We start from the raw sequence: 55504 nt of genomic DNA on the forward strand, positions 1-55504 counted from the left end.
CTCGGGCGGCGGTCGCGGTCGCCGCGCGGTGCCGCCGGGCCGGGCACCCGCCGGCGGGGGTCCTGGGGTCGCGTCACCGTGTCACCTGCCAGGGGCCGGGGTGGTGGGGCCGCCGGTGCCGGCCGCCGGGGTCGGGGGGCCCGCCGACGGCACCGCGGCCGGGGCCGGTGCGGGCGCCGGGGTGGAGGCCGCCGGGGTGGGGTCCAGCACGAGCGGGGGCAGCGGGCCGGGGGCGTGCGCCACCGAGGGCTGCCCGGTGGCGGGGGCGGGCACCCCCGCCACGGTGCCGTCCGGGTTGAGGAAGGCGGGGCTGCCGCCGGGCACCATGCCCAGCTCCCGGGCGCGCTGCTCCAGCGCACCGGGGGCGGAGAGCTGGTCGACCTCCTGCTGGAGCGACTGGCGCTCGTCGCTCAGCTCGTCGGTCTGCTTCTCCAGGTTGCTCAGCTCGAACGAGCCCTGGTTGAGGGAGGAGTTCAGCAGCAGCAGCACGATCAGGCCGGAGCCGAGCAGGACGACGACGAGCAGCACGAAGGGCGCGCGCCGGGCCGTGACCGCGCCCGGCTCCGCCCCTTTCGCCAGCCGCTTGGGCCCCGGCCCTTTGACCCCGGCCCCGCTCACAGGGCGTCCTCGCGGATGCGCTCCGCTCCGCGGAAACGGGCCGGGGCGGCGCGGCGGTTCTCGGCGATCTCCTCCTCGGTGGGCAGCTCGGCGCCGCGGGTGAGCAGCTTGAGCCGGGGCTGATAGCGCTCCGGGACGACCGGCAGACCGGGCGGCGCGGTGTTGGCGGCGCCGGCCGCCAGCACCCGCTTGACCAGCCGGTCCTCCAGCGAGTGGTACGACAGCACGGCGATCCGCCCGCCCACCGCGAGCGCTGCCACGGCCGCCGGAACGGCCCGCTCCAGGACCGCCAGCTCGCCGTTGACCTCGATGCGCAGTGCCTGGAAGGTGCGCTTGGCGGGGTTGCCGCCGGTGCGCTTGGCGGCCTGCGGCAGGGCCTCGCGGATCAGCTCGACAAGCCGGGCGCTGTTGCTGAACGGCTCCTTGTCGCGCTCCCGGACCACCGCGTCCACGATCTTCTTGGCGAACTTCTCCTCGCCGTACGTCCGCAGGATGCGCACCAGGTCGCCCGGCGGATAGGTGTTCAGCACCTCGGCGGCGCCGATGCCCGTCGTCTGGTCCATCCGCATGTCCAGCGGGGCGTCCTGCGCGTAGGCGAAGCCGCGCTCGGCCTCGTCCAATTGCATGGAGGAGACGCCGAGGTCGAACAGGACACCCTGGACGCGCGGCACGCCGAGCCCGTCCAGGACCTCGGGCAGTTCGTCGTAGACGGCGTGCACCAGGGTCGCCCGGTCGCCGTAGGGGGCCAGGCGCTCACCGGCCAGCCGGAGCGCGTCGGGGTCGCGGTCGAGGGCGATGAGCCGGGCCGCGGGGAAGCTGCGCAGCAGCGCCTCGCTGTGCCCCCCGAGGCCGAGCGTGCAGTCGACCACCACCGCGCCGGGTTCGGCGAGGGCGGGGGCCAGCATGTCCAGGCAGCGCTGAAGCATGACGGGAACGTGGAGAGCGTTGCTGCTCATTGCGCTGCTCGTGCGCCCTTCTGAGGGTCGGGCGTGGCGGGTACGCACCGCCGGGTCCCCACCCGCTCGAAGGGGAAGCGGCCGACTGGCGCCGGGGAAGTGACGTCAGGCGGCCGGAGCGGGAGGAGGCCGAGGGGTACGTACGCACCGCGCTCACGCGAAAAATTCCGGGATCCAAGGGGAGCGTCACGCCTCCCACTTCGCGCCACTTTAGTCCACTCGTCCCCTCGGTCAACCAACCGGCCAGCGCGCCCCGCCGACGGAGTGGACCGGAGCGGAACGGTTCCGTCCGAGGACGTCGTGAAGGGGCGCGCGGAGGTGTGGAGTGGCTCACAATCACTCCTTCGGAGCACCTGATGCCCTCGTTTGCGCAACCTAAAGAAAAGACAAAATCTCCTGGTGGGATTAGGGTCATAGCCATGTCGATATCTGCGTCGCAGCCGTTGCCCCAGTCCTCCGACAACGCCGCCGGCACCGCCGGCTCGGTCACCGACCAGCTCGTCGAGGCCAACCGTCAGTACGCCGCCAGCTTCACCGACCCCGGTATGGACGCGCGCCCCGTGCGGCACGTCGCCATCGTCGCCTGCATGGACGCACGTCTCGATCTGCACGAGGCGCTCGGCCTGGAGCTGGGCGACTGCCACACCATCCGCAACGCGGGCGGTGTGGTCACCGACGACATCATCCGTTCCCTGACCATCAGCCAGCGCGCGCTGGGCACCCGCAGCGTCGTGCTGATCCACCACACCGGCTGCGGTCTGCTGAACCTCACCGAGGACTTCCGGCACGAGCTGGAGGAGGAAGTGGGCCAGCGGCCGTCGTGGGCGGTCGAGTGCTTCAAGGACCTGGACGCCGACGTACGCCAGTCGATCGAGCGGGTGCGCACCTCGCCGTTCCTGCTCCACCGCGACGACGTGCGGGGCTTCGTCTTCGATGTGACGACCGGTCTGCTGCGCGAGGTCGAGCCGCGCGGCTGAGTGGATTTTCACCCCTAACTCGTACAAGCGTGACAAATAACCCCGGGTTATCCACAGCCGAGTGACGCGAGACGGCGAAGACCGCAAGAATGCGTAGATGACATCGTCCCCCGCAACCCGCGGGGGCCGGTGCCAGCGTTTGCGGTGGGCCGGTCCGTCCTTGGTGGACACTCGGCCCTGAGAACGGGCCGAGGAGGGCCGGGTGACGACCTATGACGAACGAGCGAGCCTCAGCGATCTGACCACCACAGCGGAGCGGGTCCGCCGGTCGGTGGAGGGTGTGATCGAGGGCAAGCCCGAGGTCGTACGGCTTTCGCTGACCGTACTGCTCGCCGAGGGACATCTGCTGATCGAGGATGTCCCCGGCGTGGGCAAGACCATGCTCGCCAAGGCGCTCGCGCGGTCCATCGACTGCTCGGTGCGCCGTATCCAGTTCACCCCCGACCTGCTGCCGTCGGACATCACCGGGGTGAGCATCTACGACCAGCAGCGCAAGGAGTTCGAGTTCAAGCCGGGCGCGATCTTCGCCCAGATCGTCATCGGCGATGAGATCAACCGCGCCTCGCCCAAGACCCAGTCCGCGCTCCTTGAATCGATGGAAGAGCGCCAGGTCACCATCGACGGCAAGAGCTACGAACTGCCCGGGCCCTTCATGGTGGTGGCCACCCAGAACCCCATCGAGATGGAGGGCACCTATCCGCTGCCCGAGGCGCAGCGCGACCGCTTCATGGCGCGTGTCTCCATCGGCTATCCCAGCCCGCAGGCGGAGCTGGAGATGCTGGACGTGCACGGCGGGGTCTCCCCGCTGGACGACATGCAGCCGGTCGCGCACGCCCACGAGATCGTCAAGCTGGTCGAGGCGGTGCGCTCGGTGCACGTCGCCGAGGCCATCCGGCGGTATGCGGTGGACCTGGTGTCCGCCACCCGCAACCACCCCGATCTGCGGCTCGGCGCCTCGCCCCGGGCCACCCTGCATCTGCTGCGGGCGGCCAAGGCGGCGGCCGCGCTGGCCGGGCGGGACTTCGCCCTCCCCGACGATGTGCAGTCGCTCGCCGTCCCGGTGCTGGCCCACCGGCTGCTGCCCACCGCCCAGGCGCAGCTGAACCGGCGCACCTCGGAGCAGGTCGTCGGGGACATCCTGCAGCGCACCCCGGTGCCCACCTCCTCGCAGCGGACCGGCGGACACGTGCCTCCGGTGCCCCCCATGCCCCCGGTCGACTACGGGCAGCAGCCGGGCGCACGGAGGCTGTGATGACCACAGGGGGGACGGGCGCGGTCCCCGGGAGCGCCGCGGGCGAGGAGGACCGGGGCACGATCCGGGCGGCGCTCGCCGGGCTGACCACCCGCGGCCGCTCCTTCCTGGCCGCCGGGATCGCCGCCGCGGTGTGCAGCTATGTGCTGGGCCAGGCCGATCTGCTGCGGGTGGGGCTGCTGCTGGCGGCGCTGCCCCTGGTGTGCGTGGCCGTCGTCCACCGCACCCGGTACCGGGTGGCGGGCAGCCGCCGGCTCGCGCCCGCGCGGGTCCCGGCGGGCTCCGAGGCCCGGGTGCACCTGCGCATGGACAACGTCTCGCGGCTGCCCACCGGGCTGCTCATGCTCCAGGACCGGGTGCCGTATGTGCTGGGGCCGCGCCCCCGCTTCGTCCTGGACCGGGTGGAGCCGGGCGGCCGCCGCGAGGTGTCCTACCGGGTCCGCTCCGATCTGCGCGGCCGCTATCCCCTGGGCCCGCTGCAGCTGCGGCTGAACGACCCGTTCGGGATGTGCGAGCTGACCCGCGCCTTCAGCGCCTACGACACGCTCACCGTGGTACCCCGGGTCGAGCCGCTGCCCGCGATACCGCTGACCGGCGAGGCCGCGGGGTACGGGGACGGGCGGCACCGCTCGCTGGCCCTGGCCGGTGAGGACGATGTGATCCCGCGCGGCTATCGCCACGGCGACGACCTGCGCCGGGTGCACTGGCGGTCCACCGCGCGCTACGGGGAGCTGATGGTGCGCCGGGAGGAGCAGCCGCGGCGCGCCCACTGCACGGTGCTGCTGGACACCCGGGGCTGCGCCTACGAGGGCGGGGGACCCGACTCGCCCTTCGAGTGGGCGGTGTGCGGCGCGGCCTCGGCCGCGGTGCACCTGCTGGAGCGGGGCTACGCGGTCCGGCTGCTGACCGACACCGGAAGTTCGGTGCCCGGCCCGGACGGCGGAGGCGGATTCACCGGTTCCACGCATGACTCGGCGGAGACGGCCGGGCTGATGCTGGACACCCTCGCGGTGGTGGACCACTCCGACGAGGACGGGCTCTCCCTCGCGTACGACGTGCTGGGCGGCGGGGGCGAGGGCCTGCTGGTGGCCTTCCTGGGCGACCTGGACGAGGCGCAGGCGGCGCTCGTCGGGCGGATGCGGCACCGCTCCACGGCGGCGGTGGCGTTCGTCATGGACGGCCCGGCCTGGTCGCGGGGGATGGAGCCCGCCGACCCGCGGCAGCGGGAGGACGGGCTGCGGAGGCTGCGCGAAGCGGGGTGGACGGCGCTGCCGGTCGCCCCGGGCGCCTCGATGGCGGAGCTGTGGCGGCAGGCCGACGGGCAGGGCGCCATCCGGGCCGACGCCGGGCGTGCGGGCGGCGGCATGACAGGGAGCTGGGGATGAGTGGGAGCGTTCGGCTGGCCGTCTGCGCGGCGCTGGCCACGGCCGCGGCCGCGTGCGCGCTGCTGCCGCTGGTGAATCCGGCCGGCTGGCTGCTGCAGGCCGTCCTGCTGCTGGCGGTCCAGAGCACGGCGGGCGTGGCCGCCCGCCGCGTGCCGCTGGCCCGTCCGCTGACGGTGGCGGCGCAGGGCGTGGTGATGACGCTGCTGCTCACGGTCGTCTTCACGTCCGGGCAGGCGTTCGCCGGGGTGCTGCCCAGCCCGCAGGCCCTCCATGAGTTCGCGCTGCTGCTGCGCGAGGGCACCAGCGACGTCGGGCAGTACGCGACCCCGGCGCCGGTCACCGACGGCATCCGGCTGCTGCTGATCGGCGGGGTGCTGCTGATAGGGCTGGTGGTCGACGCGCTCGCGGTGACGTACCGCAGCGCGGCCCCGGCCGGGCTGCCGCTGCTGGCGCTGTACTCGGTCGCGGCGGGCCTGTCGGACGACGGAAGCGACTGGCTGTGGTTCCTGGTGGCCGCGGCCGGCTATCTGCTGCTGCTCCTGGCCGAGGGCCGGGACCGGCTCTCCCAGTGGGGCCGCGTCTTCAGCGGCGGCGCCCCGCGTGCGCCCGGTATGCCGCCCTCGGGCCTGGCCGGGGCCGGGGGCGGGCCCGCGTCCGCCCCGGTCCGGGCGGGCCACCGCATCGGCGTGCTGGCCCTGGGCATCGCGGTCGCGGTGCCCGCGGTGCTGCCGTCGCTGGACGGCGGGCTGCTGGACCGGCAGGGCAGCGGCGGCGGGCCGGGCGGCGGGGGCGGCACCATCTCGGCGGTGAATCCGCTGGTGTCGCTGCAGGACAGCCTGAACCAGCCGGAGAACCGGGAGGTGCTGCGGTATCGCACCTCCTCGCAGACCACCCAGGACATGTATCTGCGGATCGTGGCGCTCGACAAGTTCGACGGCGCCTCGTGGAAGTCCTCGGAGCGGCATGTCACCGATGTGCCGAGCCGGCTGCCATCGCCGACGGGCCTCGGTCCCGCGGTCCGGACCACCTCCGTGGACACGTCCATCTCGGCCGCCGAGTGGTATGCGCAGAACTGGCTGCCGCTCCCCTACCCGGCCGACAGGGTGCAGATCGACGGGCGCTGGCGGTACGAACCGGAGGGCCGCACGCTCGTCGGCGACCGCGGCCAGACCACCCGGGGCGCCCGCTACCGGGTCACCAGCCTGCTGGTCGAGCCGACCGCCGACCAGCTGGCCGGCGCCCCGCCACCGCCGCCGCGGCTGCAGCGCGAGTACACGAAGGTGCCGGATTCGCTGCCGCCCGTGGTCGCCCGGACCGCGCGCGAGGTGACCGCGGGCGCGTCCAACGCGTACCAGAAGGCGGTCAAGCTCCAGGACTGGTTCGCGGTGAACGGGGGCTTCCGGTACGACACCGAGGTGCAGTCCGGCAGCGGTTCGACCGCCATCGCGAAGTTCCTGAAGCAGAAGGCGGGCTTCTGCGTCCACTTCTCCTTCTCCATGGCGGCGATGGCCCGGACGCTGGGCATCCCGGCGCGGGTGGCCGTCGGGTTCACCCCCGGCACCTCGCAGGCGGACGGCTCGGTGTCGGTCGGGCTCAAGGACGCCCACGCCTGGCCCGAGCTGTACTTCGAGGGGGTCGGCTGGACCCGCTTCGAGCCCACCCCGAGCCGTGGCACCCAGCCCGACTACACGATGGAGCAGACCCCGTCGGGCGAGGTCCCGGACGAGCCGACGGCCGAGCCGAGCACCAGCTCCGAGCCGACGGCCGCGCCGTCCGCCTCGGACAGCTGCGCACCGGAGCTGCGGAAGCAGGGCGGCTGCGAGGCCGCCGCGGCCCAGCAGCCCGGCGACGGCGCCTCGGGCGGCGGCTTGTCGGTGACCACGGTCACCAGCTGGACGTCGCTGGCGGTGCTGCTGCTCGGGGTGCCGCTGCTGCCCATGCTGTGGCGGCGGCGGATCCGGGCCCGCAGACTGGACGGCTCCGGCGGGCGCACCGAGCAGGACGCCACCGACCGGATCCTGGCCGCCTGGCACGAACTGGTCGATTCGGCCTGGGACTTCGGCGTCATGCCGGACGACTCGCAGACCTCCCGCAAGGCCGTGGCCCGGATCGCGCGGCTCACCGAGCTGGACGACGAGGCGAGCCAGGCGGCGCAGCGGGTGGCCGCTGCCGTGGAGCAGGTGCTGTACGCGCCACGGCCACGGCCGGTCCCCGGGGTCGCAGACGATGTGCGGCGGGTCCTGGCCGGTCTCCAGGCCGGGGCCGGGCGCCGGGAGCGGCTGCGGGCGCTGCTGGCCCCGCGCTCGGCGGTCCAGCTGGTGTGGGCGGCCTCGCGGCGCTGGTCCGCGCTGACCGAGCGGTGGGGAGCGCCGCGGTGGGCCCGATGGGCGGCCCAGCTCCGAGGGCCCCGCGGCGAGCGGGGCTGAGCCGGCCGGTTTCACGAGCGGCCTCCCAAGCGGCCTCCCGGGGGCCGGGAGGCCGCCCGAGCGACCGGCCGCGCGCCGCGGGGTCCGGGCCGCGGGACGGACCGGTGACCCGGTGCGAGGACGGTTGGTGCGGGATACGGCTCCGGTGCGAGGTGGTGCGTGATACGGCCCGGGACATGGGTGAGGGGCGGTCGCCGGTGGCGACCGCCCCTCACCCGTGAGTTCTCAGCCGGTGGGCCCGCTGCGGCCAGGGCCCCCGGGGGTCAGGTCAGTGACCCTGCTCGTCGCGGCGGCGCTGCCACCGCTCCTCGATGCGGTCCATCATGGAGCGGCGCTGGCGGCCCTGACGACGGGGTGGTCCGGCCCCGCCTCCTGCCCGCTGTGCCTCGCCCGGCTTGGGCGCCTTGCGCCAGCCCGTCACGGCGAGCACCGCACATCCCAGCATGATGAGGAAGCCCACCACGCTGATCCAGATCTGCGGAACGATCACTCCGACCATCAGGAGCGCGATGCCGACCAGAAATCCCGCGACCGCCTGGTAGACCCGTCGCCGGGTGTACGTGCGCAGGCCGCTTCCCTCAAGCGTTGTCGCGAACTTGGGATCTTCGGCGTACAACGCTCGCTCCATTTGCTCGAGCATGCGCTGCTCGTGCTCCGAGAGCGGCACGGAGTCCTCCTACTCGTCGGTCGCGGGGGGCGACCGGGGTGCGACCCTTTCAGGATAGGCAGGGAATCGCCCCCGTGAAACCCGCCCCTCAGCGCCAATTCGCCCACCGTTAGGTGTGTGACGAAACTTGGCGCTGAGACGTCCATTCCCCTCCCGCCGATTCGCCATGCCGGACGGTGTACCCCGATCATACGGGGCCGGACGGCCGCGCGGGGGCCCTGTGGCCTACTCCACCTGCGCCGTCCGTCACGCGACGGGCGCGGAACGGGGAAGGAACGGGGGGCGGAACGGGGCGCGGATCGAGGCGGCGTCGAGCGGGGCCGTCAGTCGCGCTCGGCGAGGACGTGGAGCTGGGTGGCGACCGAGTGGAAGGCGGGCAGCTCGGCGGCGGCCTCCTCCAGCCGCAGCAGCGCGTCGAGGGCGCCGGGCTCGGTGTCGACCAGCACTCCGGGCACCAGGTCGGCGAAGACCCGTACGCCGTGCACCGCGGCGATCTCCAGCCCGGCCGCGGCGACCAGCTCGGACAGCTGGTCGGAGGTGAAGCGGCGCGGCACCGGGTCGCCGTCGCCCCAGCGCCCCTCCGGGCTGGTCAGCGCTTGCCGGGCCTCGGTGAAGTGTCCGGCCAGGGCGCGGGCCAGCACGGCGCCGCCCAGCCCCGCGGCGAGCACGCTGAGGGTCCCGGCCGGGCGCAGCGCGTCCGCCGCGTTCCGCAGGCCCTCGGCGGGGTCGTCCATGTACTCCAGCACGCCGTGGCACAGGACCACGTCGTGACCTCCGCGCTCGACCACGTCGAACAGGCCGTGGGCGTCGCCCTGGACGCCGCGCACCCGGTCGGCGACCCCGGCCTCTGCGGCCCGCCGCTCCAGCGCGAACAGCGCGTTGGGGCTGGGGTCGACGACCGTGACGCGGTGGCCCAGCCGGGCGACCGGCACGGCGAAGTTCCCGCTGCCGCCCCCGGTGTCGAGCACGTCGAGCGCCCCGTGCGCCCCGTGCTCGGCTCCCTCGGCCGCCCCCGGCTCCCGGCCCGCGGCCTTGGCCCGCCGTTCCAGGGCGTCTTTCAGGACCTCCCACACCACGGCGGTACGGAGGGACGCACGGGGGCGCTGCGGGTCTGACACGGCGGGTGGCTCCTCGGCGCGGTGCCGCCGCCGCACGGGGCGGCGACGACGGGTTACTGACGTCGATCCCAGCCTATTGCCTCCGGAGCCCGGGCCGGTCCGGTGGTGCTTTCAGTGGCCCGGCCCGCCGCCCGCCGGCGGGGTCTGCCGGGGCAGCGCGGGCTGGAGCACCAGCATCCGCTCGACCAGCCGCAGGAACATGGCGGCGGCGCGCAGCAGATCGTCCGCGTCCCGGCAGGTGGCCGCGCCCGCTATACCCGCCTCGGCGCGGGCCCGGCGCTCGGCGCCGGAGGCGAACAGCGCGCTCCACTCGGTCAGTTCGGGGGCGACCTCCGGGAGCACGTCCCAGGTGCTGCGGATGCGGGCGCGGCGGCGGGCCGTGGTCTCGGGGCGCCCCCGCGCGGCGAGCACGGCGGCCGCCGTGCGCAGGGCCGCCAGATGCGCGGTGGCGAACCGCTCGTTCGCGGTTTCCAGCACGGCGGCCTCCTCCAGCCCCTGGTGGGCCTGGGTCAGCAGGTCGAGTGCGGCGGGCGGGGCCGCGGAGCGGCGCAGAACGGGGTGGACATCGCTCGCGGGGCCAGTCGGCGAAGGGGCAGGGGTAGGGGCAGGGGCGGCGGCACGGTGCCGGCGCTCTGCGGCGGTACTGGCCATGACGAACCTCCTGTCGTCGCGTGGCGGCCGGGCCGAAAGACACAGCGGCCGCCGTATGGGCCCATCGTGGGGCAGACCACTGACAATCGGCCCTGACCTGCGTCTTTCGGCTCTCACACCACCCGGTGCGGATACCCGTTCACTGATCCCGCATACTGAATTGGACTGACTGGTCAGTTCAAAAACTTGATGATTCACACAGGGAGTGGTTCACGTGACGGGCACCCCGGACGGGGGCGCCGGAGCGGCGGTGACGGCCGGCGGACTCGGCGTCAAGGGCTCACACGGCTGGGCGTATCGCGATGTCGCCCTCACCGCGGACCCCGGAGCACTGATCGCGGTCGAGGGCCCCTCGGGCTCCGGCCGCACCTGTCTGCTGCTCACCCTCACCGGCCGGATGCGCCCCACCACCGGGGAAGCCGCCGTCGGCGGCTTCCGGGTTCCCCGGCAGATGCGCCATATACGTCGCATCAGCGCGCTCGCCCATGTGCCGGGCGTCACCGAACTCGACCCGGCGCTGACGGTCGCCGAGCACCTGCGCGAGCGGGCCCTGCTCCAGCGCCGGTTCGGGGACCCGACGCGCGGGCTGCTGCGGCCGCGACGGGAGCGCGCGACCGCCTCCCGGGCCGCGATCGAGGCGGCCCTCGCGGCGGCGGGGCTCGACCCGGAGGCGCTGCCCAAGGGGGCGCGTACGGCCGTACGGGACCTGGAGCGGCTGGAGGCGCTGCGGCTGTCGGTGGCACTGGCGCTGATCTCCCGGCCGCGCCTGCTGGCCGTGGACGACACCGACCTGAAGCTCACGGACGCCGAACGCGAGCGCGCCTGGACGCTGCTGCGGGAGATCGCGGGGAGCGGCATCACGGTCCTCGCGGTGTGCAGCCGGGCCCCGGAGGGCGCCGTGGTGGTCTCGACCGCCGCGGACGCCCGGATCGACGCCCAGGACAACGAGCACGACGACGACCACGGGGACGACGAGGAGGGGGCGGCGGATGCGCTCGCCGAAACTGGCCGCGCTTGAGCTGAAGCGGTTCGGCAGGGGGAAGCTGCCCCGGGCGGCGCTCGCCGCCCTGCTCCTGCTGCCCCTGCTGTACGGCGCGCTCTACCTGTGGTCCTTCTGGGACCCGTACGGCAAGCTCGACAAGATCCCGGTCGCGCTCGTCAACTCCGACAGCGGCGCCACCGTGAAGGGCAAGCACCTCACCGCGGGCGACGACCTCACCGACCGGCTGCTCGACAGCGGCAAGAGCTTCGACTGGCACCGCACCAGCGCAGCCGAGGCGCGCGAGGGCGTCGAGAACGGCACGTACTACCTGTCGCTCACCGTGCCCGAGGACTTCAGCAAGCGCATCGCCTCCAGCTCCGGCGCGAGCCCGGAGACGGGCGCCCTGAAAGTGCGCACCAACGACGCCAACAACTACATCGTCGGCCAGATCTCCCGCAGCGTCTTCTCCGAGGTGCGCGCCGCGGCCTCCGCCAAGGCGTCCCGGGGCTTCTACGACAACATCTTCGTCTCCTTCGCGGACATCCACGGCCAGACCGAGAAGGCCGCCAAGGGCGCCGACCAGCTCGGCCAGGGCATCGGCAAGGCCAGGACGGCCGCCGGTGACCTCGCCAAGGGCCTGGGCACGGCGAAGAAGGGCAGCCACGGCCTGGCGTCCGGGCTGAGCAAGCTCAACAAGGGCGCCGGAACGCTGGACACGGGCGCGGGCGGGGTCGCCGACGGCACCCAGACCCTGGCCGACACGGTGAACGGCGTATCGGAGAAGGCCGGTCCGTTCCTCAAGAAGCACGGCAAGGAGATCGGCGACGTCGCCCGGCTGGTCGCGGACGCCTCCCGGCGGGCGTCCGGCCACCTGGACGACCTCCCCGACGAGGCCTCCACGGCCGCCGCCGACGCCCGTCGGGCGTCCGACGACCTCGCCGCCGACTACCGGACCCGCTGCGAGGGGCCGGTGACCACCACCCCCGGCTGCCCGGCGCTGAAGAAGGCGGTGGGCGCGGCCGACCGCGCCGCCGACGTGGCCGAGGACGTCAACAAGCTGGTCAAGGACAACACCGGACAACTCGACACCCTCGCAACCGATCTGAACGATCTGCACGACAAGGCGCAGCTGCTCGCCGACGAGGCCCCGCACCTGGGCACCGACCTCGACTCCGCCGTCACGAAGGTGAACGCCCTCAACTCCGGCGCGCACAAGGTCGCCAAGGGCGCGGGCAAGCTCCACAGCGGCCTGACCACCGCCCACGGCGCGGCGTCCACCCTCGACAGCGGTATCGGGAAGCTGCGCACCGGGTCGACCTCCCTGAAGGGCGGGCTGGTCAAGCTGGCCGACGGCTCCGGCACGCTCGCCGGTGGGCTGCACGACGGCGCCGGGAAGATCCCCGCGTACGACAAGCACGACCGGGACGCCCGTACGGGGGTGATGGCGGACCCCGTCCAGCTCGCCGGCCAGGCGCTGCACAAGGCGCCCAACTACGGCACCGGTTTCGCCCCGTACTTCATCCCGCTGTCCCTGTGGGTCGGCGCGATGGTGGCCTACATGCTGATCCCGCCGCTCAACGCCCGGGCGGTCGCCGCCGGGGCCTCCTCCTGGCGCGTCGCGCTCGCCGGATGGCTGCCGGTCGCCGCGATCGGCGCGCTGCAGACGGCGGCCCTGATGTCCGTGCTGCACTGGGCGATGGGGCTGCAGATGGTGCGGGCCGCGGGCACGATCGGATTCCTGATGCTGGTGGCGGCCTGTTTCGCGGCGATCGTGCAGTGGCTGAACGCCCGCTTCGGACCGGCCGGGCGGATCCTCGTACTGGCGCTGCTGATGCTCCAGCTGACCTCGGCGGGCGGCACCTATCCGGTGCAGACCAGCCCCCGGTTCTTCAACGCCATCCACCCGTTCCTGCCGATGAGCTACGTCGTGGACGGGCTGCGGCGGCTGATCACGGGCGGCGGCCCCGGCCCGGTGTGGGTCGCGTGCGGGGTGCTGATCGGCTTCGGCGCGGCCGCGCTCGCGCTCACCGCGTGGTCGGCGCGGCGCAGGCAGGTATGGTCGGTCGACCGGCTGCACCCGGAGCTGTCCCTGTGAGGGGCGCGTCCCTGAAGGCCGCGTCCGTGCGGGCCGGGTCCGTGAGCGGCCGGGCCTGTGAGCGCCCTGTGAGCGGGACCACTCCGGCAGCGGGCAGAATCGGCGCCATGGACAGCAGCACGCGCCGCCAGGGCACCCGGCAGAAACTCTTCGAGGCAGCGGTCACCCTCATCGCCGAACAGGGCTTCTCCTCCACCACCGTGGACGAGATCGCCGAGCGGGCGGGGGTGGCCAAGGGCACGGTGTACTACAACTTCGCGTCGAAGACCGTGCTCTTCGAGGAGCTGCTGCGGCACGGCGTCGAGCTGCTGACCGCCTCGCTGCAGAACGCCGCCGACGAGAACGCCGAGCGCGGCGGCAGCCATGTGGACGCGCTGGACGCCATGGTCCGGGCCGGGCTGCACTTCATCTCCCGCTATCCGGCCCTGACCCAGCTGTACGTGGCCGAGCTGTGGCGCACCAACCGGGTCTGGCAGTCGACGCTGATGATGGTCAGGCAGCAGGCCATAGCGGTGATCGAGACCGAGCTGCGGGCCGGGGTGGCGGCGCGGGAGCTGAGCGACGACATCGACATCCCGCTGACCGCCTCGGCGCTGTTCGGGATGGTGCTGGTGGCCGCGCTCGACTGGCAGTCCTACCAGCCGGAGCGGTCGCTGGACGACGTCCACGCCGCCCTGTCCCGGCTGCTGCAGGGCCGGGTGGGCGGAGCCCTGGCCAAGGGGGCGCCGGCCCCGGGCTGACGCCACCGTACGGCAGCCGCCGGACGGTCGCCCGAGGGAAACAGAAGGCGCTGTTCCGGAGCGGTTCGACCCCCATCGACCCGCCTCGGAACAGCGCCTCCCCCCGTACTTCCCCCGTATTTTCCCCCGTGTTTCCCCCGTGAGAGCCCCCGGGGCACATTCCCCGGCGGCTCCCCCGTCCGGAAGGGTCACCGTGCCGTACCGCCGCCCCGTGTCGGCGGTCAGGTCCGCGCCCCTTCCGTGTGCTCCACTCTCTCGTTCACGGGGGTCGCCGCCCATCCGCGCGCCTACTCATCTCGGCGACTAGGTACGGGTACTCAGTCCGCGCGCATCTGCCCAGCGTTCGCCTGGGGACGAGCGCGGGGCTGTCGGTGGGGCCGGATAAAGTCACTGGCATGGCACGGATTGCGGTGATCGGCGCCGGGATGGGCGCCATGGCGGCTGCCGCCCGGCTGGCCGTCGCGGGCCACCGGGTGGTGGTGTACGAGCGCGGCCGGACCCACGGCGGCGCGGTGGGGCTGTTCGAGCGGGACGGCTTCCGGTTCGACACGGGCCCGGGGCTGCTGCGGCTGCCCGCCGTCTACCGGGACCTGTTCGTGAAGACCGGCAAGGAGACCCTGGAGCAGACCGTCCGGCTCACCCAGGTCGACCCGGCGGCGCGGCATCTCTTCGCCGACGGCACGGACGTCCTGCTGCCCAACGCCTCGCGCGCCGGGGTGCTCCGGGCCCTGGACGGCGCCTTCGGCGCGGGCGCGGGCGAGCGCTGGAGCGACCTGGTCAACCGGGCGCGCGAGGCGTGGGACGCCACCCGCAGACCGCTGCTGGAGGAGCCGCTGCGCACCGACTGGCAGTGGCTGGGCGGCGATCCGTATCCGGCGGCCCCGGTGCGGCGTGGCCGGCTCGGCGGGCTCTTCGCGCGCGGCCGCGGCCGTCCGGGGGTGCCCACCCTGGCCGAGGTGGCGCGGCGGGAGCTGGTGGACCCGCGGGCCGTCGCCCTGCTGGAGAGCCATGCCCTCGCGCACGGCCTGGACCCGCGCACCGCCCCCGCGAGCGCCACCGTGCTGCCCTATCTGGAGCAGACCTTCGGCACCTGGTACGTCGGCGGCGGCATGCGGGCGCTCGCCGACGCGCTGTACGAGCGCTGCGGCAAGCGGAAGGTGGAGTTCTGCTTCGAGGCCGAGGTCACCGGCATCGTCGAGAAGGACGGCCGGGCGGCGGGCGTCGAGCTGGCCGACGGCACGGTCTCCGAGGCGGACGCGGTGGTCGCGGGCATCGACCCGGCGCTGCTGCCCGCCCTGCTGGGCGGCCAGGAGCCCTGGCGGGAGGGCGAGGACGTGACGCCCGGGCGGGAGCCCGGCAGCGGTCCGCCCGGGCGGCTCAGCGTCTTCCTGGCGCTGCGCGGCGGCCGCCCCGACGACGCGGTGCACCGGACCGTGGTGCACACCCCGGACCGCGCGGCGGAGCTGACGGCCGTCTTCGGCGAAACCGAGGGCAAGGGCAGCGGCGACCGCGACGGCCTGCGCGCGCCCTCCGCTCACCCCACCGTCACCGTCCTGCGCCCGGACGATCCCGCGACCCGCCCGGACGACGGCCACGAGGCCGTCACCCTGAGCGCGGTCGTCGCCCCGCACGGACCGGTCGACTGGACCGGCGCGGAGGCCGCCGGGCAGACCGCGGACCGGCTGATCACGGCCGCCGAGGCGGCCATACCGGGGCTGCGGGACCGGATCCTGTGGCGCGAGGTCCGCACCCCCCGCCACATCGCCGCCGACACCGGTGTCGCGGGCGGCTCCGTGCCGGGCCCGGCGCTGGCCGGTGCCGGGGGCCGGTATCTGCATCCCGCCAACCTCACCCGGCTCCCGGGTCTCCATCTGGCGGGCGGCTGGTCCCATCCGGGCGGTGGGCTGGCCCACGCCGGAATGTCGGGGGCGCTGGTGGCGGGCCTGATCGTCGAGGGCCAGGACTGGCGCGGCTCACAGTAGTGGGCCGCGCCCCCCGGTCCGCGCCCCGCCACAAGCGGTAACTAATAGCGGTACTGCTCGTCGTATCCCTGCTGGAAGCCCTGCTGCTGGTAGGGGTACGGCGGCTGGTCCTGCTGTCCGGGCGGGGCGTCGCCCTCGCGCTGCTGCGGGACCCAGGAGCCGCCCGGCTCCATCGCGTCGGCGCCCGGGGGGTACTGCTGCGGGGAGCCGTACGAGGCGTCCGCCGCGTAGTGGTCGCCGCCGTACGCACCGGCGGCGTACGGGTCCTGCTGGTAGCCCGCGTACGGGTCGGGGTACTGGGCCTGCCCGTAGGGCTGCTGCTGACCATAGGACTGCTGGTCGTAGGAAGCGGCGTAGGGGTCCTGCTGGTAGCCCGCGTACGCCTGGTCCTGGTAGCCGTACTGCCCGGCGTCCGCGTACACGTCCTGGCCCTGGCCGTAGCCCACGTCGCCGTAGCCCTGGCCCTGGCCCTGAGCGCCCTGGCCGTCCTGCGCGCCGTACCCGGCGTACGTCTCGTACCCGCTGTAGCCGGCGTTCGGGTCGGCGTAGGCGCCGGAGGCGGGGGTGAACGGGGACGGCTCCTCGTAGACGCCGTATTCGCTGGTGTCGTCCGGCAGCGGCTCCGGCCGGTAGGTGGGCGGCTCGGGCCGGGAGACCTGGACGTCCTCCAGGTCCGAGACCTGGAGCACCGGCTCGGGCTCCGGATCGTCCGGCCCCGGACCGGGTCCGCGCTCGCGTCCGCGGCCGAGCCCCGGCACCCCGGGGATGCCGTCCAGCGCCCAGCCCTTCTCGAAGCCTTGGCGGAAGGAGAGCGTGACGTAGGTCTGGCCGACCGCGAAGGCGATCGCGCCGATGGCGATCACCACCACCGAGGGGATCAGCACCCCGACGACGACGCCCAGAAAGCCGACGAAGGCCAGCAGCCGCCAGCGCAGCCGCGCCTTGTACTGCAGCAGTACCTCTCCCAACAGCCACAGCGCCACGACGCCGAAAGCGATGTAGAGGACCGTCCAGCCCATGCCCGCCCCTCTCAGTGCGGCTGCCCCTCGGCGGCCGTCATCAGGACCGCTGGTGCAGTCCCAGATTCTTGTAGATTTCCAGCGTCGCCGTGGAGTGGTTCAGGGTAATGAAGTGCAGCCCGGGGATCTCCTCGGCCATCAACCGCGCGCACAGCTCTGTCGCGTAGTCGATCCCGATCGAGCGTACAGCCGCCGCGTCGTCCTTGACCGCCAGGATGCGCTCGGCCAGCTCCGGCGGGAAAGCGGCGTTGCTGAGCTGCGCGAACCGCTCGATCTGCCTGACGTTCGTGACCGGCATGATCTCAGGGATGATCGGTGTCGTACAGCCCGAGGCCGCGACCCGGTCGCGCAGCCGCAGATAGTCCTCCGGGTAGAAGAACATCTGGGTGATCGCGAAGTCGGCGCCCGCGCGGCACTTGTCGACGAAGTGACGGATGTCGGTGTCCCAGTCCGTCGAGCGCGGGTGCATCTCGGGGAAGGCGGCGACGCCGACGCAGAAGTCTCCCGACTCCTTGATCAGGCGGACCAGCTCGGCGGCATAGGTGATGCCGTCGGGGTGCTTGACCCAGTCGGCCATCGGGTCGCCGGGCGGGTCGCCGCGCAGGGCGAGCATGTTGCGGATCCCGGCCCCGGCGTACTGGCCGATGATGTTGCGCAGCTCGGCGAGGGAGTGGTTGACCGCGGTCAGATGGGCGACCGGGGTGAGGGTGGTTTCGGTCGCGATGCGCTCGGTGGCGCGAACGGTGCCCTCACGGGAGGAGCCTCCGGCGCCGTACGTCACGGAGACGAAGGTCGGCGAGACGGCCTCCAGCCGGCGGATGGCGTTCCACAGCGTGTGCTGCCCCTTGTCCGTTTTCGGGGCGGAGAATTCGAAGGAATACGACTGCTCGCCGGATGCGAGCAGGTCACGCACGGTAAGGGCTCGATCAGTCCTGGTGGAAGCGGTGCCTAGGGCCATACGCGAAGGTTAGCCAGCCGGGTGGCCGTCGCCCACCCGGCGACGTGATTATGGGGGCTTTGCCGGGATCCTGTCCGCAATGCGGACAGACTCATCGAGCCGGGCTCACCTCCGACACCTACGGGACATCTGCTGCTCGCACGCGCTTCGCCAGGGCTTCCGTGGCCGCCCCCGGGTCCGCGGCCTCGGTGATGGCCCGCACCACGACGACCCGGCGCGCTCCCGCCTCCAGCACCTCGTCCAGGTTCGACGCGTCGATGCCGCCGATCGCGAACCAGGGCCGGTCCGGGCGCCGGGCGGCCGCGTGACGGACCAGGGAGAGGCCGGGGGCGTGGCGGCCCGGCTTGGTGGGGGTGGGCCAGCAGGGGCCGGTGCAGAAGTAGTCCACGCCGGGCTCGGTGAGGGCCGCGTCCACCTCGGCCTCGGCATGGGTGGAGCGGCCGATCAGCGGGCCGTCCCCGAGGATGGCGCGGGCCGCCGGGACCGGCAGGTCGCCCTGGCCCAGGTGGAGCACGCCGGCACCGGAGGCGTGGGCGACGTCCGCCCGGTCGTTGACGGCGAGCAGCTTGCCGTGGCGGCGGCAGGCGTCGGCGAAGACGGCGAGGTGGTCCAGCTCCTCGGCGGCCTCCATACCCTTGTCCCGCAGCTGGACGATGTCCACCCCGGCCGCCAGCACGGCGTCCAGGAACTCCGGCAGGTCGCCCTGGCGCTTGCGCGCGTCGGTGCACAGGTAGAGGCGGGCGTCCGCCAGCTGCTCACGTGCGGTCATGGGTGGCTTTCCCCCCGGTTCGTGCGGCGTACGGGCCGGGGTGCCGCCGGGGACGGCGGCCGTGCGGCCCGTACGCCTGGTGGTTCGGAGACGGTGGAGGAACCTCGAGGGTCCGGGAACCCGGTTGGTTCAGGGAGCGGCGGGCGGCGTCAGACGGCGAGCGCCTGCGCGCGCCGCTTCACTTCCGTGCCGCGATTCTCGCGCAGCGCCTGGGCCGGGGTGCCCGGCAGGCTCGGGTCGGGGGTGAAGAGCCACTCCAGCATCTCCTCGTCGCTGAAGCCGTCGTCCTTGAGGAGGGTCAGGGTGCCCACGAGCCCCTTGACGACCTTCCCGTCACCGACGAAGTCCTCGGGCACCTGCAGCACCCGGTTCTCGCCACGGCGCACCGCGATCAGCTGGCCCTCCTTGACCAGCTGCCTCACACGGGTCACCTCGACGCCCAGCCGGTCGGCGACGTCGGGGAGAGTGAGCCAGGCGGGGACGAGAGCATCGATCTTTGCGTCAATCTCGGTCACAGAACAAGCCTGCCATCTGGGACTGACAGTGGGTAGCCGGGCGTCCGCCGCGCGGGCCGCGGAGTGCGGGGCCGCCGGGCCCCGCACCCCCGCCCCAGGGCACCGGTGGGTCACAGAACGGCCGACTTCAGCGGCACCGACGGATCCGTGGCCCGGGTCCGGTCCAGCCGGGCGCCGCGTTCGATCAGCTTGCGGCCCTGGGCCAGATCGCGCGGACGGCCGACGGCCAGCAGGGCGACCAGGCCCCCGTCCCGCAGCCAGCACACCGACCATGCGGTGCCGTCCGGGTCGCCCCGCCAGACCAGTTCGTCGGCGCCCGGGTGGTGTCCGGCGTACTGCACGAACCGCCCGAACTGCTCGGACCAGAAGTACGGCACCGGGTCGTAGACCTGGCCGGGGAAGTGCGCGGTGCGGCTGCCCACCACGTTGGCGGCGACCGTCCGCGGCCCCTGGAGCGCGTTGTCCCAGTGGTGCACCAGCAGCCGGGTCCCGTAGCGGGCGGAGGGGAAGGACGCGCAGTCGCCGACGGCGTACACGTCGGGCGCCGAGGCGCGCAGCCCCTCGTCGGCGGCGACGGACCGGTCCTCGGCGAGTTCCACGCCCGAACCGGCCAGCCAGCCGGTCGCGGGCCGGGCGCCGATGCCGACGACCACCGCACCGGCCCGCAGCCGGGTGCCGTCGCCGAGCCGCAGCCCGTTCCGGTCGAGCGCGGTCACCCGCGCGCCGGTGACCAAGGTGGCGCCGTAGTCGGCGTACCAGCCGGTCATATGGGCGGCGACCTCCGCCGGGAGGGCGCCGACCAGCGGCCGGTCCGCGGCCTCGACGACCGTCACCGCGCAGCCCGCCTCGCGGGCGGCGGTCGCGAACTCCGCTCCGATCCAGCCCGCCCCGACCACCACGACCTCGCCCTGTCCGGCGAGCACCGGGCGCAGCCGCTCGGCGTCGTCCAGGGTGCGCAGGAGGTGGACGCCCGGCACGTCCTCGCTGCCGGGCAGGGCGATCGGCTCGGCGCCGGTGGCGATCACCAGGACGTCGTACGGGATCGGGCCCGATCCGGTGTCCACCGTCCGCCCGCCGGTGTCCAGCCCGGTCACCGGGACGCCGAGGCGCAGCTCGATGCCGAGCGCGGCGAAGTCCACGTCGAACGCGGACCCCTCGGCCTTGCCGAGCAGTACGGCCTTGGACAGCGGCGGCCGGTCGTACGGCTGATGGGGCTCGGCGCCCAGCAGCAGGATCTCCCCGGTCCAGCCCTGCTCCCGCAGCGCGACCGCGGTCTGCACCCCCGCCATGCCCGCGCCGACGATCACCACCCGCTGTCCGCCGCCACCCGCCGAGGACGCCATCGTCTTCGTCGTCTCATCGCTCACACGATCACTGTATTGCGGCAGGTGGGGCGGACCGCAGAGCGCACGACGAGATCTCGGGCACAGCCCGGCCGGCCGGACGGCCGTCGCGAAGGGGCCCCGGCACCCGGCCCCGCCCGGGGCGCTCCCTTCCGGGCGATTCGGGGCGCGTACTAGGGTGGCGGGACAGAGCACTCGCGGGAGCCCGGGCGCACCGGGCTGAGAGGGAGGCTGGCGCGGCCTCCGACCGTACGAACCTGATCCGGGTCATGCCGGCGAAGGGAGGGGGCGACAGCCCATGCACACGCCACCCCACACAGCGCGCGAGGCACCCGCCGGTGACGCGCCGTACGACGTCCTCGTCATCGGCGGCGGCATCATCGGCCTGGTCACGGCCTGGCGGGCGGCCCAGCGGGGCTTGCGCACCGCCGTCGCCGACCCGGCGCCCGGCGGCGGTGCCGCCCAGGTCGCGGCCGGGATGCTGGCCGCCGTCACCGAGCTGCACTACGGCGAGCAGACCCTGCTCGGGCTGAATCTGGCCTCGGCGCGCCGCTATCCGTCCTTCGTTGCGGAGCTGGAGGAGGCGAGCGGCCACGACCTGGGCTTTCGCACCTGCGGCACGCTCTCGGTCGCGCTCGACGCGGACGACCGCGCGCATCTGCGGGAGCTGCACGCCTTCCAGCAGCGGCTCGGGCTGGACGCGCAGTGGCTGACCGGGCGCGAATGCCGGCGCCTGGAGCCGATGCTCGCGCCGGGCGTGCGCGGGGGCCTGCGCGTCGACGGCGACCACCAGATCGACCCGCGGCGGCTGGCGGCCGCGCTGCTGACGGCGTGCGAGCGCGCCGGGGTGGCCCTCCACCGCGCCCGCGCGGAGCGGCTGGCGCTGGACGGCGACCGGGCCGCCGGGGCCGAGCTGGCCGATGGCACCCGGCTGGCCGCCTGGCAGACCGTGCTGGCCGCCGGCAGCCTCAGCGGGCGGCTCCCGGGCGTCCCCGAGGAGGTCCTGCCGCCCGTACGCCCCGTCAAGGGCCAGGTGCTGCGGCTGTCGGTGCCCGGCCCGTACGCGCCGTTCCTGTCCCGGACCGTGCGGGCCGTGGTGCGCGGCGGGCACGTCTACCTCGTCCCGCGCGAGAACGGCGAGCTGGTCGTCGGCGCGACCACGGAGGAGCTGGGCTGGGACACCACGGTCACCGCGGGCGGGGTGTACGAGCTGCTGCGCGACGCGCACGAGCTGGTGCCCGGCATCACCGAGCTGCCGCTCGTCGAGACCCGCGCCGGGCTGCGCCCCGGCTCCCCCGACAACGCCCCGCTGCTCGGCCCGACCGCGCTGCCGGGCCTCCAGCTGGCCACCGGCCACTACCGCAACGGCGTCCTGCTCACCCCGATCACCGGCGATGTCATGGCCGAGGCTCTGACCGGCGGCGAACTCCCGCCCGACGCGCGGCCGTTCTCCCCGCGCCGCTTCGCGCCGCACCTCGCGGCAGTACAGGAGCACATCGCATGACCGTCACCGTGAACGGCGAGCCCCGCGAGCTGCCCGACGGCACCACCCTCGACGGGGTCGTCGCGACCCTCACCCAGGCGCCCTCGGGCGTCGCCGCGGCCGTCAACGAGACGGTCGTCCCGCGCGGCCAGTGGCCCGCGACCCCGCTCGGCGACGGCGATCGCGTCGAGGTCCTCACCGCGGTCCAAGGAGGCTGAACCCCATGTCTCACCCCACACCACAGGCGACGACCCTCGACGAGGTCCTGACCGACGCCGATCCGCTCACCATCGCCGGTACGACCTTCGGCTCCCGCCTGATCATGGGCACCGGCGGCGCGCCCAGCCTGGACGTCCTGGAGCGCTCGCTGCTCGCCTCCGGCACCGAGCTGACCACGGTCGCCATGCGCCGCCTGGACCCCACGGTGCAGGGCTCGGTGCTGTCCGTACTGAACCGGCACGGCATCCGCCCGCTGCCCAACACCGCGGGCTGCTTCACCGCCGGGGAGGCCGTGCTGACCGCCCGGCTCGCCCGCGAGGCGCTGGGCACCGACTGGGTGAAGCTGGAGGTCGTCGCCGACGAGCGCACCCTGCTCCCCGACCCCATCGAGACGCTGGAGGCCGCCGAGACCCTGGTGGACGACGGCTTCACGGTCCTGCCGTACACCAACGACGATCCCGTGCTGGCCCGGAAGCTGGAGGACGTCGGCTGCGCCGCGATCATGCCGCTGGGCTCGCCGATCGGCTCCGGTCTGGGCATCCGCAACCCGCACAACTTCCAGCTGATCACCGAGCGCGCCGGGGTTCCGGTGATCCTCGACGCGGGCGCGGGCACGGCGTCCGACGCCGCGCTGGCCATGGAGCTGGGCTGCGCGGCGGTCATGCTGGCCTCGGCCGTGACACGGGCGCAGGAGCCGGTGCTGATGGCGGGGGCCATGCGGCACGCCGTGGCCGCGGGGCGGCTCGCGCACCGGTCGGGCCGCATCCCGCGCCGCCACTTCGCCGAGGCGTCGTCCCCGGCCGAGGGCCTGGCCGCCCTCGACCCGGAGCGGCCCGCGTTCGCGTAACGGACGGCAACGGGGCGTCCTACCGTGGGAAGCGGAGGTGGTCGCCGTGACCGTGACCGTGGCCGACCGGATCGAGCGCGAGACCTACGTCGCCGCCCCCGTCGACCGCGTCTGGCGGGTGCTGACCACGCCGGAGCACATCCGCACCTGGTACGCCCCCGGCGGCTGCGAGATCGATGCGCACCCCGGCGGCACCGTCCGCTTCCGCTGGGACGAGCACGGGGAGTTCCACGGCCGGGTCGAGCGGGCGGTCCCCGACGCCCTCTTCCGCTTCCGGCTGGCCCACGCGCCCGACCGCGCCCCGCTCGGGCCCGGCCAGGCCACCGTGGTCGAGTTCACGCTCTCCCCGGAGGGCGCGGGCACCCGCCTCCGCCTCGCCGAGACCGGTATCCGCGCGCTCGACCTCCCGGACGAGGCCAAGGCCAAGCACGCCGAGTACGCCGCCCTGGCCTGGACCTCCGCGTGCGAGGAGCTGGCCGCCCTGGCCGCCGCCTCGCACAACTGAGACCGAGGTCACCGTTGTGTCGCAGCACGTACCGGACATGTGGGCACCGGTCCAACGCGGCGCTGACGGCTCGTAGACTGCACTCTCGTGGATACGACGCTCCAGGACCCCCTTGTCGGGCAGGTGCTCGACGGCCGCTACCGCGTCGAGGCGCGCATCGCCGTGGGCGGGATGGCGACGGTCTACCGGGCCGTCGACACGCGGCTCGACCGCGTCCTCGCCCTGAAGGTGATGCACCAGAGCCTCGCCTCGGACGCCGCCTTCGTGGACCGCTTCATCCGCGAGGCCAAGTCCGTCGCCAGACTCGCGCACGCCAATGTGGTCGGCGTCTACGACCAGGGCACCGACGGCGCGCACGTCTACCTGGCCATGGAGTACGTCGCCGGGTGCACCCTGCGTGACGTGCTGCGCGAGCGCGGCGCCCTTCAGCCCCGCGCCGCCCTGGACATCCTGGAACCAGTCCTGGCCGCCCTCGGCGCCGCCCACCGCGCGGGCTTCGTCCACCGCGACATGAAGCCGGAGAACGTCCTGATCGGCGACGACGGCCGGGTCAAGGTCGCCGACTTCGGCCTGGTCAGGGCGGTGGACACCAACACCAGCGCCTCCACAGGCTCCGTCCTGGGCACCGTGTCCTACCTCGCGCCCGAGCAGATCGAGCACGGCACGGCCGACACCCGCGCCGACGTCTACGCGTGCGGCGTCGTCCTGTACGAGATGCTCACCGGTTCCAAGCCGCACGGCGGCAGCACCCCCGCGCAGGTCCTCTACCAGCATCTGCACGAGGACGTCCCGCCCCCGTCCGTCGCCGCGCCCGAGGTCGCGCCGGAGCTGGACGCGCTGGTCGCCTCCGCCACCGTGCGCGACGTGTCCCTGCGCCCCACCGACGCCGTCGCGCTCCTGGGCCAGGTGCGCACGGCGCGGGCCGCCCTCACCGACGCCCAGCTGGACGCCGTACCGCCGCAGGCCCACGAGGACGCCCCCGGCGACGGCTCCGAGGACCGTACGGCGGTGATCCCCCGCCCCGCCGGGGCCGCCGCCGCGCCCGCCCAGGACGACCTCCACCACACCAGCCGCCTCGACCTTCCCCCGGACCCGCCCGAGCCCCGGCCGCGCCGCCGGATGCCGCGCCGCGGCGTGGTGACGATCGTCGCCGCCGTGCTGCTGGCCCTCGGCATCGGCGCCGGGGTCTGGTACATCAGCGCCGGGCAGTTCACCAACGTGCCGTCCGTGCTGAAGATGACCCAGTCGGACGCGGAGAAGAAGCTCCACGGCGCCGGTCTGGACGTGAAGGTCGTCCAGGACTACAGCGACGTCGTGGACAAGAACAAGGTCATCAGCACCAAGCCCGGCGTCGGCGAGCGCATCCGCTCCACCGGCACCGTCACCATCCACGTCTCCCAGGGCCCGCCGCGGGCCGAGGTGCCCAACGTGGTCGGCCGACCGCTCACCGAGGCCAAGCAGAAGATCGCCGACGCCGGGCTGAGGGTGGGCACCGTCACCCGCAGCTTCAGCACCGAGACCCCGCAGAACGCGGTGCTCTCCACCACCCCAGGCCCGGACGCTGTCCGCCGCCCCGACACGGCCGTGAACATCGTGGTCAGCAAGGGCGAGCCCATCGACATCCCCGACCTCATCGGCGACGACCCCGCCGACGCCCGGTCCGAGCTGCGCGACGCGGGCTTCAAGGTCGAGTTCGCCGAGCGCCGGGCGTTCTCGGACGAGGACAGGGGCACGATCGCCGCACAGTCCCCGGGCGAGGGCACCAGGGGCGCCAAGGGCGACACGGTGACCCTCACCCTCTCCAAGGGGCAGCAGATGATCGAGGTCCCGGACGTCGAGGGCGACAAGATCGACGACGCGAAGCGGAAGCTGGAGGACGCGGGCTTCACGGTGAACGTCGACAAGCCGCTGCTGTTCCCGGGCGACACGGTGAAGGACCAGTCGGTGTCCGGCGGCGACAAGGCGCCGAAGGGCAGCAAGATCACGATCAAGGTGAAGGGCGGCGTCTTCTAGGGCCGCCCCGCCGTGGCCGATATCAGAGCCGTGTCAGTCGTTTGTCAGGCCCGTCGGGGAATGTGGCCACAACGACCGCCACGGAAGGATCCCGATGAGTCGAACGGTTCCCATCCCGCAGGGCCTCCCCCTGGAGCGCGACGCGGGCCCCTTCGACCCGCCCCGCCGGATCACCCGGCTGCGCGAGGCTCGCCCCGTCAGTCCCATGAACTTCCCCGATGGTCATGAGGGCTGGCTCGTCACCGGCTACGACGCGGTCCGCCGGCTCATGGCCGACACCCGGTTCAGCTCCCGCCGGGACATCGGCATTCCCCACGTGCCGTACGAGATCTCCGGCATGCCCGCCCCCACCGAGCCCATCCCGCAGTCGCCGGGCCTGTTCATCTCCATGGACCCGCCGGACCACACCCGGCTGCGGCGCAAGCTCACCGGCGCCTTCACCGTCAAACGCATGAAGATGCTCGAAGAGCACATCATCGAGATCACCGAGCGGCAACTGGACGAGCTGGCGCGCCTGACCCCACCGGTCGACCTGGTCCAGGAGTTCGCGCTGCCGGTGCCCTCGCTGGTGATCTGCGAAATGCTCGGTGTCCCCTACGCGGACCGCGACACCTTCCAGGTCAACTCCGCCAAGATCATGGTCAAGGACCAGACGCTCGACAAGAAGATAGCCGCGTTCGGCGCGATGACCGCGTACCTGTCCGAACTGGTCACGCGCAAGCGCGCCGAGCCCGGCGAGGACCTGCTGTCCGACCTGGCCCGGGATGACGACCTGACCATCGAGGAGCTGTCCGGCGTCGCCTTCCTGCTGCTGCTCGCGGGCCACGAGACCACCGCCAACATGCTGGGTCTTGGCACCTTCGCGCTCCTGGAGCACCCCGAGCAGCTGGCGGAACTGCGCGCCGACCCGGATCTGCTCCCCGACGCCGTCGAGGAACTCCTGCGCTACCTGTCCGTCGCCGACATCTTCTATCGCTACGCCACGGAGGACATCGAACTCGGCGGGGAAACCATCCGTGAGGGATCGACCGTCGTCGTCTCGCTGCTGGCCGCCAACCACGACCCCCAGCGCTTCGACAATCCCGACACCCTGGACATCCACCGCAAGGCCCGCGGCCACCTGTCCTTCGGCCACGGCGTCCACCAATGCCTCGGCCAGCAACTGGCCCGCATCGAGATGCGCGCCGGTTTCGACGGACTGCTGCGCCGCTTCCCGACCCTCGCGCTCGCCATCCCCGCCGACGAGGTGCGACTCAGGACCGACATGAACATCTACGGCGTCCACGAACTCCCGGTCACCTGGACCGGTGCCTGAGTACGCACACTCATGGAGGCGCCCCGCCCGGCTCCCTACACTGATCCCTCGGTCACTGTGAGTCGCGAGACGCGACGGAGGGGGAGCGCATGAATCTCGCAAGCGCCGACGGCCTGCCCAACTGGGGGAAGGGCGGCTCGGGAAAGCTGAAGTCCACCAGGACCGCGTGGACGACGGCGGGCAGGGACGTCGGCAAGCTTCGGGGGAACATCAGGACCGCGCTCACGAAGTTGGAGGAGAAGCAGCAGGGCCTCGGCGCGGGCAGCAAGACCGGGGGCGGCACCAAGTGCGGGGCGGCCCAGCGGGAGCTGTACCACTCCTGGACGCGTTATCTGAAGGGTGTGAGCGGCAAATGCGGCACCCTCCAGGACCGGCTCGAGAAGGCCGGGGATGAACACCAGAAGAACGACGAGGCCACCAAGCACTCCTTCGATCGGCTGGACGGCGCGTACAAGGACACCAAGCCGGTCGGCGGCGAGAGCCGGGGCAGGTGACGGGGAGCAGTGGATTACGCGACTCTCACGTCCCTCAAGCCGTCGGAGTTCGAGGACGCCGCCGATGGCTATCAGTCCGTCAGCAACATGGCCGACCACGCCAGGGAGACGGTTGAGCGGCGGATCGCCGGCAAGATGCAGGCGGCCCTTGAGGGCGAGGCCGCTTCGGCAGCCCTCACTCAGTTACGGACATTAGGGCAGAACTTCCATTACATCCAGGTGGAGTGCGGTCTCGTCAGTACGGCGCTGAACGCCATGGCAAGCGACTTCCGGGCAGCGAAGAACAAGCTCGACTCCGCTGTGGCGGATGCGCAGGAGCAAAAGCTCACGGTGAACGCGGATGGCTCGGTGAGCTATCCGGCAGGGGGCGAGAAGGGAGAGGACGGCAGGACTCCGGAGGGCGGAAAGGTCTACGGCATCGCAAAGGCTTCGCCGAAGGGGCCGCTCTCGGACGCCGCTGATTCGTCGGACGCTGCCAGGTCCGTGGCCCGGCAGGCAGCCAACTTCGATCCCAACCCCAACCATGCCCGGGCCCTGGAGTGTGCCGACCGCATCGCCCAGGCGATCCAGGAGGCGGCGGAGGCCGACGAGTTGTGGGCCCCGAAGCTGCGATCACTGAAGGCCGATGACGATCTGACGGTCTCCGACGACGACTGGATCGACACCAAGAAGGACACCGGCGGCGTCCGCACGGCCGCGAAGGACTATCTGGACGCCATCAAGGACCGGCCCAGGAACGGCGATCCCCAGTTGACCGCCCAGTGGTGGAAGGGTCTGTCCAAAGATCAGCAGGAAGCCCTGATCGCCCTGGACCCGGCCGGCCTGGGCAAGACGGACGGGCTTCCCGCCGAAGTACGTGACGAGGCGAACCGCACCGTACTGAGCGAGGCACGCGCCCAGTACCGGACGGAGCGGGACGCGATCCCGTCCGAGCCCACGAAATTCAGGTCTCTCGGCCCCAAGGTCGAGGCGGTGTACACCGACGAATGGCTCGCCTGGCACCACAAATACGAGAATCGAGCCAAGCAGCTGGACAAAGCATTGGCCGGTATGGACAACATCGAGAAGCGCTTCGAGAGGACGGGGACGAACAACCTCCCCGAGGCGTATCTCCTGGGGTTCGACCCCTTTGCGAATACCGACGGAAGGGTCATCATCGCCAACGGCAATCCGGACACCGCCGACCACACCGCAACGTATGTGCCGGGCTCGAAGACGGACCAGACCAACATCGGTGACGAGCTGGACAAGAGTGAGAAGTTGTGGCGGGAAAGCTCCTCTCTACGCCCCAATGATTCAGTGTCGACGATCACGTGGTTCGACTACAACTCACCGCGCTCGGTGAAACCCATGATCGAACACGACGTTCTCCCCGAAGCCATGTCCGATAAATACGCGGCTGAAGGGGCGCCCCGCCTCCGGCAGTTCCTCGACGGCAATGCGGCGGCACACGAGGCGGCCACGGGAGAAAAGGGCCACAGCACGCTCATGGGCCACAGTTACGGCACCACGGTCATAGGCGACGCCGCCAAGGTCGATCCTCCTTACCATGGGAATCGGGCCCACGACCCCCTGCCGGTGGATGACGTCATGACGGTGGCCAGCCCTGGCGTGCAGGCGAAATCGCCCGGCGACATGGGCATCGACCCCCAGCACTTCTGGGCGATGGCCTCCCCGGACGACACCGTACCGGACTGGGGCCGGAAGGCCGGGCTCGGTGAGGACAGCATCGTTCCCTCGGATGCGGCCTTCGGCGCCAATGTCATGACGACGGACACCGAGGGCCATAGTGGCTACTGGGATTACAACAGCAGCGGGGCCTCACAAAGTCTGACGAATCAAGCCAGCGTCATCGTGGGCGAGTATGACGAAGTTCAACTGAAGCAGGAGACCCGCGAATGACTCTGCCGGACGGAAGGAAGATCTACGCAAGCCTGGCGCTGTTGAGCGCCCTGATCTTGACGGTGGGGTGTTCCTCGATGGACAAAAAGTCGAGCGGACTGGAGTACGAGCCGCAGGTTCGCAAAAGTCGAGCGGTGGAAGAGGAAGTCGGCACACTCTCCAGCAGGCTGCTCGAGATGCTGAAGATCAAGGGAAAGGTGACCGACATCGCCCCCATGGCCAGTTCCTGCGACGTCGATGACAGCGACACGAAGAAGTATCGCAGCGTCCGACACCCCTGGTCCATCTACGACGTCGACAACAAGACCCTCGAAAAAGGCATGGAAAACCTCGCGGCTCAATTGCCGAAGCAGGGTTGGCGGATCGTGAAGGACGGGCCGGACGCGAGCAAGAATCGAAACCGGGAGATTCTTGCCGTTCACACCAAAACACACACCCAGATGGAAGCCACCTGGAGGAAGCGGTCCGAAGGCGACGACCCGATCATCTCGTTCGCCGTGTACTCCCGGTGCTTCCGCGACCCCGGCCACTCCTCCTGACGGAACCACCCGGGCGGGCTGGGATGCTGGAGGGGTGAGTACGAATCGCAGCCGCAACCCCATCGGCGGCCACATCCGCGTCGCCGGTGGCCTCGCCACCACCGGCCTTCCGCACGCGCGGGACATCGGCGCCGAGGCCGTGCAGGTCTTCGTCGCCAATCCCCGCGGCTGGGCCACCCCGACCGGCACCCCGGCCCAGGACGAGGCGTTCCGCGCCGGGTGCGCCGAGCGGTCGGTGCCGGTGTACATCCACGCCCCGTACCTGATCAACTTCGGTTCGCACACCGAGGCCACCGCCGAGCGCTCCGTCGATTCGCTGCGGCATTCGCTCCGCCGCGGCCGGGACATCGGGGCGCTCGGGGTCGTCGTGCACACCGGTTCGGCGACCGGCGGGCGGGCGCGGGAGACGGCGATGGCGCAGGTGCGGGAGCGGGTGCTGCCACTGCTGGACGAGCTGACGCATGACGACGACCCGCCCCTGCTGCTGGAGCCGACCGCGGGGCAGGGGACGTCGCTGTGCGCGCTGGTGGAGGATCTCGGCCCGTACTTCGAGGCGCTGGACCGGCATCCGAAGCTGGGCGTCTGCCTCGACACCTGCCATGTCTTCGCCGCCGGTCACGACCTGGCCGCCCCCGGCGGGATGAAGCAGACGCTGGACGAGCTGGTGGACGTCACCGGCCCGGGGCGGCTGAAGCTGATCCACGCGAACGACTCCAAGGACGTGGTCGGCGCGCACAAGGACCGGCACGCGAACATCGGCGCCGGGCACATCGGCGAGGAGCCGTTCCGGGAGCTGTTCACGCATCCGGCGACGCGGGGGGTGCCGCTGGTGATCGAGACTCCGGGCGGGACCGAGGGGCACGCGGCGGACGTCGCACGGCTCAAGGCCCTGCGGGACGGATGACGGCAGACCCGTTGAGGAATACCCCCTAGGGGTATAGCGTTCCTTCCGCCGAAGGATCGCTACTACCCCATGGGGGCATCCGACATGGATCACATGGAGCACCACGCGCACGGCGAAACCGGCCACGGCCACCACGACGGCCCCGCACCCGCCGACTGGCCCATGGCCGCCCAGGCCACCCTGCACTGCCTCACCGGCTGCGCCATCGGCGAGATCCTGGGCATGGCCATCGGCACGGCACTGGCCTGGCACAACGTCCCCACCATGATCCTCGCGATCGTGCTGGCCTTCGTCTTCGGCTACTCCCTCACGATGCGCGGCGTCCTGCGCGCCGGGCTCGACCTGCGGAGCGCGCTACGGGTCGCCCTGGCGGCGGACACCGTGTCGATCATCGTGATGGAGCTGGCGGACAACGGAACGATCCTGCTGTTCCCGGGCGCGATGGACGCGACCCTCGCCGACGCCCTGTTCTGGCTGAGCCTGGCCCTGTCCTTCGCGGTCGCCTTCGTCATCACCACACCGGTCAACAAGTGGATGATCGGGCGGGGGAAGGGCCACGCGGTGGTGCACCAATACCACTGACCCGGACCGGTCACCCCTCCCCCGGCGCCTCCGCCTCCAGGGCGACGAGCAGGTCGTCCAGCACGGGCAGCGCCCGCTCCAGCGCCTCGCGACCTGCCGGGTCGAGGCCGTCCAGGGCCCTGCGCAGGGCGGCCGTGCTGGTGCGGTCGTAGGCGTCGAGCATGTCCAGCGCCTTGGGCGAGGCGGTCAGCCGGACGGTGCGCAGGTCGACGGTGGAGGGGGTGCGCTCGACCAGGCCGGCGGCGGTCATGGCGCGGACCAGATTGCTCACCGTGGACGGCGCGACGCGCAGGCGGGACGCGACCTCGCGCGGGGTCGCGTCCCCCGCGGCGAGCACCCGCAGCAGCTCGATCTGGGCCTCCGGCAGCTCGGGGAGCCCTGCGGTGTGGCGGGTGCGCAGGACGGCCCTGCGCAGGGGGCCGAGAAGTCGGCCGAACTCGGTCGCGGTGTCCATGGATCCCATTCTGCAGGGACCACTGGTTTTGCCTCAAAACAGTTTTGTTGCAAAATGGAGAGGCAGGCCTTGATCCCACCCCGAGGAGGCAGTACAGACCATGACCACCGTCGCCAACCCCGTCCCCCCGCAGGACCTCTCCGGGATCGTCGGACACCGCTTCATCTACACCTACGCCAACGGCTGGCAGTACGAGATGTACGTGAAGAACGACCACACCATCGACTACCGCATCCACTCCGGCATGGTCGGCGGCCGCTGGGTCAAGGACCAGCACGTGGATCTGGTCCAGCTGGACGACGACAGCTTCAAGGTCTCCTGGAACGAGCCCACCGGCACCTCCGTCTCGGTGAACGTCATGCCGCGCAAGCGCCGTCTGCACGGCGTGATCTTCTTCCCGCACTGGGTCGAGGAGCACGGCGAGCGGACCGTCTGCTACCAGAACGACCACCTCGACGCGATGCGCGCCTACCGCGACCAGGGCCCGACGTACCCGGTGTACGTCGTCCCCGAGTTCGCCAGGATCACCCTCTTCGAGCACGTCGGCGCGGACGACGAATCGGTCATCGCGACGGCACCCGGCGCCCTCCCCGAGGGCTGGTCCAGCCGCACCAACTGAGCGAGGCGGCGCCCTACAGCTCGGGCCCGTCGCCCGGCTCCTCCTGGTAGGTGTAGCGCTGCTCGCGCCAGGGGTCGCCGATGTTGTGGTAGCCGCGCTCTTCCCAGAAGCCCCGCCGGTCGGCGGTCATGTACTCGACGCCGCGGACCCACTTCGGGCCCTTCCACGCGTAGAGGTGCGGGACGATCAGCCGCAGCGGGAAGCCGTGCTCCGCGGTCAGCAGCTCGCCGTCCTTGTGGGTGGCGAACATGGCCGCCTCGGTCATGAAGTCCGACAGCCGCAGGTTCGAGCTGAAGCCGTACTCCGCCCACACCATGACGTGCGTGACGCCGGGCGCCGGCGGCGCGAGCTTGATGATCTCGCTCGCCGCGACGCCGCCCCATTCCGCGCCCAGCATGGAGAACTTGGTGACGCAGTGCAGATCGGCGACGACCGTCGAGTAGGGCAGGGCGGAGAACTCCTCATGCGTCCAGCGGTGCTTCTCCCCGTCCGCCGTCGCGCCGAAGACCCGGAACTCCCATCGGTCCGGCCGGAATTTCGGGACCGGTCCATAGTGCGTAACCGGCCACCCGCGCTGCAGTCGCTGACCCGGAGGCAGCTGCGCGAGCTCTCCCTCACGGTGCTCCGGCTGACCCATGGACTCCATGCTCTCAGACCGCCGGGGGTGGTCGGGACCAGGGCATGCGGCGCCGGGGCAACTCGCACTAAGCGTGCCCTTGCTGGACGCCCCAGCTGCGACGATGCAACGATGCCGGAACCTGGCATTCCCCCTTCTGATGGGAAGGAGCCCCTTCGATGCAGGGCGACCCCGAGGTTCTGGAATTCCTCAACGAGCAGCTGACCGGCGAGCTGACGGCCATCAATCAGTATTTCCTGCATTCGAAGATGCAGGACAACTTTGGCTGGACACGACTGGCCGCATACACCCGGTCGGAGTCGTTCGATGAGATGAAGCACGCGGAGATGCTCACCGACCGCATCCTCCTCCTGGACGGTCTCCCCAATTACCAGCGGCTCTTCCACGTCCGGGTGGGCCAGACGGTCACCGAGATGTTCCAGGCCGACCGCCAGGTGGAGGTCGAGGCCATCGACCGGCTCAAGCGCGGCATCGAGCTGATGCGGTCCAAGGGCGACATCACCTCGGCCAACATCTTCGAGAGCATCCTCGCCGACGAGGAGGAGCACATCGACTACCTCGACACCCAGCTCGCACTGATCGAGAAGCTGGGCGAGCCGCTCTACATCGCCCAGCAGATCGAGCAGCCGAGCGGCAGCTGACGCGGCTAGGCGGCCTCGGCCGTTGCGGCGGCCTCGACCACCACGGCGGCGGCAGCAGGCAGCGTGACGGGTTCGAGCGGGGCGTCGCGGCGCGGGCACGCGCCCCGGCCCAGCAGCGCCTGGATCTTGCGTACGCAGGAACCGCAGTCCGTGCCCGCCTTGCAGGCACCGGCGATCTGGCGCGGGGTGCACGCGCCCTTGGCGGCGTGCTCGCGCACCTGCTTCTCGGTGATGCCGAAGCATGAGCAGACGTACACGGGCAGACTCTCCAGCGTTGATCAATAAGGTAACCCTTACCTTACCTGCCATGCCGGAGCCTTACAACGCCGCGGGGCGCGGATCGATGTGATCCGCGCCCCACAGGCATAGAAATGATCTCTACTGGTCCCGGTACATCTCCGCGACCAGGAACGCCAGGTCCAGCGACTGGCTGCGGTTCAGCCGCGGGTCGCAGGCCGTCTCGTACCGCTGGTGCAGATCGTCGACGAAGATCTCGTCGCCGCCGCCCACGCACTCCGTGACGTCGTCACCGGTCAGCTCCACATGGATGCCACCCGGGTGGGTGCCCAGCTCCTTGTGGACCTCGAAGAAGCCCTTGACCTCGTCCAGCACGTCGTCGAAGCGGCGCGTCTTGTGGCCCGACGCGGCCTCGAAGGTGTTGCCGTGCATCGGGTCGCAGATCCACGCCACCTGCGCACCGGACGCGGTGACCTTCTCCACCAGGTGCGGCAGCTTGTCGCGGACCTTGTCCGCACCCATCCGCGTGATGAAGGTGAGGCGGCCCGGCTCCCGGTCCGGGTCGATCTTCTCGATCAGCGTCAGCGCCTCTTCGGGCGTGGTCGTCGGGCCGAGCTTCACACCCACCGGGTTACGGATCTTCGACGCGAACTCGATGTGCGCCCCGTCCAGCTGCCGGGTGCGCTCACCGATCCACACCATGTGGCCGGACACGTCGTACAGGTCGCCGGTCCGCGAGTCGGTGCGGGTCATCGCCGACTCGTAGTCCAGGATCAGCGCCTCGTGCGACGAGAAGAACTCGACGGTCTTGAACTCCTCCGGGTCCACCCCGCAGGCGTTCATGAAGTTCAGCGCCCGGTCGATCTCGCGCGCCAGCGCCTCGTAGCGCTGCCCCGAGGGCGACGACTTCACGAAGTCCTGGTTCCAGGCGTGCACCTGCCGCAGATCGGCGTAGCCGCCGGTGGTGAAGGCGCGGACCAGGTTCAGCGTCGAGGCCGACGCCTGGTACATCCGCTTCAGCCGCTGCGGATCCGGGATCCGCGCCGCCTCCGTGAACTCGAAGCCGTTGACCGAGTCCCCGCGGTACGTGGGCAGGGTCACCCCGTCGCGGGTCTCGGTCGGCTTCGAGCGCGGCTTGCTGTACTGGCCGGCGATCCGGCCGACCTTCACCACCGGGACGGACCCGGCGTAGGTCAGCACGGCACCCATCTGCAGGAGGGTCTTCAGCTTGTTACGGATGTGGTCGGCGCTCACACCGTCGAAGGCCTCGGCGCAGTCACCGCCCTGCAGCAAAAACGCCTCGCCCCGGGCCACGGCCCCCAGACGGTGCCGCAGCGCGTCGCACTCGCCCGCGAAGACGAGCGGCGGATAGGCCTCGAGCTCAGCGATCACATCGCGCAGAGCCGCTTGGTCCGGCCAGTCAGGCTGCTGCGCCGCGGGAAGGGACTGCCAGGTGTTGCCACCGGCGTGGGATTCAGCGTTCACGGTCACCCGGACAAGGTTACGGGGTCTTCATCCGTGTCCAGCCCGCCGCCCACGGTATGAGACGCCCCGCCTCACGCTTTGAGTTCGAACCACACCGTCTTCCCTGGCGCCCCCGGGGTTCGCTCCACGCCCCACGCGTCCGTGACCAGCTCCACCATCGCCAGCCCCCGCCCGTTCTCGTCCCACGGCCCGGCCGCACGCTTCGCGGGTACGGCGGCCGAGCCGTCCCCCACCTCGACCCGCAGCTTCCCCTCCTGCGCGAGCAGCGCCACGGTGCAGCTCCGGTCCGGCACGTGCTTGATCACGTTGGCGAGGAGTTCGGTCACGGCGAGCCCGGCGGGCTCGGCCAGGTGCGGCATGTCCCACATAGCGAGGTACGTACGGACGATACGGCGGATGTGGCAGGCCGCGTGCGCGGACAGCGCGGTGAAGGTCAGGTGGTAGTGGGGCGGTGGGTACGCAATGTCTTCGTTCACGCCACAAGGATGGATTCGGACGATTACCGTGGGCTACCTCACGAACACAACGTGCTGGTTGTTGGGGGCCGTCATGCCGAACATCCGAAAGCTGGACCCGACTACGTCTCCGATGCATCACCTCGGCGCGGAGTTACGCCGGTACCGGGAGGCCGCCGGGCTCACACAGGATCAATTGGGCGCGAAGGTGTACTGCACGGGTTCGCTCATCGGCCAGTACGAGACCGCCAGGAAGATCCCTACCCGGCGGTTCACGATGCAGCTGGACGACGTGCTGAACACGGGCGGCGCGTTGCTGCGGCTGCTGGAGATGGCCCTGCGCTTCGGCGTGCCCCTCGAGCTCAAGGATCACAGCGAGCTGGAGGCCGAAGCCACCCAGAAGTTCGTGTTCGAGATGACCGTGGTGAACGGCCTGCTACAGACCCCGGACTACGCACGGGCGGTGCTCGGTGTGCTCCGCAAGGACGAGGTCGAATCGCGGCTGGAGCAGCGACTGTCACGTCAGCAGATCCTTCACAGGAAGCGCCCGCCGCTCCTGTGGGCCGTGCTCGGCGAAGGGGTGCTGTGCCAGGGGATCGGCGGCCGGGACGTGATGCGGGCCCAACTGGCGCACCTGTTGAGCTTCCGCGACCACTCACACGTGCACATCCAGATCCTGCCGTTCACGGCCGGAGCACATGCCGGTTTTGGTGGGGCTTTCTCGCTGCTGCGGTTCAAGAACAGCCCTGATCTGGCATGCGACGAGACGTACAGGACGGGCTACATGACCGCCGATCCGGAGTACGTCGGCGACCTCAGCCTTCGTTACGCTCACTTGCAGGCTGCCGCCCTGTCCGTAGTGGACTCGGCAGATCTGATCGCGCAAGTGATGGAGGAGCGCTATGGAACGCAGTCCTGATTGGCGCAAGTCGAGCTACAGCGGGGATGTCGGCAACAGCGAATGCGTCGAGGTCGCCGAGATACCTGGGCGCGTCGCCATCCGCGACTCCAAGCACCCCGACGGCCCCGTCCTTCTCCTCTCCCCCGCCGCCTTCGGCGACTTCGTCACCGCGACGGCGAACGGCACCCTTACTTGCTGATGTGCTCCATGCAGAGGGTGAACTGCGGCCTGCCGTTGCGGGTCAACTGGTACGTGGCGTACTGCGGATCGCAGGTGTAGTCCAGCGCCTCACGCTGCTTCACCTTGTAGTCCGCGGTGGCGCCACCGCAGTCCACGATCGTGAGGTCCGGGTCGCTCTCGGAGCCCTTGTTCTGCAGGCAGTCACCGACATCGGCGGCGGACGCGCTCGTGCTGTCCGTGTTGGCCGGGCCGGTGTCGGGGCTGTCGTGGCCCAGCACCCCGTACCAGACACCGCAGAAGATCACTACTACGACACCGGCGACCATCTGGATCTTGGTCTTGAGGTTGAAGCGGCTGAAGAAGCCGGGCCGCCGGGGCGAAGGCGGCGGAGCGGGCGCGCCCGGGTAGGGCTGGCCGTACTGCGGCTGGCCGTACGGCTGCTGACCGTACTGGGGCTGGCCCTGCTGCGGCGGGTAGGGGCTGTAGCCGCCGGGCGGCGGCGCGGACGTGGACAAAGCTTTCCCCCGTAGTGCACGAAGTGAAGCCGCACATCAGAGCGATTGCGCGGTCCGTCAACGTAGCGACCGGCGCCGACAACCCGGCGCCCGGGGTGCCGCTCTCCACAGGGCCCACACCTCACCCCCTCACCTTGCGGACGATGGTGTCGTCGGGGTTCAGCGGTCGCCCGTCCGCCGACAGCACTTCCAGTGCGCGGAGGCGATGGCCCTGGCGGCGGTCGACCAACTCCGAGTGCGGTTCGCCGGGATCGAAGAAGTTCTGCTCGCCCCACTGCCGCAGCGCCACGATGACGGGGAAGAGCGCCTTGCCCTTCGGGGTCAGCACGTACTCGCGGTAGGCGCTGCCGTCCGAGGCGGGGACGGATTCGAGGACGCCACCGGCGACCAGGGTGCGCAGACGCGCGGTGAGGATGTTCTTTGCCACGCCCAGGCTGCGCTGGAACTCCCCGAAGCGCCGGCTTCCGTCGAAGGCGTCCCGCACGATCAGCAGAGACCACCAGTCGCCGATCGCGTCCACCGACCGGGCGACGGGGCATTCGCTGTCGTCGAAGCGCGTCCTGCTCACCATGGCGTCCCTCACTCTCACGATGGTTGCAACATGCTACCAAGAAGGGCTACCGTCACCGCTGGTAGCAAGATGAAACCAGAATGCGAAGGAGCCGCCGGTGTCCCGTGGTGTCGTCATCCTGTTCGCCGTCGCCTGCGGGGCCGCGGTGGCCAACGTCTACTTCTCCCAGCCACTCCTGGTCACCATGGGCCACAACCTGGACATGAGCCCGGCACTGGTCGGCAGCGTGGTCACCCTCACCCATGTCGGGTACGGGCTGGGGCTCTTCTTCCTCGTGCCGCTCGGCGACGTGACCGACCGCAGACGGCTCGTCGTGGCCCAACTGCTGCTTCTGGTGGTGGCGCTGACCGTGGTGGCCACCGCCCCTACGGCGGTGATCCTGCTCGCGGGCATGGCGGCGACGGGTCTTCTCGCGGTCGTCACGCAGACCTTGGTGGCCTTCGCGGCATCACTGGCCCCGCCCGCCGGGCGCGGACGGGTCGTCGGTCTGGTCACCAGCGGCGTGGTCATCGGAATCCTGCTCGCCCGTACGGCGTCCGGCCTCATGGCCGATCTCGCGGGCTGGCGCTCCGTCTACCTCGCCTCGGCGTCGCTCACCGCGCTGCTCGCCCTGGTCCTGTCCCGAGTGCTGCCGCGCCACAGCGCCACCCCGTCGGCCGCTCTGCGCTACGGGCAGCTCCTGCGCTCCACGGTCGCGCTGTTCGCGCGGGAACGACTGCTGCGGCTGCGGGCCCTGTTCGGCCTGCTGATCTTCGCCGCCTTCAGCACCCTGTGGAGCAGCGTCGCGCTGCCGCTCAGCGAGGCGCCGTACTTCCTGCCGCACAGCGCGATCGGGGCGCTGGGGCTCATCGGTGTCGCGGGTGCCCTGGCCGCGAGCGTGGCGGGCCGCCTGAACGACCGTGGACTCTCCCGGCGGACCACCGGCATCGCCCTGGCGCTGCTCACCGCCTCGTGGCTGCCCCTGGCCTTCACCCGCGGCTCACTGTGGGCCCTGTTCGCCGGGGTGGTCCTTCTCGACCTCGCCGTGCAGGCGGTCCATGTCACCAACCAGACCCTGATCTACGCGCTGCACCCGGAAGCGGGCAGCCGCCTCATCGGCGGGTACATGGTGTTCTACTCGATCGGCAGCGCCACCGGCGCCATCGCCGCGACCTCCCTCTACACGGTGGCCGGCTGGGGCGCCGTATGCGCACTGGGTGCCGCGTTCAGCTGCCTCGGGCTCGCGCTGTGGGCGTTCACACGGCGCAGCGCGTCGGCAGGCGCTCCGCATGACAAAGGTCCGTACCAAGCACACGCGGGGCGCGTTGCGCAAGAACGGACGTTCGGGCATCCCCCGGCGGCTTACAGCCATGCCGTGAAGAAGCCGTGATGGAATCTCGCGCTCCTCGGACGCTGTTCGGGTGACCGGCCCGCCCCCGTGGCCGGTCCCCATCCGAAGGAGTAGTCCCATGAGGAAGTTGCTCCGCCGCGGTGCCGCCGCCTTCGCGGCCGCCGCCTCGCTCGTACTGATGTCGCTGGGCGCCACACCCGCCCAGGCGGACTCATCCGCCATCCCGTCCGGGATGACGTGGACCGTGCTCGCCAAGGGCAACGGCACGGTCCGGGTCGGCGCCGATTCCGCGACCGACGCGTACAACGGCGACACCGCCGCCACCGCGACGCTGCCCATGCTGTGCCTGAGAGTCAGCGGCAGCGCCGTGCCCGCCGGGATCACGCCGGACTTCTACGCGGGCTGGGCGCGCGGCACCGTCGCCGCGACCCCGCCCGTGCTGGGCAAGTCGCTGACCAGCCGGGCGACGGCAGACGCCGTCTGTGCGCAGTACTACGGCGCGGACTGGCGGATGGCCGAGTTCCACGACGGCCGCTACGGCGCCAACCTGGAGGCCAGCGGCGGCTGGTCCTTCTGGGCGTACGGCTATGTCCCCGACGGCACCCGCTTCTGGGCGGCGATCAACGACCAGCCCGCCAACCCATGGAACTGAGGTAGAGTCCGGACCATGTTCGCGCGACTGACCATGACCTGGTGGTGGACCGCTCATCCGGCGGCCCACTGAATCGCGCGCACTGAACCAGACTCACGCGAAGGCCGCCCGAGGGGCGGCCTTCGGCGTTTGTCGCGGGTCGTTCCTCCTCTCCGGAAGGAACCCGCCATGCACGACGCAGACGCCCAGGCCGTCGTCGCCCGGCTGCTCGCCGACGACTGCCCGCCCTTCGCCCTGCTGCACCGCCGTACGCCCGGCCATGCGCCCGACACCGTCGACGTGCTCATCGGCCCGGCCGGTGAGGTGGAGCGGCTGACCGACATCCCGCTGCCGACCGGGGTACCGGAGGGCGGCGGTCCGGTGAGCGACGCGCTCGCGCTGGTGCCGTTCCGGCAGATCCGGGAGCGGGGGTTCGACGTCCGGGACGACGGGACGCCGCTGGCCGTGCTGCGGCCCGAGACCACGTACGCGCTGCCGCTCGCCGAGCTGCTGGAGGCGCTGCCCGCGCACGACGTGCGGGTCGAGGGCGGGCGCTTCGACGTCGACGACGACGCGTACGCGCAGATCGTGAGCCGGGTCATCGAGGACGAGATCGGCACCGGGGAGGGGGCGAACTTCGTCATTCGACGGACCTTTCAGGGGGAGATCCCGGGGTTCGCGAGTACCGACGCGCTCGCGCTCTTCCGGCGGCTGCTCGCCGGTGAGCGGGGCGCGTACTGGACGTACGTCGTACGGCTGGGCGGCGGGCGGACGCTGGTGGGGGCCAGCCCGGAGGTGCACGTACGGATGTCAGGTGGGAGGGGCGAGCGCGAAGCGGTCTCGTTTGAGGGTGGTGGTGGGCGACGGGCGGGAGGCACGGTCGTGATGAACCCGATCAGCGGGACGTACCGCTATCCGGCGGGCGGCGCGACGGCGGAAGGGCTGCTGGAGTTCCTGCACGACCCCAAGGAGGTGGAGGAGCTGTCCATGGTCGTGGACGAGGAGCTGAAGATGATGTGCACCGTCGGCGACATGGGCGGCGTCGTCGTCGGGCCGCGGCTCAAGGAGATGGCGCACCTCGCGCACACCGAGTACGAGCTGCGCGGGCGGTCCTCGCTGGACGTACGGGACGTGCTGCGGGAGACGATGTTCGCGGCGACCGTCACCGGCTCGCCCGTGCAGAACGCGTGCCGCGTGATCGAGCGCTACGAGCCCGGTGGCCGGGGCTACTACGCGGGGGCGCTCGCGCTCATCGGGCGCGACGGCGGCGGCGCCCAGACCCTCGACTCGCCGATCCTCATCCGCACCGCCGACATCGACGGCGACGGCGTGCTGCGGGTGCCGGTCGGGGCGACGCTGGTGCGCCACTCCGACCCGCGCGCGGAGGTCGCCGAGACTCACGCCAAGGCGGCCGGGGTGCTGACCGCGCTGGGTGTGCGGGAGGCGCCCGTACGGGCCGGGGCGGGCCCGCGTCCCCGGCTCGCGGACGATCCGCGGGTGCGGGCGGCGCTGGACGCGCGGCGGGCGGATCTGGCGCCGTTCTGGCTGCGGATGCAGGCCGCGGAGGGGTTGCTGTCCGGGCACGCGCTGGTGATCGACGCCGAGGACACGTTCACGGCGATGCTCGCGCATCTGCTGCGGATGGCGGGGCTGACGGTGACGGTGCGTCGGTATGACGAGCCGGGCGTGCGGGGCGCCGCGCTGGCGCACGAGGGGCCCGTCGTGCTCGGCCCCGGGCCGGGGGACCCCGGTGACTCCACGGACCCGAAGATGCGGTTCCTGCGGGGGCTCACGGCGGAGTTGGTGGCCGGGCACCGGCACGGGCTGCTCGGGGTGTGCCTGGGGCACGAGCTGATCGCGGCGGAGCTGGGGCTGGAGATCGTACGGAAGGACGTGCCGTTCCAGGGGGCGCAGGAGCGGATCGACTTCTTCGGGCGCCAGGAGACGGTGGGCTTCTACAACACGTTCACCGCGCGGTGCGATGAGGGCGTGGAGACGGAGCTGGCGATGCACCGGGTGGAGCTGAGCCGGGACGCGGTGAACGGGGAGGTGCACGCGCTGCGGGGGCCGGGCTTCGCCGGGGTGCAGTTCCACCCGGAGTCGGTGCTGTCGCGGAACGGGGCGGTGCTGGTGGCGGAGCTGCTGGCGGCCGTGCGGGTCTGACACCGAAGTGCCCGCCGACGGGAGCACCGGAGTGCTCCCCTCGGCGGGCATCCCCTCGCGGGGGAAGCGTCGGTGGCCGCGGTCAGGACAGCAGCAGCACCGCGCCGGCGGCGGCCATGACCACGGTGGTGGTGGCGTGGATGCCGAGGTACGCCTTGGCGGGCCCGCCGCTGAGCTTCGTGATGAGCGTGTCCCCGAGCGTGACGAGCGAGCCGGCCAGCATCATCCAGCCGCGCAGGTGCGTGCCCGCGCCGAGCAGCACGATCAGCAGGAAGAGGCCGTAGCCGATGTCGCGGACGGCCAGGACGGACAGCCAGGCGCGGACGCTGGGGTCCTCGGTGCGGGTGCCGGGTATACCGAAGTCCGCCGCGGCCTCCGGGGTCCACAGGCTGCGGGCGCCGATGAGGATGATCCCGACGGCGATCGCCCAGGTGATCACGGTGGCGGCGGTGGTGGCGGCGGTAGGCATGGCAGGTGTTCCCCTCTCGTCGCGGCGCCGACCCCCTGTCGAGCGCCGCTCAACCTGCTAGCAATGCTAGACGTAGCGGGAGCCCGATGTCTAGCACTGACAGAATTTCTCTCAGGCGCGAGCACCGAAAAGCACTGCTCCCGCCGGGCGACGCACCGGCGGGAGCAGCGGACTTGAGGAACCGTCAGCCGAAGAAGACCTCCGCCTCCGCGTACAGCGACGGGTCCACCGTCTTGAGGCGGGCCGTCGCCTCGGCCAGGGGGACGCGGACGATATCGGTGCCGCGCAAGGCGACCATCTTGCCGAAGTCCTGGTCCCGTACGGCATCGATCGCGTGGAGGCCGAAGCGGGTGGCCAGCCAGCGGTCGAAGGCACTGGGGGTGCCGCCGCGCTGCACATGGCCCAGGACGGTCGTACGGGCCTCCTTGCCGGTGCGCTTCTCGATCTCCTTGGCCAGCCACTCCCCGATACCGGAGAGCCGCACGTGACCGAAGGAGTCCAGGGACCCGTCCTTGAGCACCGCGTCGCCCCCCTTCGGCATCGCGCCCTCCGCGACGACGACGATCGGGGCGTAGCGGATCTTGAAGCGGGATTCGACCCAGGCGCAGATGCGGTCGACGTCGAAGCGCTGCTCGGGGATGAGGATGACGTTGGCGCCGCCGGCGAGCCCGGCGTGGAGGGCGATCCAGCCCGCGTGGCGGCCCATCACCTCCACCACCAGCACCCGCATATGGGATTCGGCGGTGGTGTGGAGGCGGTCGATGGCCTCCGTGGCGATGTTGACGGCCGTGTCGAAGCCGAAGGTGTAATCCGTGGCGGAGAGGTCGTTGTCGATGGTCTTGGGGACGCCGACGCAGGCGATGCCGTAGTCGCCGGAGAGCCGGGAGGCGACGCCGAGAGTGTCCTCGCCGCCGATCGCGATGAGCGCGTCGACCTCCTGCTTGGCCAGGGTCTCCTTGACCCGGCGGATGCCGTCCTCGCTGTTGAAGGGGTTGGTGCGGGACGAGCCGAGGATGGTGCCTCCGCGCGGCAGGATGCCGCGTACCGCGCGGATGTCGAGGGGAACGGTGTCGTTCTGGAGGGGACCGCGCCAGCCGTCCCGGAAGCCGACGAAGTCGTAGCCGTATTCCTTCACGCCCTTGCGCACGACGGCGCGGATGACCGCGTTGAGCCCGGGGCAGTCACCGCCGCCGGTCAGCACTCCGACCCGCATCCTTTTCATCCCTTCTGCCGCTGAAATCCCGAGATTGGGCCCGGTACGGGGCCACGCTAACGGTGATCCAGGTCACAGGGGATGGGGCGGAAAGCGATTCCCGCTCCGTCCAAGGGAGTTGGTTTTGAACTTCACCCGTTCGAGCGGGTGGGTCTCAGGCGTCGTCGAGCCCGGCCTCGATGGCGTACCGGACCAGCTCCACCCGGTTGTGCAACTGGAGCTTGCCCAGGGTGTTCTGGACGTGGTTCTGCACGGTGCGGTGGGAGATCACCAGGCGCTCGGCGATCTGCTTGTACGAAAGCCCCTTGGCCACCAGCCGCAGCACCTCCGTCTCCCGCTCGGTGAGCTGCGGGGCGACCGGCTGGTCGGCGGTGACGGGGGCGGGCTCGCTCGCCAGCCGCCGGTACTCCCCGAGCACAAGCCCGGCGAGGCCCGGGGTGAAGACGGCGTCACCGACGGCGGTACGGCGCACCGCGTCCAGCAGCTCCTCGGTGCTGGCCGACTTCACCAGATAGCCGGTGGCGCCGGACTTGACCGCCTCCAGGACGTCCGCGTGCTCACCGCTCGCGGAGAGCACCAGCACCCGCAGCGCGGGGTGGGCGGAGACGACCTCCTTGCAGACCTCGACGCCGGGCAGCCCGGGCAGGTTGAGGTCGAGCACCAGGACGTCGGGCTCGGCGGCCTTGGCCCGGCGGACCGCCTGCGGCCCGTCCCCGGCGGTGGCCACCACGTCGAACCCGGCCTCGGCCAGGTCGCGGGCGACGGCGTCGCGCCACATCGGGTGGTCGTCCACCACCATCACGGTCACCGCCCGTGCGGCTTCCCGGTCGTCGGTCATCGTGCGGTCGTCCCTTTCTTCCCACTCGCCGCGAGCTTCGGAACCGTCAGCTCCACCTCGGTGCCCTGGCCCGGCGCCGAGATCCACTCGGCGGTGCCGCCGAGGTCGCGCAGCCGGCCCCGGATCGACAGGGCGACCCCGAGCCGGCCCTCCCGCTCGGCGTCGGCGAGCCTGCCCTCCGGGATGCCGGGCCCGTCGTCCCGGACGGTGACCATGACCGCGCCCGGCTCGTCCTCCAGCAGGATCCAGGCCCGGGCCCCCTCACCCGCGTGCACCCGTACATTGTCCAGCGCGGCACCGACAGCGGCCGCCAACTCCCCCGCCGCGGCGGCCGGGAGGATCACCGGGGCGCCCGGTTCGGAGAAGGTGACCTGCGATCCGGCGTGCGGGGCGAGCAGGGCCCGCAGATCGCAGGGTTCGTCGGCGTCCTCGGGCAGCTCGGGCCGAGGGGCGGCGGCGACGGGAGCGGACGGTGGCCCCGGGTCCGTGGCATCCGTACGGTCGTCGGCCGCGCCGCGCGGCGGGGTGACCAGACCGGTGGCCACCAGCGAGCGCAGCGCGATCTCCTGCTCCCCCGCCATCCGGCCCAGTTCGGCCGCCTCGCCTCCGATCGCGGCGCCCCGCCGCTGCACCATGGCCAGCACCTGGAGGACGCTGTCGTGGATGTCCCGGGCCAGCCGCTCGCGTTCGCGGGTCGCCGCCTCGATGCGCAGCGCGCGGGCCAGGGTGCGCTCACTGGCGCGGGCGACCTCCACGACGTACCCGATGGCCACGCTCGCCACCCACACCAGCATCAGCATGTGGACGGTGTCCTGGGCGAACCCGCCGCGCTCGATGATGTTCGCCGCGCACACGATCGTCGACGCCCACGCGGCCCACCGCCAGCCGCCCTTGATGGCGAAGCCGAGGACCGCGCCCGCCGTCCATATGGACGGCAGCGTGGGCGTGCCCTCGGCGATCCGGTCGTGGGTGTCGACCAGCGGGGTGAGCAGGATGCCGGTGATCGCGACCGCGAGGTCGCCGATCAGGAAGCGCCGGGTGCAGCGCTCGGCCGAGGAGACCATACGGAACGTCAGCGCCGTCCACAGGGTGAGCACCGCCATATAGGCGGCGGCGCCCCTCGGACGGTCGTAGTCGTAGAAGGAGTAGACGAAGAGACAGAGCGCGTAGATCAGCGTGAGCACCCGGTAGGCGGTCAGCGCCTGCCACAGCGGCTGCTCCACGGACATGCGTACGACACGCTCGCGCTTGGGCTGCGGCGCCAACTTCCCCCCACCCCCGGGTCCGGCGCGCTTTACGCCCCGGTCTTGTCCTTGTCCTTGCCCTTGTCCGCAGTCGTCTCGGCCTTCTCGGCCTTCTCCGCTTTTTCGGCCTTTTCGGCCTGCTTCCGGGCCGCCTCCGCCTCCGCGATCTGCCGCTTGGCGGCGGTCGCGTAGATGTCGACGTACTCCTGGCCGGACAGCTTCATGATCTCGTACATGACCTCGTCGGTCACCGAGCGCAGGATGAAGCGGTCGCCGTCCATGCCGTGGTAGCGGCTGAAGTCCAGCGGCTTGCCGATCTTGATGCCGGGACGCATCAGCTTGGGCATCACCTTGCCCGGCGGCTGGATCTTCTCGGTGTCGATCATCGCGACCGGGATCACCGGCGCGCCCGTCGCCAGCGCGACCCGCGCCAGGCCGCCGGGCTTGCCGCGGTAGAGCCGGCCGTCCGGGGAGCGCGTGCCCTCCGGATAGATGCCGAACAGCTCACCGCGCTTGATGACCTCGATCCCGGCCTTGATCGCGGCCTCTCCCGCGCCCCGGCTTCCCGAGCGGTCCACCGGCAGCTGGCCGACGCCCTTGAAGAACGCGGCCGTCAGCCTGCCCTTGATCCCCGGAGTGGTGAAGTACTCCTGCTTGGCGATGAAGGTGACCTTCCGGTCGAGCATCGCGGGCAGGAAGAAGGAGTCGGAGAAGGAGAGGTGGTTGCTCGCGAGAATGGCCGGCCCCTCGTCGGGGACGTTCTCCAGTCCCTCGACCCAGGGCCGGAAGGCGAGCTTCAACGTCCCACCCACCGACAGCTTCATTGCACCGTAGAACAACCGAGAACCTCCTGTATCCGACGAGGAGACCTTAACCTGCCTACCCCCGGTGCGGCGCGCCGCGTACGCTGAGGTCCCGTTGACCGCTTCACCACCGAACGGAGATCCGTGGTGCCGCTCCTCCCCGGAGCCGAGCCGTTCCGCCACGACGGCGGAGAGATCGGCGTCCTCGTCTGTCACGGCTTCACCGGTTCCCCGCAGTCGGTGCGCCCCTGGGCCGAGCACCTGGCGCGGCGCGGGCTGACCGTCTCGCTTCCGCTGCTGCCCGGCCACGGGACCCGCTGGCAGGATCTCGCGGTCACCGGGTGGCAGGACTGGTACGCCGAGGTCGACCGGGAGCTGCGGGCGCTGCGCGAGCGGTGCGCCCGGGTCTTCGTCTGCGGGCTGTCGATGGGCGGCGCGCTGGCGCTGCGGCTGGCCGCCCAGCACGGCGCGGGGATCAGCGGTGTCGCCGTCGTGAATCCGGCCAACCGGATCCACGATCCGCTGGCCGTGGCTCTTCCGGTGCTGCGTCATCTGGTGCCCTCCGTCAAGGGGATCGCGAGCGACATCGCCAAGCCGGGTTCCCAGGAATGGGGATATGACCGGATGCCGCTGCACGCCGTGCACTCGATGCGCCGCTTCTACCGGCTGGTCGACGCCGAACTGCCGCAGGTGACCCAGCCGCTGCTGGTGATGCACAGCCCGCAGGACCATGTGGTGCCGTCGGCCGACTCCGAGCGCGTCCTCAGCCAGGTCTCGTCCCGGGACGTCACCGAACGGCTGCTGGAGCACAGCTACCACGTGGCGACGCTGGACTACGACGCCGAGTTCATCTTCGAGGAGACGGACACGTTCATCACCCGGTTGACCGCGGGTATGGGACAGGACAACGGGGGACATCCCGGGGACGTCAGCGGGAGGGAGGGGGCGGCGGCCAGTGGCTGAGCGTGATCCGAACGAGAACGAGGCGGGGGCGCGCCGGGACGACGATGCCGCCTTCGCGGCGATCGTCGCCGCGTACGGGGAGGAGCCGCCGGACCCGCCGGGCGCGGAGCGGTGGCCAGCGGCCGAGAATCTGACCGAGAAGTGGGGCCGCGAGGACTCCCGGCGCGAGGACCCGCTGGGCGAGCTGGACGACGGGCTGGACGAGCGGTTCGAGGACCGCTTCGAGGACGACTTCGACCCCGACGTCGAGGACGACCGTCCGGGCGCGGCGGCGCCGGACGCCCTCACCAAGACGGAGAAGCCCGACACGAAGGGCGACAAGCCCGTCGGCAGCTTCATCGTGTACGCGCCGGGCGTGGGCCCGCGCGACTGGGACGCCGGGGAGCCCTCCGAGGGCGACTTCGACGAGACCGACGAGGGCCATTTCGTCCCGCCCGAGCCGCCGCCGCTCCCGGAGTCCGACACCACGTCCCGGTTCGCCTGGCTGGGCGTGCTGGGCGGGCCGCTGCTGCTGCTCGGCGTGGTGCTGTTCCGGGTGGAGATGACCTGGTGGATCACGACGCTGGGCGTCGGCGGCTTCCTGGGCGGCTTCGTCACGCTGGTGATGCGGATGAAGGACAGCGACGACGAGGAGGACGAGGACCCCGGCCGGGGTGCCGTCGTCTGAACCCCTCGGCCGGCGTTTACCCGGACGACGCGGACGGCGCGGACGACGCCGACTTACGCGGGCGCGCGGGGCAGCCGGAGCGCGGCCAGGACCGGGAGGTGGTCCGTGGCCGCCCGCAGGTCGGCGTCGTCGACGCCGGGCAGCCCGGACGGCACCCCGCAGCCGATGATCTCGATGCCGTCGGTCGCGAACAGCGCGTCGATGCGGCGGCGCGGATCGCCCGGGTCGAAGGTGGCCTCGCTCCCCCACGGCTCGGTGGCCCAGCCGTCCCGCAGCGTTCCGGCGATACGGCGGAAGGCGCGGCCGTCGGGCTGCTCGTTGATGTCACCGGCGGCGACGGCGTACGGCACGCCGAGCGCGGCGACCTGGTCCAGCAGCATCCCGGCCTGGTCGTAGCGCTCGGCCGCGGCCAGGCTCAGATGGCAGCTGACGACCCCGAGCCGGATGGCGCCGCCCGTGCCTTCGGGGTCCCGGTGGCCGCCACCGAAGCGCAGCACGGCGGTGGCGAAGCCACGCCGGTGCAGGCCGGGGAGGCGGGGCAGCAGGACGTCCTCGGACCGCTCGACGTGGGCGCGCAGCGAGGTGAGGATCATGGGTCCGGCGGCGGTGGCCCCGCCCGTGGCGTAGACCAGGCCGGTCTCCCGGGCCAGCCAGGCGGCGGCCTTGCGCCAGCGGAAGAAGCGCGGCGCCTCCTGAACGCAGACGACATCGGGGGCGCAGGCCCGGATCACCCGGGCCAGCGCCTCGCGGTCGTCACGCAGCGAGCGGATGTTGTAGCTGAGCACCCGCACCACGGCCGCGTCCGGGCCGGTGGTGGAGGCGGGCAGATCCGCGAGCACCACGCTCCCCCCTCTTGAAGCTCAGCCCTGGCGGGCCAGGTCGGCGGCGCCGACGAGCCCGGCCTTGCCGCCGAGCTGGGCGGCGAGGACCTGGGCGTGCGGCCGCCACTGATTGCCGACCAGCCAGCGGCGGAACGACTTGCGGATCGGCTCCAGGACGAGATCGCCCTCATCGGAGACCCCGCCGCCGACGATGAACGCCGAGGGGTCGAAGAGCGAGGCGAGGTCGGCGAGCCCGGCCCCCGCCCAGCGGGCCAGCTCGCGGAAGGAGTCGATGGCGACCGGGTCGCCCTGGCGGGCGGCGTCGCTGATGTGCTTGCCCTCGATGCTCTCGGGGGTGCCGTCGCCGAGGCCGAGCAGGATCTCCGCGTTCTCCGGGGTGGCGTTGGCGCGCTGCTTGGCGTAACGCACCAGGGCGCGCCCTGAGGCGTACTGCTCCCAGCAGCCCTGGCTGCCGCAGCCGCACAGCAGACCGTCGGGGACGACCCTTATGTGGCCGAACTCGGCCGCGACGCCGAAGCGGCCGCGGTGCAGCTTGCCGCCGATGATGATGCCGCCGCCGAGGCCGGTGCCGAGCGTGATGCACACGACGTCGTCGTGGCCCGCCCCGGCGCCGAACCGGTACTCGCCCCACGCGGCCGCGTTCGCGTCGTTCTCCACGACGACGGGCAGGCCGACGCGCTGCTCGACCTTGTCCTTCAGCGCCTCGTGCCGCCAGTTGATGTTGGGCGCGAAGAGCACGGTGGCGCGCTTGTCGTCCACATAACCGGCCGCCCCGATGCCGACGGCCTCGACGTCATGACCGGTGCTGACGTCGCGCACGGCGTCCGCGATGGCGTCGACGACTCCCTCGGGGGTCGGCGGGGTCGAAACCTGGCTCGTTTCGAGAATCGAGCCCTCTTCGTCGACCACGCCGGCCGCGATCTTCGTGCCGCCGATGTCGACGCCGATGGTGAGTCCCATGAGTCCCTCAGTTATTTGGTCGAACCCCGCCACGGCTAACGGTACCGGAGGTGGCGCTCAATCGAGGTCGATGTGTTCACTACTCGAACTCTGACCTTCGTCCCCGCCGGACGTCCGCCCGCTGTCGCCGCTCTGGGTCCAACGCTGCTCCTGGCCCGTCACGGCGGCCCGGTAGGCGGCGAGCAGTTCGCTTCCGGCGCTGGCGAGATGCTCGAATACGTCGGGATTGCGCTCGATGACCGGTTCGACGGCCGCCTTCGCTCCTGCGATCAACTGTTGTACGGCCCCCTCCACCGCCGTACCGGCGAGCGGGGTCTGCAGCCCGGCCAGCTTCTCCGCGACGGCGTCGGCCAGCTTGCGCAGTTCCTCGGCGGCGCTGCCCGGCTCCTCGCCGCCCTCGCGGGCCTGCCGCCGGGCCTTCTCGGCGGCCAGGTCCTCGGCGCAGGCGCGCTCCCAGGCGTCGGGGTCGATCTCGGTGACCGGTACGTCGGTGCCCGGGGCGTCTGCGGGGCGCTCGGTGGCATCGCTCATGGCGAACTCCTGCGGCGGGGAGGCTGGCTGCCCGGTCCGTTCGTTCAACCGGGCTTGCTCTCGACGTTACCGGAACGACGGGCGAGGGTCCTTCCGCCGGAAGCGGTCAGGGCCGCTTCGGCCACAGGTCGGGGTCCGGGGTGAAGCGGACCTGCAGATGGCCGTCGCGCAGCCCGGCCCCGGAGACCGTGCAGCGGCGCAGCGCGGACGGCAGCGGCAGCACGCGGTGGAACGGTCCGACCGTGACGATCAGTTCGTCGCCGCGCCGGACCAGGCCCAGCCCGTCCCGGTCGGCGCCGGGCAGCGGCAGCCGCCACAGCAGCGCCCCCTCGTCGGCCAGCCGGTCCTCGACGCTCCACGGGTCGGCCGCGGGGCGGTCAGGGCGTGGGTCCGGCGCCCCGACCGGTCCGGCCAGCGCCGCGAGTCCGGCGGCCGGACGGGGGCCGCCCCCGCCGGAGACCACCACGCCGGAGACCACTCCGGAAACCACTCCGGAGACATCGCGGGGACCGTCACCGGGGCCGTCGCCGGACGCGTCGCCGGGGCCGCTGTCGGCGGCGTCGCCGAGCCCCTGCGGATCGCGGCCCAGATGCGGCAGCTCGCGGATCGGCACGTCCGGCGTCCACTGCTCGTACAGCTCCTTCAGCGCGGCCTGCTGCTGACCGGACAGCGCCCCGAGCCACGGGTCGGGGGTGCCGGTGGGCAGCAGCCGGTTGGCGACGACCGACTCCACCCGGCAGCCGTGCAGCGCCAGCCCGGCGCGGGCGGTGCGCAGCGCGCGGTCGGTGAGCGGCCCGGGGTCCACCACCACCCGTACGGTCGTGGCCTCCGACTCCAGGACGTCCTGGACGGCGGCCAGCTCGCGCTCCCAGCGCTCGGCCGTCTCGTACAGCTTCTGCGCGGGCATCGGCATCCCGGCCAGCTGGGCCAGCATCGGCCGCAGCGCGCGGGCCGCCTGCCGCTCGGCGGGCAGCAGCCGCCGCAGATAGCGGCGCAGCTGTTCGGGCAGGGCGAGCAGGGCGACGGTCTCCGGCGCGGGCGGCAGGTCGACCACCAGGACATCCCAGCCGGTGCCGGGCGGCGCGGTCTGCGCGGCGCGCAGGGCGCGCAGCAGCGCGACCGACTCCGCGCCGGGGAGCGCGGTGACCTCCTCGCCGTCCAGCGGGGTCGAGCCCAGCATGTCGAGCATGCCGCGGCCGCGGTCCTGGAGGGCGGTCAGCTCGTCGCGGAACCACTCCTCGGTGACGATCCGGGCGGCCCACAGCCCCGGCGTCAGCGCGACGGGCACGGACCACGGCAGCCGGTCGGCGCTGCGACCGGGCCCGCCGCGCAGCGGGCCGATGCCGAGCAGTGCCTCGGGCGTGCCGTCGCGGTCCGCGGTGAGCAGCAGGGTGCGCTGTCCCTCGCGGGCGGCGGCGAGGGCGGTCGCGGCGGCCACGGTGGTGCGGCCCGCGCCGCCCGTACCGGTGACGAGGACCGTACGCATGAAAGGAGCCTCCGGCGGGGTGTTTCGTCGGTGTGCGGTGCGGCTCCCGGTGGCCGCCCCCGCCGGAGCGTACCCCGCCACCGGCCCGCTCCCCGCCCCATGGTGGCGGCCGCGCGCCGAGGCGGAACTACGCGGCCTCGACCCGCTTCTTCAGACCCGCGAGCGCGCGGTCGATGATGACCTTCTCCGCCTTGCGCTTGATCATGCCGAGCATGGGGATCTTGACGTCGACGGTGAGCTGGTACGTCACCTCGGTGCGCGTGCCGCCGTCCAGCGCGGCCAGCCGGTAGGAGCCGTCCAGGGTGCGCAGCATCTGGGACTTGAGCAGGGACCAGCTGACCTGGTCGCCGTCCCAGGTGTACTGGAGCGTGTAGTCGTCCTTGATGGCCCCGGCGTCGAGCACCATCCGCACCTGCTCGCCGCGGCCCTGCCCGTCCTTGGTGAGGACGTCGGCCTCCTTCACCTCACCGGACCACTCCGGGTAACGGTCGAAGTCGGCGATCACCTCCATCACGTCGGCCGGTGCCGCCTCGATCGTGATGCTCGAGCTGGTGTGTTCCGCCATCGCCGTGGCTCCTCCGTACCGGTCCGCCGCATGGGGTGTCTGCCGGTGAAGGCTATCGCGCGCGGGTCACCACTCCAGGGTCCAGGGGGTGCCGGTGGAGGCGAAGTGTCCGACGTTGACGCATTCGGTGGCGCCGATCCGCATGCGGCGGACGAGCGGCTGGTGGACATGGCCGAAAAGCGAGTAACGGGGACGAAGGGTGTGGATCGCGTCCAGCAGCGCCTCGCTGCCGCGCTCGAAGCGGCGGGCGACGGTGTCGTAGCAGAGGTCCGGCACCTCGGGCGGTATGTGGGTGCACAGCACGTCCACCTCGCCCCGGCCGCCGAGCGCCGCGATCTTCTCGGCGTACGTCTCGTCGTCGATCTCGTACGGGGTGCGCATCGGGGTGCGCAGGCCCCCGCCGACGAAGCCGAAGACGAGGCCGCCGATCTCGACCCGCTCGCCGTCGAGGACCGTGGTGCCGGATTCGACGTATTCCGGCCAGAGTGCGGGGATGTCGACATTGCCGTAGGTGGCGTACGTCGGAGTGGGGAAGGCCGCGAACAGCTCGGCGTATTGCCTGCGTACGGCGGACTCGATGGCCGCGCCGCGGTCGATCCCCTCCCACAGCCGGTTGCCCAGCTCGCGGGCCTCCTCGAAACGGCGGGCGGTGCGGAGTTCGACCAGGCGGTCGGCGTTCTCGACGCCGAAGAGGTCGGGAAAGATGCCGCGGGAGTGGTCGGCGTAGTCGAGGAAGAGGACGAGGTCGCCGAGACAGATCAGGGCGTCCGCCCCGTCCGCCGCCTTCTCCAGATCCTGGCTGTTCCCGTGCACGTCGCTCACCACGTGGACTCGCATGCGTGTCACCCTAAGACCTGTGACCATCCGTCCGTAAGGTGTTCCGTCCGCCGCGACCCGCGTCCACCTGCGGTTCCTTATCGGCCACGGTGGCCGTCGACTAGTCTGCGGGCAGCATGAAGGCGGTGTGTGACGCATAAAACATCTGTACGGAAACCCCTATCCCGGAGCCATACCGATGGGTAACGTCCGGGCAGTCCACCCCCCATTGCCCTGCAGCGGCGCCGGCGCCCATGAGGAGCAGCAGTCTTGCGCGAGTTCAGCCTTCCGGCCCTGTACGAGGTTCCGGCCGACGGCAATCTGACGGACCTCATCCAACGCAACGCGGCGCAGCACCCGGATGTGGCGGTGGTCGGCCGCAAGGTCGGCGGCCGGTGGGAGGACGTCACCGCGGCGGACTTCCTGGCCGAGGTGCGCGCCGCCGCAAAGGGCCTGATCGCGGCCGGGGTGTCGCCGGGCGACCGGGTCGGTCTGATGTCGCGCACCCGCTACGAGTGGACGCTGCTGGACTTCGCCATCTGGAGCGCGGGCGCCATCACCGTGCCGGTGTACGAGACGAGTTCGCCGGAGCAGGTGCGGTGGATCCTCAGCGACTCGGGCGCGGTCGCGGCCCTCGTCGAGACCGGGGTGCACGAGGCGGCCGTGGAGTCCGTACGGGACACCCTGCCGGGCCTCAAGCACATCTGGCAGATCGAGGACGACGCGATCGGGACGCTGCGGGCGCTGGGTTCGGACGTCACGGACGAGACGGTGGACGAGCGCTCCTCGCTGGCCACCGCGGACTCCCCCGCCACCATCGTCTACACCTCGGGCACCACCGGCCGCCCCAAGGGCTGCGTCCTGTCGCACCGCAGCTTCTTCGCCGAATGCGGCAACGCGGTGGCCCGGCTGAAGCCCATCTTCGCCACCGGCGAGTCCTCGGTGCTGCTGTTCCTCCCGGAAGCGCATGTCTTCGGGCGGCTGGTGGAGATCTGCGCGGTCCTGGCACCGATCAAACTCGGCCATGTCTCGGACATCAAGACGCTGACCGATGAACTCGCCGCGTTCCAGCCGACCTTGGTGCTGGGCGTGCCGCGCGTCTTCGAGAAGGTCTACAACTCGGCGCGGGCCAAGGCCCAGGCCGAGGGCAAGGGAAAGATCTTCGACAAGGCCGCCGACGCCGCCATCGCCTACAGCAAGGCGCTGGACACCCCGGGCGGGCCGTCGTTCGGGCTGCGGCTCAAGCACCGGGTCTTCGACCGGCTGGTCTTCGGCAAGCTGCGCGCCGCCCTCGGCGGCCGCGCCACCCACGCCATCTCCGGCGGCGCCCCGCTGGGCGAGCGGCTGGGCCACTTCTACCGGGGCATCGGCTTCACGGTGCTGGAGGGGTACGGCCTGACCGAGTCCTGCGCGGCCACCACCTTCAACCCGTGGGACCGGCAGAAGATCGGCTCGGTCGGCCAGCCGATGCCCGGCACGGTGGTCCGCATCGCCGACGACGGCGAGGTGCTGCTGCACGGGGACCACCTGTTCACGGAGTACTGGAACAACGAGGCGGCGACGGCGGAGGCGCTGTCCGACGGCTGGTTCCACACCGGGGACGTCGGCACCCTCGACGAGGACGGCTACCTCACCATCACCGGCCGCAAGAAGGAGATCATCATCACCGCGGGCGGCAAGAACGTCGCCCCCGCGGTGATCGAGGACCGCATCCGGGCGCACGCCCTGATCGCCGAGTGCATGGTCGTCGGCGACGGCCGCCCGTTCGTGGGCGCGCTGATCACCCTGGACGAGGAGTTCCTGCCCCGCTGGGCCGCCGAGCACGGCAAACCGGCCGACGCGACGGTGGCCGACCTGTGCGAGGACGCCGAACTGCTGGCCGAGATCCAGACGGCGGTGGACGACGGAAACGCGGCGGTCTCGAAGGCGGAGTCGGTGCGGAAGTTCCGGGTCCTGACCCAGCAGTTCACCGAGGACTCGGGGCATGTGACGCCCTCGCTGAAGCTGAAGCGGAACGTGGTGGCGAAGGACT

At 71.8% G+C, this 55504-nt stretch carries 58 protein-coding genes and 1 riboswitch (1 of these 59 cut by a window edge); of the genes, 30 read left to right on the plus strand and 28 right to left on the minus strand.

The window, feature by feature from the left end:
- Positions 1-81: 81 nt before the first annotated feature.
- A complete protein-coding gene (locus ABZ562_RS34640) occupies positions 82-579 on the minus strand; it encodes a septum formation initiator family protein (RefSeq protein ID WP_361487672.1) in 498 nt (165 codons plus the stop codon).
- Between the two features lie 35 nt (positions 580-614).
- On the minus strand, positions 615-1574 hold the full coding sequence (rsmH, locus tag ABZ562_RS34645) for a 16S rRNA (cytosine(1402)-N(4))-methyltransferase RsmH (protein WP_361487541.1): 960 nt from the start codon (positions 1572-1574) through the stop codon (positions 615-617).
- A 419-nt stretch (positions 1575-1993) separates the two neighbouring features.
- Here rsmH and ABZ562_RS34650 point away from each other — a divergent pair, with 419 nt between their 5' ends.
- The 4 genes from ABZ562_RS34650 (at position 1994) to ABZ562_RS34665 (ending at position 7614) form a co-directional block, all read left to right on the plus strand.
- Complete coding sequence (locus ABZ562_RS34650; RefSeq protein WP_361487544.1) at positions 1994-2551, plus strand: carbonic anhydrase; 558 nt, start codon at positions 1994-1996, stop codon at positions 2549-2551.
- Positions 2552-2753: 202 nt separating this feature from the next.
- Positions 2754-3803 carry a MoxR family ATPase gene (locus tag ABZ562_RS34655; protein ID WP_361487547.1) on the plus strand — a complete coding sequence of 350 codons (1050 nt, stop codon included), beginning with the start codon at positions 2754-2756 and terminating at the stop codon, positions 3801-3803.
- The gene (locus ABZ562_RS34660) at positions 3803-5188 is read left to right on the plus strand and encodes a DUF58 domain-containing protein (protein ID WP_361487549.1); all 1386 of its coding nucleotides are present in this window, start codon (positions 3803-3805) and stop codon (positions 5186-5188) included. Before ABZ562_RS34655 ends, ABZ562_RS34660 begins: the two co-directional genes overlap by 1 nt.
- Positions 5185-7614: a DUF3488 and transglutaminase-like domain-containing protein gene (locus ABZ562_RS34665; RefSeq protein WP_361487551.1), complete on the plus strand. Its 2430-nt coding sequence runs from the start codon at positions 5185-5187 to the stop codon at positions 7612-7614. The genes ABZ562_RS34660 and ABZ562_RS34665 overlap by 4 nt, the downstream gene beginning before the upstream one ends.
- Before the next feature lie 268 nt (positions 7615-7882).
- On the opposite strand, the gene ABZ562_RS34670 is transcribed toward ABZ562_RS34665, so the two are convergent.
- The 3 genes from ABZ562_RS34670 to ABZ562_RS34680 all read right to left on the minus strand — a co-directional run bounded on the left by ABZ562_RS34670 (position 7883) and on the right by ABZ562_RS34680 (position 10050).
- On the minus strand, positions 7883-8281 hold the full coding sequence (locus tag ABZ562_RS34670) for a DUF3040 domain-containing protein (protein ID WP_055556314.1): 399 nt from the start codon (positions 8279-8281) through the stop codon (positions 7883-7885).
- A gap of 323 nt (positions 8282-8604) precedes the next feature.
- Positions 8605-9399, minus strand: a complete 795-nt coding sequence (locus ABZ562_RS34675) for a methyltransferase (protein WP_361487554.1) — start codon at positions 9397-9399, stop codon at positions 8605-8607.
- Positions 9400-9510: 111 nt separating this feature from the next.
- The gene (locus ABZ562_RS34680; RefSeq protein ID WP_361487556.1) at positions 9511-10050 is read right to left on the minus strand and encodes an SAV_6107 family HEPN domain-containing protein; all 540 of its coding nucleotides are present in this window, start codon (positions 10048-10050) and stop codon (positions 9511-9513) included.
- 214 nt (positions 10051-10264) lie between these two features.
- Between ABZ562_RS34680 and ABZ562_RS34685 the strand changes: the two genes are divergently transcribed.
- The 4 genes from ABZ562_RS34685 (at position 10265) to ABZ562_RS34700 (ending at position 15849) form a co-directional block, all read left to right on the plus strand.
- Entirely contained in the window at positions 10265-11068 is an 804-nt protein-coding gene (locus ABZ562_RS34685; protein ID WP_361487559.1) for an ATP-binding cassette domain-containing protein, read from the plus strand.
- A complete protein-coding gene (locus ABZ562_RS34690) occupies positions 11040-13127 on the plus strand; it encodes a YhgE/Pip domain-containing protein (RefSeq protein ID WP_361487562.1) in 2088 nt (695 codons plus the stop codon). Before ABZ562_RS34685 ends, ABZ562_RS34690 begins: the two co-directional genes overlap by 29 nt.
- Positions 13128-13234: 107 nt before the next feature.
- Positions 13235-13867 (plus strand): TetR/AcrR family transcriptional regulator, encoded by a 633-nt coding sequence (locus ABZ562_RS34695; protein WP_361487565.1) that lies wholly within the window; start codon positions 13235-13237, stop codon positions 13865-13867.
- Between the two features lie 395 nt (positions 13868-14262).
- Entirely contained in the window at positions 14263-15849 is a 1587-nt protein-coding gene (locus ABZ562_RS34700; RefSeq protein ID WP_361487568.1) for an NAD(P)/FAD-dependent oxidoreductase, read from the plus strand.
- Between the two features lie 41 nt (positions 15850-15890).
- On the opposite strand, the gene ABZ562_RS34705 is transcribed toward ABZ562_RS34700, so the two are convergent.
- The 5 genes from ABZ562_RS34705 to ABZ562_RS34725 all read right to left on the minus strand — a co-directional run bounded on the left by ABZ562_RS34705 (position 15891) and on the right by ABZ562_RS34725 (position 20453).
- Positions 15891-16868 (minus strand): hypothetical protein, encoded by a 978-nt coding sequence (locus ABZ562_RS34705; protein WP_361487570.1) that lies wholly within the window; start codon positions 16866-16868, stop codon positions 15891-15893.
- Positions 16869-16908: 40 nt separating this feature from the next.
- Positions 16909-17826 (minus strand): methylenetetrahydrofolate reductase [NAD(P)H], encoded by a 918-nt coding sequence (gene metF, locus ABZ562_RS34710; RefSeq protein WP_361487572.1) that lies wholly within the window; start codon positions 17824-17826, stop codon positions 16909-16911.
- Between the two features lie 118 nt (positions 17827-17944).
- The gene (gene thiE, locus ABZ562_RS34715; RefSeq protein ID WP_361487574.1) at positions 17945-18595 is read right to left on the minus strand and encodes a thiamine phosphate synthase; all 651 of its coding nucleotides are present in this window, start codon (positions 18593-18595) and stop codon (positions 17945-17947) included.
- Between the two features lie 149 nt (positions 18596-18744).
- Positions 18745-19110: an Rv2175c family DNA-binding protein gene (locus ABZ562_RS34720; RefSeq protein ID WP_055556296.1), complete on the minus strand. Its 366-nt coding sequence runs from the start codon at positions 19108-19110 to the stop codon at positions 18745-18747.
- Positions 19111-19220: 110 nt separating this feature from the next.
- The gene (locus ABZ562_RS34725) at positions 19221-20453 is read right to left on the minus strand and encodes an FAD-dependent oxidoreductase (RefSeq protein ID WP_361487674.1); all 1233 of its coding nucleotides are present in this window, start codon (positions 20451-20453) and stop codon (positions 19221-19223) included.
- A gap of 187 nt (positions 20454-20640) precedes the next feature.
- A riboswitch (TPP riboswitch) is annotated at positions 20641-20754 on the plus strand.
- Between ABZ562_RS34725 and thiO the strand changes: the two genes are divergently transcribed.
- The 11 genes from thiO to ABZ562_RS34780 all read left to right on the plus strand — a co-directional run bounded on the left by thiO (position 20752) and on the right by ABZ562_RS34780 (position 31256).
- Positions 20752-21957 (plus strand): glycine oxidase ThiO, encoded by a 1206-nt coding sequence (gene thiO, locus ABZ562_RS34730; protein WP_361487576.1) that lies wholly within the window; start codon positions 20752-20754, stop codon positions 21955-21957. (Overlaps the previous riboswitch by 3 nt.)
- A complete protein-coding gene (gene thiS / locus ABZ562_RS34735; RefSeq protein ID WP_123106968.1) occupies positions 21954-22154 on the plus strand; it encodes a sulfur carrier protein ThiS in 201 nt (66 codons plus the stop codon). The genes thiO and thiS overlap by 4 nt, the downstream gene beginning before the upstream one ends.
- A 47-nt stretch (positions 22155-22201) precedes the next feature.
- Positions 22202-23002, plus strand: a complete 801-nt coding sequence (locus tag ABZ562_RS34740) for a thiazole synthase (protein ID WP_361487677.1) — start codon at positions 22202-22204, stop codon at positions 23000-23002.
- 46 nt (positions 23003-23048) lie between these two features.
- Positions 23049-23507: an SRPBCC domain-containing protein gene (locus ABZ562_RS34745; protein ID WP_361487577.1), complete on the plus strand. Its 459-nt coding sequence runs from the start codon at positions 23049-23051 to the stop codon at positions 23505-23507.
- An 87-nt stretch (positions 23508-23594) separates the two neighbouring features.
- On the plus strand, positions 23595-25520 hold the full coding sequence (gene pknB, locus ABZ562_RS34750) for a Stk1 family PASTA domain-containing Ser/Thr kinase (protein WP_361487578.1): 1926 nt from the start codon (positions 23595-23597) through the stop codon (positions 25518-25520).
- Between the two features lie 94 nt (positions 25521-25614).
- Entirely contained in the window at positions 25615-26835 is a 1221-nt protein-coding gene (locus ABZ562_RS34755; RefSeq protein WP_361487579.1) for a cytochrome P450, read from the plus strand.
- A gap of 89 nt (positions 26836-26924) precedes the next feature.
- Positions 26925-27329: a hypothetical protein gene (locus ABZ562_RS34760; protein ID WP_361487581.1), complete on the plus strand. Its 405-nt coding sequence runs from the start codon at positions 26925-26927 to the stop codon at positions 27327-27329.
- 9 nt (positions 27330-27338) lie between these two features.
- Complete coding sequence (locus ABZ562_RS34765) at positions 27339-29231, plus strand: alpha/beta hydrolase (RefSeq protein WP_361487583.1); 1893 nt, start codon at positions 27339-27341, stop codon at positions 29229-29231.
- A complete protein-coding gene (locus ABZ562_RS34770; RefSeq protein WP_361487586.1) occupies positions 29228-29770 on the plus strand; it encodes a hypothetical protein in 543 nt (180 codons plus the stop codon). The genes ABZ562_RS34765 and ABZ562_RS34770 overlap by 4 nt, the downstream gene beginning before the upstream one ends.
- 34 nt (positions 29771-29804) lie before the next feature.
- Positions 29805-30674 (plus strand): deoxyribonuclease IV, encoded by an 870-nt coding sequence (locus tag ABZ562_RS34775; protein ID WP_361487587.1) that lies wholly within the window; start codon positions 29805-29807, stop codon positions 30672-30674.
- Between the two features lie 69 nt (positions 30675-30743).
- Positions 30744-31256, plus strand: a complete 513-nt coding sequence (locus ABZ562_RS34780; RefSeq protein WP_361487589.1) for a DUF4396 domain-containing protein — start codon at positions 30744-30746, stop codon at positions 31254-31256.
- A gap of 10 nt (positions 31257-31266) precedes the next feature.
- Here the strand turns inward: ABZ562_RS34780 and ABZ562_RS34785 are convergent, their stop codons facing one another.
- Positions 31267-31710 carry a MarR family transcriptional regulator gene (locus tag ABZ562_RS34785; protein ID WP_361487591.1) on the minus strand — a complete coding sequence of 148 codons (444 nt, stop codon included), beginning with the start codon at positions 31708-31710 and terminating at the stop codon, positions 31267-31269.
- 100 nt (positions 31711-31810) lie between these two features.
- Here ABZ562_RS34785 and ABZ562_RS34790 point away from each other — a divergent pair, with 100 nt between their 5' ends.
- Positions 31811-32329, plus strand: a complete 519-nt coding sequence (locus ABZ562_RS34790) for a phenolic acid decarboxylase (RefSeq protein WP_055556271.1) — start codon at positions 31811-31813, stop codon at positions 32327-32329.
- Positions 32330-32342: 13 nt separating this feature from the next.
- Here ABZ562_RS34790 and ABZ562_RS34795 read toward each other — a convergent pair whose 3' ends face one another.
- Positions 32343-32966 carry a sulfite oxidase-like oxidoreductase gene (locus ABZ562_RS34795; protein WP_361487594.1) on the minus strand — a complete coding sequence of 208 codons (624 nt, stop codon included), beginning with the start codon at positions 32964-32966 and terminating at the stop codon, positions 32343-32345.
- A gap of 158 nt (positions 32967-33124) precedes the next feature.
- On the opposite strand from ABZ562_RS34795, the gene bfr reads away from it, so the two are divergent.
- Complete coding sequence (gene bfr / locus ABZ562_RS34800; protein ID WP_361487597.1) at positions 33125-33607, plus strand: bacterioferritin; 483 nt, start codon at positions 33125-33127, stop codon at positions 33605-33607.
- 5 nt (positions 33608-33612) lie between these two features.
- Here bfr and ABZ562_RS34805 read toward each other — a convergent pair whose 3' ends face one another.
- From ABZ562_RS34805 to ABZ562_RS34815, 3 genes are all read right to left on the minus strand, one after another.
- The gene (locus ABZ562_RS34805) at positions 33613-33864 is read right to left on the minus strand and encodes a (2Fe-2S)-binding protein (protein WP_361487599.1); all 252 of its coding nucleotides are present in this window, start codon (positions 33862-33864) and stop codon (positions 33613-33615) included.
- A 121-nt stretch (positions 33865-33985) separates the two neighbouring features.
- Entirely contained in the window at positions 33986-35335 is a 1350-nt protein-coding gene (locus ABZ562_RS34810) for a class II 3-deoxy-7-phosphoheptulonate synthase (RefSeq protein WP_361487601.1), read from the minus strand.
- 65 nt (positions 35336-35400) lie between these two features.
- Positions 35401-35805 carry an ATP-binding protein gene (locus ABZ562_RS34815; protein ID WP_361487604.1) on the minus strand — a complete coding sequence of 135 codons (405 nt, stop codon included), beginning with the start codon at positions 35803-35805 and terminating at the stop codon, positions 35401-35403.
- Between the two features lie 73 nt (positions 35806-35878).
- Between ABZ562_RS34815 and ABZ562_RS34820 the strand changes: the two genes are divergently transcribed.
- Both ABZ562_RS34820 and ABZ562_RS34825 read left to right on the plus strand, forming a co-directional pair.
- Positions 35879-36703: a helix-turn-helix transcriptional regulator gene (locus tag ABZ562_RS34820; RefSeq protein ID WP_361487607.1), complete on the plus strand. Its 825-nt coding sequence runs from the start codon at positions 35879-35881 to the stop codon at positions 36701-36703.
- Positions 36687-36884 (plus strand): DUF397 domain-containing protein, encoded by a 198-nt coding sequence (locus ABZ562_RS34825; protein ID WP_361487609.1) that lies wholly within the window; start codon positions 36687-36689, stop codon positions 36882-36884. The genes ABZ562_RS34820 and ABZ562_RS34825 overlap by 17 nt, the downstream gene beginning before the upstream one ends.
- Here the strand turns inward: ABZ562_RS34825 and ABZ562_RS34830 are convergent.
- Together ABZ562_RS34830 and ABZ562_RS34835 are read right to left on the minus strand one after the other, a co-directional pair.
- Positions 36874-37380 (minus strand): hypothetical protein, encoded by a 507-nt coding sequence (locus tag ABZ562_RS34830; RefSeq protein WP_361487612.1) that lies wholly within the window; start codon positions 37378-37380, stop codon positions 36874-36876. The two genes, ABZ562_RS34825 and ABZ562_RS34830, sit on opposite strands and share 11 nt — an antisense overlap.
- A gap of 121 nt (positions 37381-37501) precedes the next feature.
- Positions 37502-37951: a helix-turn-helix domain-containing protein gene (locus tag ABZ562_RS34835; RefSeq protein ID WP_361487613.1), complete on the minus strand. Its 450-nt coding sequence runs from the start codon at positions 37949-37951 to the stop codon at positions 37502-37504.
- A 97-nt stretch (positions 37952-38048) separates the two neighbouring features.
- On the opposite strand from ABZ562_RS34835, the gene ABZ562_RS34840 reads away from it, so the two are divergent.
- The 4 genes from ABZ562_RS34840 to ABZ562_RS34855 all read left to right on the plus strand — a co-directional run bounded on the left by ABZ562_RS34840 (position 38049) and on the right by ABZ562_RS34855 (position 42075).
- Positions 38049-39320, plus strand: coding sequence for an MFS transporter (locus ABZ562_RS34840; protein WP_361487616.1), 1272 nt, complete (start codon positions 38049-38051; stop codon positions 39318-39320).
- A gap of 79 nt (positions 39321-39399) precedes the next feature.
- Entirely contained in the window at positions 39400-39933 is a 534-nt protein-coding gene (locus ABZ562_RS34845) for a hypothetical protein (RefSeq protein ID WP_361487618.1), read from the plus strand.
- A 15-nt stretch (positions 39934-39948) separates the two neighbouring features.
- Positions 39949-40005: a trp operon leader peptide gene (locus ABZ562_RS34850; RefSeq protein ID WP_106516695.1), complete on the plus strand. Its 57-nt coding sequence runs from the start codon at positions 39949-39951 to the stop codon at positions 40003-40005.
- 96 nt (positions 40006-40101) lie between these two features.
- A complete protein-coding gene (locus tag ABZ562_RS34855; RefSeq protein ID WP_361487620.1) occupies positions 40102-42075 on the plus strand; it encodes an anthranilate synthase family protein in 1974 nt (657 codons plus the stop codon).
- Between the two features lie 82 nt (positions 42076-42157).
- Here ABZ562_RS34855 and ABZ562_RS34860 read toward each other — a convergent pair whose 3' ends face one another.
- The 5 genes from ABZ562_RS34860 to ABZ562_RS34880 form a co-directional block, all read right to left on the minus strand.
- Complete coding sequence (locus ABZ562_RS34860) at positions 42158-42544, minus strand: DUF4267 domain-containing protein (protein WP_361487623.1); 387 nt, start codon at positions 42542-42544, stop codon at positions 42158-42160.
- A gap of 184 nt (positions 42545-42728) precedes the next feature.
- Complete coding sequence (locus ABZ562_RS34865; RefSeq protein WP_361487626.1) at positions 42729-43757, minus strand: 6-phosphofructokinase; 1029 nt, start codon at positions 43755-43757, stop codon at positions 42729-42731.
- Between the two features lie 154 nt (positions 43758-43911).
- Positions 43912-44595, minus strand: a complete 684-nt coding sequence (locus ABZ562_RS34870) for a response regulator transcription factor (RefSeq protein ID WP_361487629.1) — start codon at positions 44593-44595, stop codon at positions 43912-43914.
- Positions 44592-45860 carry a DUF5931 domain-containing protein gene (locus ABZ562_RS34875; RefSeq protein ID WP_361487632.1) on the minus strand — a complete coding sequence of 423 codons (1269 nt, stop codon included), beginning with the start codon at positions 45858-45860 and terminating at the stop codon, positions 44592-44594. The genes ABZ562_RS34870 and ABZ562_RS34875 overlap by 4 nt, the downstream gene beginning before the upstream one ends.
- Before the next feature lie 29 nt (positions 45861-45889).
- A complete protein-coding gene (locus ABZ562_RS34880; protein WP_361487679.1) occupies positions 45890-46663 on the minus strand; it encodes a lysophospholipid acyltransferase family protein in 774 nt (257 codons plus the stop codon).
- Positions 46664-46789: 126 nt separating this feature from the next.
- Here ABZ562_RS34880 and ABZ562_RS34885 point away from each other — a divergent pair, with 126 nt between their 5' ends.
- Both ABZ562_RS34885 and ABZ562_RS34890 read left to right on the plus strand, forming a co-directional pair.
- On the plus strand, positions 46790-47605 hold the full coding sequence (locus tag ABZ562_RS34885) for an alpha/beta fold hydrolase (protein WP_361487635.1): 816 nt from the start codon (positions 46790-46792) through the stop codon (positions 47603-47605).
- The gene (locus ABZ562_RS34890) at positions 47598-48272 is read left to right on the plus strand and encodes a hypothetical protein (RefSeq protein ID WP_361487638.1); all 675 of its coding nucleotides are present in this window, start codon (positions 47598-47600) and stop codon (positions 48270-48272) included. The genes ABZ562_RS34885 and ABZ562_RS34890 overlap by 8 nt, the downstream gene beginning before the upstream one ends.
- Before the next feature lie 53 nt (positions 48273-48325).
- Here ABZ562_RS34890 and ABZ562_RS34895 read toward each other — a convergent pair whose 3' ends face one another.
- The 6 genes from ABZ562_RS34895 to ABZ562_RS34920 all read right to left on the minus strand — a co-directional run bounded on the left by ABZ562_RS34895 (position 48326) and on the right by ABZ562_RS34920 (position 53493).
- Positions 48326-49114, minus strand: coding sequence for an endonuclease/exonuclease/phosphatase family protein (locus ABZ562_RS34895; protein ID WP_361487640.1), 789 nt, complete (start codon positions 49112-49114; stop codon positions 48326-48328).
- 18 nt (positions 49115-49132) lie between these two features.
- A complete protein-coding gene (locus tag ABZ562_RS34900) occupies positions 49133-50074 on the minus strand; it encodes an ROK family glucokinase (RefSeq protein WP_361487642.1) in 942 nt (313 codons plus the stop codon).
- A gap of 57 nt (positions 50075-50131) precedes the next feature.
- On the minus strand, positions 50132-50605 hold the full coding sequence (locus ABZ562_RS34905) for a DUF5304 domain-containing protein (protein WP_361487645.1): 474 nt from the start codon (positions 50603-50605) through the stop codon (positions 50132-50134).
- A gap of 106 nt (positions 50606-50711) precedes the next feature.
- Complete coding sequence (locus ABZ562_RS34910; RefSeq protein WP_361487648.1) at positions 50712-52091, minus strand: ArsA-related P-loop ATPase; 1380 nt, start codon at positions 52089-52091, stop codon at positions 50712-50714.
- Positions 52092-52218: 127 nt separating this feature from the next.
- Positions 52219-52656, minus strand: coding sequence for an SRPBCC family protein (locus tag ABZ562_RS34915; RefSeq protein ID WP_361487650.1), 438 nt, complete (start codon positions 52654-52656; stop codon positions 52219-52221).
- Positions 52657-52722: 66 nt separating this feature from the next.
- Positions 52723-53493: a metallophosphoesterase gene (locus ABZ562_RS34920; RefSeq protein WP_361487653.1), complete on the minus strand. Its 771-nt coding sequence runs from the start codon at positions 53491-53493 to the stop codon at positions 52723-52725.
- A 249-nt stretch (positions 53494-53742) separates the two neighbouring features.
- On the opposite strand from ABZ562_RS34920, the gene ABZ562_RS34925 reads away from it, so the two are divergent.
- Positions 53743-55504: the 5' portion of an AMP-dependent synthetase/ligase gene (locus ABZ562_RS34925; RefSeq protein ID WP_361487655.1), read on the plus strand. Its footprint extends 35 nt past the window's final position; the window shows 1762 of its 1797 coding nt (coding positions 1-1762); it begins with the start codon at positions 53743-53745; the stop codon falls past the right edge of the window.

Source organism: Streptomyces sp. NPDC019937, assembly GCF_040631655.1.
GTDB lineage: Bacteria > Actinomycetota > Actinomycetes > Streptomycetales > Streptomycetaceae > Streptomyces.

Excerpts from the sequence above, each read along its gene's own strand:
- rsmH (WP_361487541.1), bottom strand. The coding sequence starts at position 1,574 with ATGAGCAGCAACGCTCTCCACGTTCCCGTCATGCTTCAGCGCTGCCTG.
- ABZ562_RS34690 (WP_361487562.1), top strand. The coding sequence starts at position 11,040 with ATGCGCTCGCCGAAACTGGCCGCGCTTGAGCTGAAGCGGTTCGGCAGG.
- ABZ562_RS34865 (WP_361487626.1), bottom strand. The coding sequence starts at position 43,757 with ATGCGGGTCGGAGTGCTGACCGGCGGCGGTGACTGCCCCGGGCTCAAC.
- ABZ562_RS34900 (WP_361487642.1), bottom strand. The coding sequence starts at position 50,074 with ATGGGACTCACCATCGGCGTCGACATCGGCGGCACGAAGATCGCGGCC.
- ABZ562_RS34860 (WP_361487623.1), bottom strand. The coding sequence starts at position 42,544 with ATGCCTACCGCCGCCACCACCGCCGCCACCGTGATCACCTGGGCGATC.
- ABZ562_RS34795 (WP_361487594.1), bottom strand. The coding sequence starts at position 32,966 with ATGGGTCAGCCGGAGCACCGTGAGGGAGAGCTCGCGCAGCTGCCTCCG.
- ABZ562_RS34680 (WP_361487556.1), bottom strand. The coding sequence starts at position 10,050 with ATGGCCAGTACCGCCGCAGAGCGCCGGCACCGTGCCGCCGCCCCTGCC.
- ABZ562_RS34695 (WP_361487565.1), top strand. The coding sequence starts at position 13,235 with ATGGACAGCAGCACGCGCCGCCAGGGCACCCGGCAGAAACTCTTCGAG.
- thiO (WP_361487576.1), top strand. The coding sequence starts at position 20,752 with ATGCACACGCCACCCCACACAGCGCGCGAGGCACCCGCCGGTGACGCG.
- ABZ562_RS34725 (WP_361487674.1), bottom strand. The coding sequence starts at position 20,453 with ATGGCGTCCTCGGCGGGTGGCGGCGGACAGCGGGTGGTGATCGTCGGC.
- thiS (WP_123106968.1), top strand. The coding sequence starts at position 21,954 with ATGACCGTCACCGTGAACGGCGAGCCCCGCGAGCTGCCCGACGGCACC.
- ABZ562_RS34790 (WP_055556271.1), top strand. The coding sequence starts at position 31,811 with ATGACCACCGTCGCCAACCCCGTCCCCCCGCAGGACCTCTCCGGGATC.
- ABZ562_RS34705 (WP_361487570.1), bottom strand. The coding sequence starts at position 16,868 with ATGGGCTGGACGGTCCTCTACATCGCTTTCGGCGTCGTGGCGCTGTGG.
- metF (WP_361487572.1), bottom strand. The coding sequence starts at position 17,826 with ATGGCCCTAGGCACCGCTTCCACCAGGACTGATCGAGCCCTTACCGTG.
- thiE (WP_361487574.1), bottom strand. The coding sequence starts at position 18,595 with ATGACCGCACGTGAGCAGCTGGCGGACGCCCGCCTCTACCTGTGCACC.
- ABZ562_RS34880 (WP_361487679.1), bottom strand. The coding sequence starts at position 46,663 with ATGAAGCTGTCGGTGGGTGGGACGTTGAAGCTCGCCTTCCGGCCCTGG.
- ABZ562_RS34920 (WP_361487653.1), bottom strand. The coding sequence starts at position 53,493 with ATGCGAGTCCACGTGGTGAGCGACGTGCACGGGAACAGCCAGGATCTG.
- ABZ562_RS34910 (WP_361487648.1), bottom strand. The coding sequence starts at position 52,091 with ATGCGTACGGTCCTCGTCACCGGTACGGGCGGCGCGGGCCGCACCACC.
- ABZ562_RS34770 (WP_361487586.1), top strand. The coding sequence starts at position 29,228 with ATGACTCTGCCGGACGGAAGGAAGATCTACGCAAGCCTGGCGCTGTTG.
- ABZ562_RS34650 (WP_361487544.1), top strand. The coding sequence starts at position 1,994 with ATGTCGATATCTGCGTCGCAGCCGTTGCCCCAGTCCTCCGACAACGCC.
- ABZ562_RS34660 (WP_361487549.1), top strand. The coding sequence starts at position 3,803 with ATGACCACAGGGGGGACGGGCGCGGTCCCCGGGAGCGCCGCGGGCGAG.
- ABZ562_RS34825 (WP_361487609.1), top strand. The coding sequence starts at position 36,687 with ATGGAACGCAGTCCTGATTGGCGCAAGTCGAGCTACAGCGGGGATGTC.
- ABZ562_RS34780 (WP_361487589.1), top strand. The coding sequence starts at position 30,744 with ATGGGGGCATCCGACATGGATCACATGGAGCACCACGCGCACGGCGAA.
- ABZ562_RS34700 (WP_361487568.1), top strand. The coding sequence starts at position 14,263 with ATGGCACGGATTGCGGTGATCGGCGCCGGGATGGGCGCCATGGCGGCT.
- ABZ562_RS34845 (WP_361487618.1), top strand. The coding sequence starts at position 39,400 with ATGAGGAAGTTGCTCCGCCGCGGTGCCGCCGCCTTCGCGGCCGCCGCC.
- ABZ562_RS34760 (WP_361487581.1), top strand. The coding sequence starts at position 26,925 with ATGAATCTCGCAAGCGCCGACGGCCTGCCCAACTGGGGGAAGGGCGGC.
- ABZ562_RS34870 (WP_361487629.1), bottom strand. The coding sequence starts at position 44,595 with ATGACCGACGACCGGGAAGCCGCACGGGCGGTGACCGTGATGGTGGTG.
- ABZ562_RS34915 (WP_361487650.1), bottom strand. The coding sequence starts at position 52,656 with ATGGCGGAACACACCAGCTCGAGCATCACGATCGAGGCGGCACCGGCC.
- ABZ562_RS34905 (WP_361487645.1), bottom strand. The coding sequence starts at position 50,605 with ATGAGCGATGCCACCGAGCGCCCCGCAGACGCCCCGGGCACCGACGTA.
- ABZ562_RS34785 (WP_361487591.1), bottom strand. The coding sequence starts at position 31,710 with ATGGACACCGCGACCGAGTTCGGCCGACTTCTCGGCCCCCTGCGCAGG.
- bfr (WP_361487597.1), top strand. The coding sequence starts at position 33,125 with ATGCAGGGCGACCCCGAGGTTCTGGAATTCCTCAACGAGCAGCTGACC.
- ABZ562_RS34665 (WP_361487551.1), top strand. The coding sequence starts at position 5,185 with ATGAGTGGGAGCGTTCGGCTGGCCGTCTGCGCGGCGCTGGCCACGGCC.
- ABZ562_RS34855 (WP_361487620.1), top strand. The coding sequence starts at position 40,102 with ATGCACGACGCAGACGCCCAGGCCGTCGTCGCCCGGCTGCTCGCCGAC.
- ABZ562_RS34835 (WP_361487613.1), bottom strand. The coding sequence starts at position 37,951 with ATGGTGAGCAGGACGCGCTTCGACGACAGCGAATGCCCCGTCGCCCGG.
- ABZ562_RS34820 (WP_361487607.1), top strand. The coding sequence starts at position 35,879 with ATGCCGAACATCCGAAAGCTGGACCCGACTACGTCTCCGATGCATCAC.
- ABZ562_RS34755 (WP_361487579.1), top strand. The coding sequence starts at position 25,615 with ATGAGTCGAACGGTTCCCATCCCGCAGGGCCTCCCCCTGGAGCGCGAC.